Source organism: Faecalicatena orotica (assembly GCF_003149245.1).
Lineage (GTDB): Bacteria > Bacillota > Clostridia > Lachnospirales > Lachnospiraceae > Faecalicatena_A > Faecalicatena_A orotica.
This window is the reverse complement of sequence record NZ_QGDL01000015.1, coordinates 115,344-163,397: the sequence shown is the minus strand read 5'-3', so window position 1 is coordinate 163,397 and position 48,054 is coordinate 115,344. Positions and strand designations below refer to the sequence as shown.

The 48,054-nt window shown below is 45.2% G+C and carries 48 protein-coding genes, 3 tRNA genes and 1 other annotated feature (1 of these 52 cut by a window edge); of the genes, 5 read left to right on the top strand and 46 right to left on the bottom strand.

Annotated features, from left to right (window positions below):
* Positions 1 to 172 precede the first annotated feature (172 nt).
* The 19 genes from A8806_RS21410 to A8806_RS21320 all read right to left on the bottom strand — a co-directional run bounded on the left by A8806_RS21410 (position 173) and on the right by A8806_RS21320 (position 15,930).
* Positions 173 to 1,189, bottom strand: coding sequence for a cell wall hydrolase (locus tag A8806_RS21410; protein ID WP_109733207.1), 1,017 nt, complete (start codon positions 1,187 to 1,189; stop codon positions 173 to 175).
* A 76-nt stretch (positions 1,190 to 1,265) separates the two neighbouring features.
* A complete protein-coding gene (locus A8806_RS21405) occupies positions 1,266 to 1,922 on the bottom strand; it encodes an ABC-2 transporter permease (RefSeq protein WP_109733206.1) in 657 nt (218 codons plus the stop codon).
* Complete coding sequence (locus A8806_RS21400) at positions 1,919 to 2,767, bottom strand: ATP-binding cassette domain-containing protein (RefSeq protein WP_109733218.1); 849 nt, start codon at positions 2,765 to 2,767, stop codon at positions 1,919 to 1,921. Before A8806_RS21400 ends, A8806_RS21405 begins: the two co-directional genes overlap by 4 nt.
* Before the next feature lie 5 nt (positions 2,768 to 2,772).
* A complete protein-coding gene (locus tag A8806_RS21395; protein WP_109733205.1) occupies positions 2,773 to 3,144 on the bottom strand; it encodes a GntR family transcriptional regulator in 372 nt (123 codons plus the stop codon).
* Positions 3,145 to 3,321: 177 nt separating this feature from the next.
* Complete coding sequence (locus tag A8806_RS21390) at positions 3,322 to 3,933, bottom strand: sigma-70 family RNA polymerase sigma factor (protein WP_109733204.1); 612 nt, start codon at positions 3,931 to 3,933, stop codon at positions 3,322 to 3,324.
* Positions 3,934 to 3,944: 11 nt separating this feature from the next.
* Entirely contained in the window at positions 3,945 to 4,727 is a 783-nt protein-coding gene (rlmB, locus tag A8806_RS21385; RefSeq protein ID WP_416388176.1) for a 23S rRNA (guanosine(2251)-2'-O)-methyltransferase RlmB, read from the bottom strand.
* A gap of 3 nt (positions 4,728 to 4,730) precedes the next feature.
* Positions 4,731 to 5,189, bottom strand: a complete 459-nt coding sequence (locus tag A8806_RS21380) for a Mini-ribonuclease 3 (protein WP_109733202.1) — start codon at positions 5,187 to 5,189, stop codon at positions 4,731 to 4,733.
* Complete coding sequence (gene cysS, locus A8806_RS21375; protein ID WP_109733201.1) at positions 5,174 to 6,580, bottom strand: cysteine--tRNA ligase; 1,407 nt, start codon at positions 6,578 to 6,580, stop codon at positions 5,174 to 5,176. Before cysS ends, A8806_RS21380 begins: the two co-directional genes overlap by 16 nt.
* Positions 6,567 to 7,283 carry a serine O-acetyltransferase EpsC gene (epsC, locus tag A8806_RS21370; RefSeq protein WP_109733200.1) on the bottom strand — a complete coding sequence of 239 codons (717 nt, stop codon included), beginning with the start codon at positions 7,281 to 7,283 and terminating at the stop codon, positions 6,567 to 6,569. Before epsC ends, cysS begins: the two co-directional genes overlap by 14 nt.
* 77 nt (positions 7,284 to 7,360) lie before the next feature.
* Positions 7,361 to 7,585 (bottom strand) — a binding site (T-box leader).
* A 125-nt stretch (positions 7,586 to 7,710) separates the two neighbouring features.
* Positions 7,711 to 8,838 (bottom strand): GNAT family N-acetyltransferase, encoded by a 1,128-nt coding sequence (locus tag A8806_RS21365; RefSeq protein WP_109733199.1) that lies wholly within the window; start codon positions 8,836 to 8,838, stop codon positions 7,711 to 7,713.
* Positions 8,839 to 8,861: 23 nt separating this feature from the next.
* On the bottom strand, positions 8,862 to 9,407 hold the full coding sequence (gene ispF, locus A8806_RS21360) for a 2-C-methyl-D-erythritol 2,4-cyclodiphosphate synthase (protein ID WP_109733198.1): 546 nt from the start codon (positions 9,405 to 9,407) through the stop codon (positions 8,862 to 8,864).
* Positions 9,408 to 9,410: 3 nt separating this feature from the next.
* Complete coding sequence (locus A8806_RS21355) at positions 9,411 to 9,728, bottom strand: hypothetical protein (RefSeq protein WP_109733197.1); 318 nt, start codon at positions 9,726 to 9,728, stop codon at positions 9,411 to 9,413.
* A 160-nt stretch (positions 9,729 to 9,888) separates the two neighbouring features.
* A tRNA-Met gene (locus A8806_RS21350) sits at positions 9,889 to 9,962 on the bottom strand.
* 23 nt (positions 9,963 to 9,985) lie between these two features.
* Positions 9,986 to 10,058: transfer RNA gene (locus A8806_RS21345), tRNA-Val, on the bottom strand.
* Between the two features lie 134 nt (positions 10,059 to 10,192).
* Positions 10,193 to 10,621: a phage tail protein gene (locus A8806_RS21340; RefSeq protein WP_109733196.1), complete on the bottom strand. Its 429-nt coding sequence runs from the start codon at positions 10,619 to 10,621 to the stop codon at positions 10,193 to 10,195.
* A gap of 74 nt (positions 10,622 to 10,695) precedes the next feature.
* Complete coding sequence (locus A8806_RS21335) at positions 10,696 to 10,941, bottom strand: DUF3781 domain-containing protein (RefSeq protein WP_109733195.1); 246 nt, start codon at positions 10,939 to 10,941, stop codon at positions 10,696 to 10,698.
* Between the two features lie 123 nt (positions 10,942 to 11,064).
* Positions 11,065 to 11,138 (bottom strand) — tRNA-Met (locus tag A8806_RS21330).
* Positions 11,139 to 11,376: 238 nt separating this feature from the next.
* Positions 11,377 to 15,132 carry a phosphoribosylformylglycinamidine synthase gene (locus A8806_RS21325; RefSeq protein WP_109733194.1) on the bottom strand — a complete coding sequence of 1,252 codons (3,756 nt, stop codon included), beginning with the start codon at positions 15,130 to 15,132 and terminating at the stop codon, positions 11,377 to 11,379.
* A gap of 81 nt (positions 15,133 to 15,213) precedes the next feature.
* Positions 15,214 to 15,930 (bottom strand): TIGR01906 family membrane protein, encoded by a 717-nt coding sequence (locus A8806_RS21320; protein WP_109733217.1) that lies wholly within the window; start codon positions 15,928 to 15,930, stop codon positions 15,214 to 15,216.
* Between the two features lie 114 nt (positions 15,931 to 16,044).
* Here A8806_RS21320 and A8806_RS21315 point away from each other — a divergent pair, with 114 nt between their 5' ends.
* From A8806_RS21315 to A8806_RS21300, 4 genes are all read left to right on the top strand, one after another.
* Positions 16,045 to 16,917 carry a LysR family transcriptional regulator gene (locus tag A8806_RS21315; RefSeq protein WP_109733193.1) on the top strand — a complete coding sequence of 291 codons (873 nt, stop codon included), beginning with the start codon at positions 16,045 to 16,047 and terminating at the stop codon, positions 16,915 to 16,917.
* Positions 16,918 to 16,962: 45 nt separating this feature from the next.
* Complete coding sequence (locus tag A8806_RS21310; RefSeq protein WP_109733192.1) at positions 16,963 to 17,796, top strand: MerR family transcriptional regulator; 834 nt, start codon at positions 16,963 to 16,965, stop codon at positions 17,794 to 17,796.
* Positions 17,797 to 17,874: 78 nt separating this feature from the next.
* Entirely contained in the window at positions 17,875 to 18,354 is a 480-nt protein-coding gene (gene tsaA, locus A8806_RS21305) for a tRNA (N6-threonylcarbamoyladenosine(37)-N6)-methyltransferase TrmO (RefSeq protein WP_109733191.1), read from the top strand.
* Between the two features lie 112 nt (positions 18,355 to 18,466).
* Positions 18,467 to 18,886: an Hsp20/alpha crystallin family protein gene (locus tag A8806_RS21300; RefSeq protein ID WP_109733190.1), complete on the top strand. Its 420-nt coding sequence runs from the start codon at positions 18,467 to 18,469 to the stop codon at positions 18,884 to 18,886.
* A 95-nt stretch (positions 18,887 to 18,981) separates the two neighbouring features.
* Here the strand turns inward: A8806_RS21300 and A8806_RS21295 are convergent, their stop codons facing one another.
* The 14 genes from A8806_RS21295 to A8806_RS21230 all read right to left on the bottom strand — a co-directional run bounded on the left by A8806_RS21295 (position 18,982) and on the right by A8806_RS21230 (position 33,228).
* Positions 18,982 to 19,647 carry a MerR family transcriptional regulator gene (locus tag A8806_RS21295; RefSeq protein WP_181368817.1) on the bottom strand — a complete coding sequence of 222 codons (666 nt, stop codon included), beginning with the start codon at positions 19,645 to 19,647 and terminating at the stop codon, positions 18,982 to 18,984.
* 69 nt (positions 19,648 to 19,716) lie between these two features.
* Positions 19,717 to 22,080 (bottom strand): ATP-dependent DNA helicase, encoded by a 2,364-nt coding sequence (locus A8806_RS21290; RefSeq protein ID WP_109733188.1) that lies wholly within the window; start codon positions 22,078 to 22,080, stop codon positions 19,717 to 19,719.
* Between the two features lie 52 nt (positions 22,081 to 22,132).
* Positions 22,133 to 22,984 (bottom strand): sensor histidine kinase, encoded by an 852-nt coding sequence (locus tag A8806_RS21285; protein WP_109733187.1) that lies wholly within the window; start codon positions 22,982 to 22,984, stop codon positions 22,133 to 22,135.
* A complete protein-coding gene (locus tag A8806_RS21280) occupies positions 22,977 to 23,699 on the bottom strand; it encodes a LytR/AlgR family response regulator transcription factor (RefSeq protein ID WP_109733186.1) in 723 nt (240 codons plus the stop codon). The genes A8806_RS21285 and A8806_RS21280 overlap by 8 nt, the downstream gene beginning before the upstream one ends.
* 84 nt (positions 23,700 to 23,783) lie before the next feature.
* Positions 23,784 to 24,719, bottom strand: a complete 936-nt coding sequence (locus A8806_RS21275; protein WP_109733185.1) for an SPFH domain-containing protein — start codon at positions 24,717 to 24,719, stop codon at positions 23,784 to 23,786.
* A 3-nt stretch (positions 24,720 to 24,722) separates the two neighbouring features.
* Positions 24,723 to 25,166 carry an NfeD family protein gene (locus A8806_RS21270; RefSeq protein ID WP_109733184.1) on the bottom strand — a complete coding sequence of 148 codons (444 nt, stop codon included), beginning with the start codon at positions 25,164 to 25,166 and terminating at the stop codon, positions 24,723 to 24,725.
* A gap of 146 nt (positions 25,167 to 25,312) precedes the next feature.
* Positions 25,313 to 26,083 (bottom strand): TIGR03915 family putative DNA repair protein, encoded by a 771-nt coding sequence (locus A8806_RS21265; RefSeq protein WP_109733183.1) that lies wholly within the window; start codon positions 26,081 to 26,083, stop codon positions 25,313 to 25,315.
* Positions 26,084 to 26,092: 9 nt separating this feature from the next.
* Positions 26,093 to 27,424, bottom strand: a complete 1,332-nt coding sequence (locus A8806_RS21260) for a putative DNA modification/repair radical SAM protein (RefSeq protein ID WP_109733182.1) — start codon at positions 27,422 to 27,424, stop codon at positions 26,093 to 26,095.
* A gap of 337 nt (positions 27,425 to 27,761) precedes the next feature.
* The gene (ptsP, locus tag A8806_RS21255; protein ID WP_109733181.1) at positions 27,762 to 29,384 is read right to left on the bottom strand and encodes a phosphoenolpyruvate--protein phosphotransferase; all 1,623 of its coding nucleotides are present in this window, start codon (positions 29,382 to 29,384) and stop codon (positions 27,762 to 27,764) included.
* Positions 29,385 to 29,408: 24 nt separating this feature from the next.
* Positions 29,409 to 29,666 carry an HPr family phosphocarrier protein gene (locus A8806_RS21250; protein WP_109733180.1) on the bottom strand — a complete coding sequence of 86 codons (258 nt, stop codon included), beginning with the start codon at positions 29,664 to 29,666 and terminating at the stop codon, positions 29,409 to 29,411.
* Between the two features lie 162 nt (positions 29,667 to 29,828).
* A complete protein-coding gene (gene cysK / locus A8806_RS21245; RefSeq protein WP_109733179.1) occupies positions 29,829 to 30,758 on the bottom strand; it encodes a cysteine synthase A in 930 nt (309 codons plus the stop codon).
* A gap of 25 nt (positions 30,759 to 30,783) precedes the next feature.
* The gene (locus A8806_RS21240; RefSeq protein WP_109733178.1) at positions 30,784 to 32,073 is read right to left on the bottom strand and encodes an O-acetylhomoserine aminocarboxypropyltransferase/cysteine synthase family protein; all 1,290 of its coding nucleotides are present in this window, start codon (positions 32,071 to 32,073) and stop codon (positions 30,784 to 30,786) included.
* Positions 32,074 to 32,116: 43 nt separating this feature from the next.
* Positions 32,117 to 32,557, bottom strand: a complete 441-nt coding sequence (locus tag A8806_RS21235) for an RrF2 family transcriptional regulator (protein ID WP_109733177.1) — start codon at positions 32,555 to 32,557, stop codon at positions 32,117 to 32,119.
* 239 nt (positions 32,558 to 32,796) lie between these two features.
* Positions 32,797 to 33,228 (bottom strand): RrF2 family transcriptional regulator, encoded by a 432-nt coding sequence (locus A8806_RS21230; RefSeq protein ID WP_109733176.1) that lies wholly within the window; start codon positions 33,226 to 33,228, stop codon positions 32,797 to 32,799.
* Positions 33,229 to 33,526: 298 nt separating this feature from the next.
* On the opposite strand from A8806_RS21230, the gene A8806_RS21225 reads away from it, so the two are divergent.
* Positions 33,527 to 33,724, top strand: coding sequence for a cold-shock protein (locus A8806_RS21225; RefSeq protein ID WP_109733175.1), 198 nt, complete (start codon positions 33,527 to 33,529; stop codon positions 33,722 to 33,724).
* Between the two features lie 211 nt (positions 33,725 to 33,935).
* Here A8806_RS21225 and A8806_RS21220 read toward each other — a convergent pair whose 3' ends face one another.
* From A8806_RS21220 to A8806_RS21160, 13 genes are all read right to left on the bottom strand, one after another.
* Entirely contained in the window at positions 33,936 to 34,379 is a 444-nt protein-coding gene (locus A8806_RS21220; RefSeq protein WP_109733174.1) for an amino acid-binding protein, read from the bottom strand.
* A gap of 14 nt (positions 34,380 to 34,393) precedes the next feature.
* Positions 34,394 to 35,728 (bottom strand): phenylacetate--CoA ligase family protein, encoded by a 1,335-nt coding sequence (locus A8806_RS21215; protein ID WP_109733173.1) that lies wholly within the window; start codon positions 35,726 to 35,728, stop codon positions 34,394 to 34,396.
* Positions 35,729 to 35,756: 28 nt separating this feature from the next.
* Positions 35,757 to 36,176, bottom strand: a complete 420-nt coding sequence (locus A8806_RS21210; RefSeq protein ID WP_109733172.1) for an ACT domain-containing protein — start codon at positions 36,174 to 36,176, stop codon at positions 35,757 to 35,759.
* A gap of 19 nt (positions 36,177 to 36,195) precedes the next feature.
* Positions 36,196 to 36,765: an indolepyruvate oxidoreductase subunit beta gene (locus A8806_RS21205; RefSeq protein ID WP_109733171.1), complete on the bottom strand. Its 570-nt coding sequence runs from the start codon at positions 36,763 to 36,765 to the stop codon at positions 36,196 to 36,198.
* Positions 36,766 to 36,767: 2 nt separating this feature from the next.
* Positions 36,768 to 38,513: an indolepyruvate ferredoxin oxidoreductase subunit alpha gene (iorA, locus tag A8806_RS21200; protein ID WP_109733170.1), complete on the bottom strand. Its 1,746-nt coding sequence runs from the start codon at positions 38,511 to 38,513 to the stop codon at positions 36,768 to 36,770.
* Positions 38,514 to 38,516: 3 nt separating this feature from the next.
* Positions 38,517 to 39,827 carry a phenylacetate--CoA ligase family protein gene (locus A8806_RS21195; RefSeq protein WP_109733169.1) on the bottom strand — a complete coding sequence of 437 codons (1,311 nt, stop codon included), beginning with the start codon at positions 39,825 to 39,827 and terminating at the stop codon, positions 38,517 to 38,519.
* Between the two features lie 856 nt (positions 39,828 to 40,683).
* On the bottom strand, positions 40,684 to 42,039 hold the full coding sequence (locus A8806_RS21190) for a dicarboxylate/amino acid:cation symporter (RefSeq protein ID WP_242996218.1): 1,356 nt from the start codon (positions 42,037 to 42,039) through the stop codon (positions 40,684 to 40,686).
* A gap of 127 nt (positions 42,040 to 42,166) precedes the next feature.
* Positions 42,167 to 42,925: a DeoR/GlpR family DNA-binding transcription regulator gene (locus A8806_RS21185; protein WP_109733168.1), complete on the bottom strand. Its 759-nt coding sequence runs from the start codon at positions 42,923 to 42,925 to the stop codon at positions 42,167 to 42,169.
* 165 nt (positions 42,926 to 43,090) lie between these two features.
* A complete protein-coding gene (ydjG, locus tag A8806_RS21180; RefSeq protein ID WP_109733215.1) occupies positions 43,091 to 44,080 on the bottom strand; it encodes an NADH-dependent methylglyoxal reductase in 990 nt (329 codons plus the stop codon).
* 36 nt (positions 44,081 to 44,116) lie between these two features.
* The gene (locus tag A8806_RS21175) at positions 44,117 to 45,100 is read right to left on the bottom strand and encodes a carbohydrate kinase family protein (RefSeq protein ID WP_109733167.1); all 984 of its coding nucleotides are present in this window, start codon (positions 45,098 to 45,100) and stop codon (positions 44,117 to 44,119) included.
* Positions 45,093 to 45,932 carry a class II fructose-bisphosphate aldolase gene (locus A8806_RS21170; protein WP_109733166.1) on the bottom strand — a complete coding sequence of 280 codons (840 nt, stop codon included), beginning with the start codon at positions 45,930 to 45,932 and terminating at the stop codon, positions 45,093 to 45,095. Before A8806_RS21170 ends, A8806_RS21175 begins: the two co-directional genes overlap by 8 nt.
* 33 nt (positions 45,933 to 45,965) lie before the next feature.
* A complete protein-coding gene (locus A8806_RS21165; protein WP_109733165.1) occupies positions 45,966 to 47,021 on the bottom strand; it encodes an NAD(P)-dependent alcohol dehydrogenase in 1,056 nt (351 codons plus the stop codon).
* A 62-nt stretch (positions 47,022 to 47,083) separates the two neighbouring features.
* A protein-coding gene (locus A8806_RS21160; protein WP_109733164.1) for an MFS transporter crosses the window boundary here: on the bottom strand, positions 47,084 to 48,054 show its 3' portion. 403 nt of this gene lie beyond the right edge of the window; 971 of the gene's 1,374 nt are visible here — the last part of the coding sequence; its start codon lies off the right edge, out of view; the stop codon is at positions 47,084 to 47,086.

Genomic DNA, 48,054 nt, shown 5'->3' with positions numbered 1-48,054 from the left:
ATATCACCCATCTTCTCCTGATTATAGGGAATCGTAAGTTTAGGTCTGCCCAGACCCATCCTTAACTAACTGACATTGGGAGTGAACAGTAACGACAATTCATCCGCTTAAAAGACCTCCAATGCAGCTGTGGCATCTGCCAAATCTGCTTTAGAGGTCTTTGATTTAAATTCTACCAACTCTGGAAGAAAACATTGTTCCCGACATTCACGCCGCCTTTGCTGGTGGCTCCTGCATAGAGGAAAAAGTAGCAGTCCGCTACGGAAGCCAGTTTCGCCCCTGCGAGGGCATCTTCTGCCACCTGGCAGGATAAATTGCTCGGCCCTCTTGACAGGACTGCATCGAGGCTGCCTAAAGTAACCGGTTCGAACTGGTTAGATGCATATACGACTTCTGCAATTGTATTCGGAAAGCGGGAATCATTTACACGGTTCATAATCACGGTTGCGACGGCAAGGAGTGAATTGTAATCCTGATACGCCTCACATTCTATAATCGCGGCAAGCAGCTTCTCTTCTTCTGCCGATACTTTCATGGCCGTTCCCCGCACGATTCTTCCGTCCGTACTCATTACCACATTAGATGACGTATTCTGGATCTGTACCTTTAAAGCCTCCAGATCTGTGGATGTCTCTTTCGCCTTTGCTTCAAGATCCTTCTGACGCTTATCCAGCCGGGTCTTTAAATCCCCCAGTGCATTTTTCTGTGCCTTCAGTGTCTTTTCTTTCGCAGCAATATCGTCACTGATCGCCGTCAGTTTGTCCAGCATCTCTCTGTCATAGTCACTGACATTCTGCACAAATTCTGCCTTATTCAGGAAGTCTGCCATATTATCCGCAGAGAAAAGTAATTCCAAGAGTGTGGCATCTCCGGTCTCATACATATACTTTATCCGTGCCTTCATATCTTCATACTGTTTGTTCTCATCTTCCTGTGCGGCACGCAGAGAATCTTCTGTACGAAGAATTTCCGCTGACATCATCTCTGTCTGCATCTGCGTGTCAGCAATCTCTTCGCTGATAGAAGCCAGTTCTTTGTTGATTCCATCCAGTTCTGTCTGGAGGCTGGAGGCCTTCTCCTGAACAGATGAAAACTCTTTCGCCTGTCCTAAAGCAGGCGGACACAACATTGCAATCGTACAAATAAGGGCAATTCCTGCATTTAATTTTTGTCTTGGGTATAATTTCATACTATAGAGATTCCTTTCTGAAAAGTCGTCTGTTTTTGTATTATACTACAAGATGCCCTCTAAAGCAAATCTGTTTTTAAAACTGTTTTTTCTCCATAATCCTGAGTGATATAAAATATGATACCACGCAGGCTGCAATACAGATGGCAGCTACTGTGAATGCGAGCCCCCGGGCACCCATATTTGTGATGATGTTTGAGATATCATCTATATTGATTCCCATTGACTTCATCACGTATGAGGCAGCAAAACATAGTATAAAGATACCCCCAACGACTCCAATCATGGCTGCCCTTCCCTTATCTGCGCCGAACTTCAACTGGACCGGAATGGTAAGGGCCAGAAAGACAGCCGGCAGACACAACATAATAGCCGCCGTTATAATCCATTCTGTCTGATTTGTCCCAGGCTGCCTGAGCGCCGTATATACAGCTGCTATCACGGTCGATGCAAACCATGCACCCAGAGCTGTCAGTATGCCAAATACATATTTTTCTATGACATACAGTTTTCTGGTTATCGGTAATGTAAATAAAAAGGCATTGCTATTATCGAATTCGTCATAACTGATCGTGCTAAGCGTAAACATTGAGAATAGAAAAGTGGAATAGCTGACCATGATCATGGGATTCTTTTGTGTAATCATTAACATCATACCCACCACACAAATTATGAGAAAGAAATTCATCTGGTTTTTTAACAGCTTCAAATCTTTTATTAATAATCCTTTCATTTACTTTCCCCCCTTATCATCATTGTGATTACCTCATCGATATTACCTTTTTCTACCGCAATTCCCGGATAGTTTTCTATATAATACTGTTTCTGGTTTGTCAGGCAGCTGTATCCAAAATTTTCCCTTTTTCTTTTTAGGATGTAACGTTTGTCTAATTTGCCGTACTGTGCTTCTGTAACCTTCAGTAAACCATAATCACCAAGAAGCCGGTCCGTATCCTCATGCATAATAATACTGCCGTCATGGATCATGTAAAGGTCATCACACAGCCCTTCCAGATCGCTTGAAATATGGGAACTGATTAGTATTGAGCGGTTGCCGTCTTCCATATATTCCCTCATCATATCCAGCAGCTCATCTCTTGCGATGACATCGAGTCCCGCTGTCGGTTCGTCCAGAATAAGGAGCTTCGCATCGTGCGACATGGCAACAAGTACCTTTAGTTTCGCCTTCATGCCTGTTGAAAAATCCTTAATTTTCTTGTCCATCGGCAGGCTGAACTTCCTGCATCTCTTTTGGAAATCTGCTTTCTGAAAGGATGTATACATACTGGATAAAATCGGTATGATATCATGAACCGTAAGATATCCGCTGAATCCGGAACCCGACAGGACAACACCTATGTTTTCCCTGTCTTCTTTTGATAGTTCTTTTACATCTTTCCCGAAAACTTCAATCCTTCCCCCGTCAATACTGATCAGGCCAAGGACAGCCTTAAATGTAGTACTCTTCCCGGCCCCGTTCTGCCCGATCAGCCCGGTCACACAGCCATCCTGCAGTTCGAGGGAACATTTTAAATCAAATTGTTCATAATGTTTTTCTACGTTTTCTAATTTTAGTATCATTACTAATCCTCCAAAATGATTTGAAATAATTCTGTAATCTCCTGATTGCTCATACCACAGCTTCTGCCCTTCCTGATGGCCATCTCAAGGTCGGCTTCCACTTCCTTCTTCTTCTCTTCCAGCATAAACTCCTGATTGGCACAGGCTACGAAACTGCCTTTGCCGTGCACGGTTACGATGAATCCCTCCTGCTCCAGTGCATCATATGCTTTCTTAACGGTCAGTGCACTGACCCTCAGATCTTTAGCCAATGTACGGACAGACGGGAGCATCGTGTCTTCCGACAGTTCACCCTCCATAATCTTCGTCCTGATCTGGATACCAATCTGTTCATAAATGGGCTGCATGGAAGAATTATTGATAATTAACTTCATAGCAATCCTCCTTTGTTCATAAACAGTATATAACAGTATAGAACTGTTGTCAACTGTTATATACTGTTTATTTATTATTTTTTTAAAAATCAAAAACCGCAGGAGAGAATGGTATCATATCATTCTCTCCTGCGGTTATAACTGGTTCAATATGGATTATGAAACATTTATTTTCTGTTATTCCAACAGCTTCCCTGCCTTATTCCTGATCCGCTGCAGCGCATTATCAATTGCTTTCGGGCTTTTTCCGAGCAGTTCTGCAATTGTCTTATAATCCGTCCCTAAAAGATGCAGATACAGGACATGGTTCTCCAGTGCACTCAGATTCTGCTTCAATTCATCAACAAAAGCTTCCGTAAATTCTTTTCCGAAATACAGCGCCTCCGGATTGTTTTCTATCTCAGGCTCTATCGTATCGATCAGCGGCAGTTTTTTTTCTTCATCCGTACTTTCCCCCTCCTCATAGAGGGAGACATAAGAATTCAGAGGAATATGCTTTTTTCTTTTCGACGCCTCTATGGCTGTGTACATCTGTCTGGATACGCACAGCTCTGCAAAGCTTGCGAAGGATGACCTCTGGGAAATATCGTAGTCGCGCACGGCTTTAATAAGACCAATCATTCCTTCCTGAATGAGATCTTCGTTCTCCCCTCCGATCAGGTACATTGCCCTTGCCTTTTTACGCACCATTGACTTATATTTCATCATGATATAATCCATGATTTCTGATTCACCGTTATTAAATTCTGCAATCAGCTGCTCGTCCGGTATTGCATCGTACTTGCTCATCAGCGTTTCCCCTACTTCATCCTCTGGCGGACAATCTCGTATGCCATCACACCTGCGGCTACAGATGCATTCAGAGAATCTATTTCTCCCTTCATAGGAATACTTGCTACAAAATCACACTTTTCTTTCACAAGACGTCCGACACCCTCGCCTTCATTTCCGATCACAAGGCCGATCGGCCCTGTCAGGTTCAGCCGGTACATGGACTCGCCGCCCATATCCGCACATACAAACCAGAGACCTCTCTCCTTGAGCTCTTCCATCGTCTTTGCAAGGTTTGTCACTTTGGCAACCGGTGTGTAGTTAAGGGCACCTGCCGAAGTCTTTGCAACCGTCGCCGTGAGGCCGGAAGCCCTGCGCTTCGGTATGATAACCCCATGCGCCCCCGCCAGATTTGCTGTCCGGATGATTGCCCCCAGATTATGAGGGTCTTCAATATTGTCCAGCAGGATAAAAAAAGGATCTTCACCCTTTTCCTCTGCCTTTTTAAACATGTCATCAATCTCCGCATATTCGTAGGCTGCCGCATAGGCTATCACGCCTTGGTGTTTGCCGGTTTCACTAAGCTGTGAAAGTCTGTCTTTTCCAACAAAGTTTAAAATAGTATCATGCTTTTTTGCTTCCCTGACAATTGTTCTGACCGGACCGTCCTGACAGCCGTCCAGGATGAAAACCTTATCAATCGGTTTTCCGGAGCGGAATGCCTCCAGTACTGCATTTCTTCCTTCTATTACCAGAGTATGCTCTGTATTTTCCTGTTCATTTTTTATATTTTCCTGCATCTTATTCTCCATTTTCTATTTTTGTTCAAAATACGCTTCATCCAGACTGTCAAGCCCGGCTTTTACAAGCTCCAGCAGCCTTTTGTATTCCTTTTTCATGTAGAGATAGCCAAGGAGCGCCTCGAACCCGGTTGCCCTTCTGTAGTCCGTGATGGACTGGTTTTTCGCGGGTGACACGGACTTCGCATTTCTCCCCCGCCTGTAAACCGCGTGTTCCTCTTCCGTGAGCAGTTCCTGCATCGAACGCATCATCAGCGACTGTGTGGATGCCTGTACAAACCTGCTTGTCTCTTCATGCAGTTTATGCACCTGCTTGTTTCCTCTGTTGATGATCATGGTCTTGATAACCAGATCGTAGACACAGTCTCCGATAAACGCCAGAACAAGAGGTGAATAGCTTGTAATATCCACCTCTTGTAAATCCAGCGTTTTTTCTATATAATTGTGAAACTCAAATTTTACGCTTTCTTCCATTTTACTCCTTCTCGTGTATCTTCCAGAATAATTCCTTTTGCAAGCAGTTCATCCCTGATCTCATCTGCTCTTGCAAAATTCTTTGCCTTTCTTGCCGCCTGACGCTCTTCGATCAATGCCTCAATGTCCTCCGCCAGCAGTTCTTCCTCTTTCTCCACAATGATTCCGAGCACATCTGTCAGCTTCAGGATCAGGTCCAGTATCCCCTGCAAATATGCTTTAGAACTGTCTTCATTTGCCGTTGTGTTGGAATATTTCACCAAATCAAAGATGGATGCTATCGCATCGGCTGTATTGAAGTCATCGTCCATCGCACGTTCGAAGGAATCTACATACTCTGAAGTCTTTGCAAATGCTTGTTTCTCAGCCTCTGTCATCTTCTCTGCCTTTGCATTTCCAATGAGGAATTTGAGATTATCTGCTGCTGTTATGATGCGGTCAAGCCCGGTCTTTGCAGCGGCCATCAGGTCTGCACTGAAGTTCAGCGGTGTCCTGTAATGTGCTCCCAGCATAAAGAACCGAAGTACCTGCAGGTCATATTTTTCACTGATTTCCCTGACTGTGAAGAAGTTGCCAAGAGATTTGGACATCTTCTTATTGTCTATGTTCAGGAATGCGTTGTGCATCCAGTATTTTGCAAAATCTTTTCCATTGGCTGCCTCACTCTGGGCGATCTCATTCTCATGGTGGGGGAACACAAGGTCTTCTCCTCCTGCATGAATATCGATCTGTTCACCCAGATATTTTTTAGACATCTCAGAACATTCGATGTGCCATCCGGGACGTCCCTCGCTCCACGGTGACTCCCATGCCGGTTCACCTTCTTTTTTCGGTTTCCAGAGTACGAAATCCAGTGAGTCTTCCTTTTCATCCTGTCCTGACACTAAGAGAGAACGTCCGCCTGACTGGAGGTCATCCAGATTCTTATGTGACAGCTTGCCGTAGCCCTCAAACTTCCTTGTACGGAAATATACCGTACCATTTTTTTCATATGCATAACCCTTGTCAATGAGTGTCTGTATCATATCAACCATACCACAGATTTCCTCTGTTGCAAGCGGATTCTTCGTCGCGGGCTTCACGTTCATGCCTTCCATATCCTTTTTACACTCCGCAATATAGCGCTTGGAAATCTCGTCTGCCGTCACGCCCTCTTCAATTGCTTTTTTGATGATCTTGTCGTCCACATCCGTGAAGTTGGAAACGAAGTTCACATCATACCCTTTATACTCAAAGTATCTTCTGACCGTATCAAATACGATCATCGGCCTTGCATTCCCGATGTGGATGAAGTTATACACAGTGGGGCCGCACACGTACATCCTGACCCTGCCTTCTTCCAAAGGCACAAATTCTTCTTTTTTCTTTGACATTGTATTATAAATTTTCATCGTTCTTCTCCTCTTTCTTTTCCTCTTTTATCTCACAATCCTGCTGTATCATACACCTCATATGCTTCTCCATCTCTTTGAGCTGGCTGTACAGGCGGATATTATCATTCTGAAGCTCTCTGATGTCATTTAGTACCGGGTCAGGCAGGTGAACCTGATCCATATCAATCCGCGGCACCTTCTGGTCTCCCATCTTCACAACACGTCCCGGCACACCGACAACCGTACAGTTCGGCGGAACCTCCTCAAGCACAACAGAGCCTGCTCCGATCTTCGAATTCTCCCCGATGGTAAAGGACCCAAGTATCTTCGCCCCCGCACTTACCATGACATTATCCTTCAGCGTCGGGTGTCTCTTTCCCTGTTCCTTGCCTGTACCGCCGAGTGTTACCCCCTGATAGAGAGTAACATTATCCCCGATAATCGTAGTCTCCCCGATGATCACACCGCTTCCGTGGTCAATAAAGAGCCCTTTCCCTATCTCCGCCCCCGGATGAATCTCAATCCCTGTCTTGCGTGCCGCCCTCTGGGATATCCAGCGGGCAAGGAAATAGTGCCCCTTCAGATACAGCTTATGGGCCACTCTGTATCTAAGTATAACTTTAAAACTGGGGTAAAGCAAGACCTCCATATTAGATTTAATGGCAGGGTCACGTTCCCGTATTACCTGAATCTCATTCTTTATATAAGATATCATTCCCATATCATATTCCTCCATTCCCTGGAATGTTTGACTTTCACGGCAAGTTGCCCACAGAAACAAAAAGACCCCGTCTCTGCATTAGAGACGAAGTCATATCCGCGGTTCCACTCTATTAAAAGAATCTCTTCTTTCACTCAGCGCATGTAACGTATGCCTTACGTATCCTGCTACTTGGAAATTCCTTTTGCAGAATCAGCTCCCGGATGCACTTCACAAATCCTTCCCCTGAGACTGCTTACAGCCGGTGACAGCCTCTCTCTGAAAGTTCCGAATCAGTTACTCTTTCCGTTCATTGCCTTTGCTTCAGTATTGATATAGATATATATTATTCAAAAATTTCCAATTTGTCAACATAATTCGAAGTCTGAAAAGTCTGAAAACGGTCCGCAAAGGGGTCAGACCCCTTTGCGGACCGTTTTCAGACTTTTCAGACTATTTCATTCAGGAATGTTTGCTTTAATGCCTGTATCTTGTTTAATTCATTCCCCAGCTGTCCGGGAATTATGACGCCTTCTTCTCCCCTGATTTCATCCACGGTCTTGTAGCCGAACAGAAAGCTTGTCAAAGCACTGATTGTCAGGACTCCTTCGGAATCTTCTGTCTCACTCACCTGTACATCCCGGCTGTCCTGTCCCCCTGTCAGCTTCCAGACCCTGCTGTTTTTTGTAATGATTGAATCCAGCACTGCAAAGGAGCAGGAAAGTCTTTCACCTTCTTTCACCTTCACCGCAGATAAGAATGTCTCCAGATGCAGGATCCTGACCATGATAATAGGCACTTTTCTGACATGCTCCCCGTTACGGCATGCATATATCTTTACCGGCACGTCCCTGCCTGAGCGCAGGTCACGGACTGCTTTCTGAAACTGTGCTTCGTATTCATCCAGATACAGAGGTTCTCTGATTTCCACGACATTCTCTTCACTTGCATAGGCGAACATTCCTTTGATGTCCTGCCCCTCCTTTATAAGCTTCACACCGCCGTTTTCACTCTGCTGTTCAAAGATCATGGTCTGGTAATATGTCTCATCCCTGACCGCACAAACCTGGTATTTCTCCGCAAAATACTGATTGAAGAATGCCGCCATATCTGCCGCATCACGCATTCCTGCATCCGTAAGCTCCAACTCTGCCGCACTGTCCGTCCCCATACTTTCGCACTGGTTCTGGGCATAGACAAACCGGAAGTCATATGGTGTATAGATTGCTTCTGCCGCGGGCATTAAGAAGGTAAACGGCTCTTTGCGTGCATACATGTCCTGCATGGCCTTTCTGAGCAGTTCTCCCATATACCCGCGTTTCCTGTAATTCTCTTCTGTCGCGACAGCAATGATATAATTACACGGAAACTGCCTGTCCTCTACCTGCAGCAGATAAGGGTTCAGCTGGAGCATGGAACGGACACCCCCGTCTTCCTCAATGACATAGATCTGGTTATCCCTCGTTTTTATGAAATAATAATAATCCAGAAATTCCCTGCTGTCCTCTGCAAATACCTTCTCCCACAGCGTCCTCGTCCTGCCGTGTTCATTGATCTCTAGCTTTCGTAACTGCATGCCCGCATTCCTCTCTTCTTACGTTACTTTCTGGCGCATCCATGACAGTTCTCACAGCCGCCCGGATTCGGTGTCATATCATAGCTTGCATAGTTCGTAATCTTCTCCAATGCACAGACCGCCTGTGAAGAAATCCCTTCCCCGCTTCCGGTGAATCCAAGCCCCTCCTCGGTCGTTGCTTTGATATTCACCTGATCCACGGAAATCTTAAGCGCCTTCGCTACATTTTCCCTCATAGTATCAATATAAGGGCGCATCTTCGGCCTTTGTGCAATAATCGTTGCATCAATATTTTCCACGATATAGTTCTGCTCATCGAGCAGTGCCGCTACATGCTCCAGAAGCCTGATGCTGGAGATTCCTTTATATTGGGGATCTGTATCCGGGAAATGCTTTCCAATATCCCCCAGCGCCGCCGCCCCTAAAAGAGCATCCATGACAGCATGTAATAGCACATCTGCATCAGAATGGCCCAAAAGACCTTTCTCATAGGGAATCGTCACGCCGCCCAAAATCAGCTCTCTATCCTCTACAAGCTTATGAACATCGTATCCCATTCCAACCCGCATGAATTATTCCTCCTCTTCCTCATTAGCGTCATCTTCTTCAGAGTCATCTTCCTCATTATCTTCTGCAGTTTCTTCCCCACTATTCTCAAAATCTTCATTCTCTTCTATGGCTTCTGGCTCTTCATTCCTGCCTGCCCATACTCTTCTTATTGCATAGATTGCATATCCGGCACCGGTAATCATAAATATAACCGCCATAATCAGGAAAAACACCATATTCTCCGGCCTGTCAGAGATAGCTGTCATCATACTTTTTACTCCCAGATAGGCGAGATATAGCCCTGCCACTATCCGCAGCACATCCCATGATTTTTGACTCATAATTCCATCCTCCATTTCATTTCTCATTCTCTGATTTTAGCATAAATTGTCTGCAATTGCCACCGGAATATCCGATTCCTATTCACAGCCTTCCTATCCACAGACACACCTGAAAAAGTTCTAAAAAAAGAAGCCTGTAATTAACAGACTTCTTTTCCAATAGCGGAAACTGGATTTGAACCAGCGACACCACGGGTATGAACCGTGTGCTCTAGCCAACTGAGCTATTCCGCCATATATAATTTTAAAAAAGTATATGGGACCTATAGGGCTCGAACCTATGACCCTCTGCTTGTAAGGCAGATGCTCTCCCAGCTGAGCTAAGATCCCATATTCTACTGCGTCTTACGTATCTCTCATCCGTAACCCGCTTTGCTATTATACTATTATCTTTCACCAAATGTCAACATCTTTTTATAAATTTTTTCCAAATTTTTTAATTTTTGTAACAGAGTTAAGTATGGTTACATACGTTTAATACCTTCATGTGCCAATTCCATACTTTCAATCGGAATTTCATTACTTGAATTATCTAAATCTTCTGATGTATATTTGACTGGCCATGCGTTCATAATTTCCCACTCTGCAGCAACTCTATTTAAGTCATCACGCAGCTGGATTTTTATTGTTTTTCTTTCACATGCCCTGTCTCCTGCGCTTTGCAACCAGATGATGAATTCAGCAGATGTCACAAATCCCCATTTCAAAGTGACATTTCCATATTTTACATGTCCTGACTGTTTATAAACAGTATTGACACTGGATGTGCCTTCACGATACTCAATAGGATCGGTGGTAATATCTGTTGTACTGATTTCAGAAAATCCGCCGACTTCTTTTGAATCAATTAAAACAATATAGCAAAATTTTTTTAATGAATATATAGATGCCATTTTCTATTCTCTCCTTTTCGAACCTGCTTTTCTTCAAATTTCAAAACATTAATGTTTGGAATGCTGCCTTCCTATTATTTCTTGTGTTTGTGGGCGGTAATAATCGTATAGCTGTACGCATTTACTGTTATCAAACAGTCTTCTGCGTTTATGTACCAGTTCTTTCCGTTCCTTGTAATCACCGCATCTGAAGAATTGATTTTGTTCCTGCACCACTCTACAACATGATCTGTGTCTAAAGACAAATTCCTCTTTATCCGCAGCACTCCGAGTTCTGTAGTATGCAGCCTGTCTAAATTTTTCAGTAATTCAACTCCCATGTCTATTTTCACCTTTTACTGTTCAATTGTGCCATGTAATATTATATCATTCTTATCCTATTACGTCATTTCTTTTCTGCAAGGATACAAAAAGAAGCCCGTAAACACAGGCCTCTTCACAGATAGCGGAAACTGGATTTGAACCAGCGACACCACGGGTATGAACCGTGTGCTCTAGCCAACTGAGCTATTCCGCCATATTTTATTCGCAGCTGCGCATGTCCCATCCGCAACTCGCTTTGTTATTATACTATCATGCCAGGAGAATTGTCAAGCTTTTTCTAATTTTTTCTACAATTCAAACAAAGATAAAATCCTACCGGAACCAACAGCCGGATTTATGAATGATAGACCGGGAAAAATTCAGGCCTGCGCCACTCTTTTCCCCAGTCTATTTTCGTGGATGTCAGGCAAAAAACTTGCCTTTACATCCGATTATTTAAAATAATTAACTCCGGACTCAAAGATCTTGAGATCCTGCTCTCCGTATATGTTGATTGCCACAGAATCATCACGTCTCTCGGAGTGTGCCATCTTGCCAAGCACACGTCCGTCAGGACTTGTAATACCCTCTATCGCACAGTAGGAACCATTTACATTCCATTCCTCATCCATACTGATCACACCGTCAGGATCGCAGTACTGTGTTGCAACCTGTCCGTTTGCGAATAATTTATCTAGCCATTCCTGACTTGCAACAAATCTTCCTTCTCCGTGGGAAGCCGGGTTCGTATATACGCCGCCGAGCTGTGCCCCCTGAAGCCAGGGTGATTTATTTGTAACAACTTTTGTATAAACCATCTTGGAGATATGTCGTCCAATGGTGTTGTAGGTCAGTGTCGGTGAATCCTCTGTCTGTCCGGCGATCTGTCCGTAAGGAACAAGTCCGAGTTTAATCAGGGCCTGGAAGCCATTGCAGACACCGAGTGCCAGTCCGTCCCTCTCATTGAGGAGCTTTTCCACAGCTTCTTTGATCTTCGCATTCTGGAATGCCGTGGCAAAGAATTTCGCGGAACCGTCCGGTTCGTCACCTGCGCTGAATCCGCCCGGGAACATAATCATCTGTGCCTGGGAGATCGCCTTTTCAAATTCATTTACAGAATCCCGGATGTCAGCGGCATCCATGTTCTTGAATACCTTTGTAATAACCTTTGCGCCTGCCCGCTCGAAAGCCTTTTTGCTGTCGTATTCACAGTTCGTTCCCGGGAATACCGGGATAAATACGGTCGGCTGTGCGATCTTATGGCTGCAGATGTGGATATCCTTTGTATCATACAGCTTCTCTTCCAGAGCCTCATCACTGTCCGCGGAAGATTTTGTAGCAAATACTTTCTCCAGTGTCTCTGTCCATGCTTTTTCCGCCTCATCCAGAGTGATTGCAGTATTGCCATAGCTAAATGTCTTATCGTCTGTCACTTCACCGATCACGGTATAGGTAATTCCAAGCTCAGAAACTTTCTCTGCCGGTACTTCTGCGATCAGGTCGCCAAATGCCGGGGCAAACAGCTCCCTTTCGTCTATGTTATGCTCGATCTTAACACCAAATGCATTACCGAATGCCATCTTGCTGACCGCTGCAATCACGCCGTGGCGGTCAAGGGCATAAGCAGATATAATATTACCGCTGTGGATATCGGCCGTAAACTTACTGTACTGATCCATCAGCTGGCTGTATACAGGAAGGTCATATTCATCCTTCTCGATTCTCATCCATACAATCTTGCTGCCGGCTTTCTTGAATTCCGGTGTAATGATATCTTTTTCAGTTGCCATATCTACAGCAAAGGAAACCAGTGTCGGCGGCACATCGATATCCTGGAATGTTCCTGACATACTGTCTTTTCCGCCGATTGACGGCAGTCCAAAACCGAGCTGTGCATTGTACGCACCCAGCAGTGCTGCAAACGGCTGGCTCCATCTCTTTGGATCTTCTGTCATCCTGCGGAAGTATTCCTGGAATGTAAACCGGATCTTTTTGTAATCCCCGCCTGATGCCACGATCTTGGCAACAGACTCAACAACTGCATAGATCGCACCGTGGTACGGACTCCAGCTGGACAGATACGGGTCAAAACCAAAGCTCATCATGGAAACACTGTCTGTCTTTCCATTTTGAACCGGCACCTTTGCAACCATCGTCTGTGTCTCTGTCATCTGGTATTTTCCGCCGTGAGGCATGAATACAGAAGCGGCACCTATGGAACCATCAAACATTTCCACAAGCCCTTTCTGTGAGCATACGTTCAGGTCCTCCAGGACATTCAGCCATTTCTCTCTGACATAACCGACTTCATTTTTCACGAAAAGGCTTCCTTCCTTCGCTGGGATTTCCACTTCAACGGAAGTCTCCTGATGGGCACCATTTGTATCCAGAAATGCACGTGAAATATTCACGATCTCATTTCCCCTCCATGTCAGTACGAGTCTCGGAGATTCCGTCACTACTGCAACTTCAACTGCTTCCAGATTTTCTTCTTTTGCAAATGCAAGGAATTCTTCTACATCGCCCGGGTCAACCACAACTGCCATTCTCTCCTGAGATTCAGAAATGGCAATCTCTGTTCCGTCCAGCCCGGCATATTTCTTCGGTACCTTGTCCAGATCCACGCGAAGCCCGTCAGCCAGCTCACCGATCGCTACAGAAACACCGCCCGCGCCAAAGTCATTACACTTTTTAATCAGCTTACTTACTTCTTCTCTCCTGAAGAGACGCTGAATCTTACGTTCTGTCGGCGGATTTCCCTTCTGGACCTCTGCGCCGCATGTCTCGATGGATTCTTCTGTATGAACCTTGGAAGACCCTGTTGCACCGCCGCAGCCGTCACGTCCTGTACGTCCGCCTAATAAAATAATGATATCGCCCGGATCAGAAGTTTCCCTGATCACGGCGCGTCTCGGTGCTGCGCCTAAGACTGCACCGATCTCCATACGTTTTGCAACATAATCCGGGTGGTAGATCTCCTTAACCGCACCCGTAGCCAGTCCGATCTGGTTTCCATAAGAGCTGTATCCTTTGGCTGCGCCCCTGACCAGCTTTTTCTGTGGCAGCTTTCCTTTTAATGTCTCTGTCACAGGTACCGTAGGATCTGCCGCCCCTGTCACACGCATTGCCTGGTATACATAAGTACGTCCTGACAGCGGGTCGCGGATTGCCCCTCCAAGACAGGTAGCCGCACCACCGAAAGGTTCGATCTCAGTCGGGTGGTTATGTGTCTCATTCTTAAAATTAATAAGCCACTCCTCTTCCACTCCGTCAACCTTGACCGGTACAACAATACTGCATGCATTGATCTCGTCAGACTCTTCCTGATCCTGAAGCTTTCCTTCTTTTTTCAGCTTGCGCATCGCCATCAGCGCCAGATCCATCAGGCAGACGAACTTGTCTTCTCTTCCTGCAAAAATCTCACTGTGGTCTTTCAGGTACTGTCTGTATGTATCTACGATCGGTTCTTTGTAGTCGCCTTCACCGAAGGTGACATCTTTAAGCTCCGTCGAGAATGTCGTATGGCGGCAGTGATCTGACCAATAAGTATCCAGAACACGGATTTCTGTCATCGTAGGGTCTCTGTGCTCTTCACCCTGATAGTAATTCTGAATATGAAGGAAATCCCTGAATGTCATTGCCAGTCCCAGGGAATCGTATAATTCTTTAAGTTCTGCTTCCGGCATAACCTGAAATCCGTCAAATACCTTTACGTCTTCAGGTTCTTCAAAAACAGTCACGAGTGTTTCCGGTTTTCCGAGACCTGTCTCTCTGGAATCGACCGGATTGATGCAGTGGTTCTTAACCGCCGCAAATTCATCGTCCGTTACTGTGCCTTCAACAACATATGTTGTAGCAGTCCTGATGACAGGCTTTTCATCTTCCCTGATAAACTGGACGCACTGCTCTGCTGAATCCGCTCTCTGGTCAAACTGTCCCGGAAGGTATTCTACAGAAAACACACGGCTTCCTTCCTTCATTGGAAATGTCTCGTGATACAGGACATCTACCGGCGGTTCCGCAAAAACACCGTTGCACGCCTTATCAAAAGTCTCGTCTGTTATATTCTCCACATCATAGCGGATCAGGACACGCACGGCGCTCACTGTTTCAATCCCCAGGTAATGCTTGATCTCATGACGCAGTTCCTTTGCCTGAACGGCAAACTCCGGCTTTTTCTCCACATATACACGTTTTACATTACTCATATAGAATCTCCTTTGCATTTTATCACTATATTTTATATATTATCATACTTCTTCTGATAAGTACAATTAATATACTTAAACTTATTCATTAGTTTTCCTAATCTTTGTTTTTCGTCTCCAGACAGCGCTTCCTGCCAGCAGAATGAGAAGGGACGCAATAAACAGTATCCCAATTCTTATAACCATATCAGAAAAAAGTCCCTCCGGCAGCATCCTGATCATATAATCCTCTGCCGGGTCAAACATCCACAGGTCGTTGGAAAAGAAAATCTCATGGAACTTAGTGAATGCCGCATCAAAATCCCTCGAGAACAGAAATGCCAGCGCTGCCGTCGCGATGCCGGACACACCCACCGCAATCTGGAATGCCCTCGGGAGGACATACTTCCATCCGCCCTTCATAAGGATGAGCGCCGCCAGACAGACCAGCAGTACGATTACAACCCCCGTCCTAAGGTGAAGCCCGCCGATAAACAACCCCTGTACATCCTCCATGTGCAGTCTGTCCTGTTCGTTAAAAAAGTCCTGCTTTTTACCTTCTACAGTCGTAACCACCTCCAACGTCTCTCTGTCGCCCCTTAAATAAGCCATCATTTCCTGAGTAACATACATCACGTCTTCCATCTCCATGTCAAGATCGGAAAGAACATCATACTTTTTATACTCTTTTTCATAGAAACCAAAATCCATGTACATCGCCGCCTGGAAACTGGAAATCAGCAGAATGAGAATCACTGCAAAAGATAAAACAACCCCCAGCAGCCATTCTGCCTTTTTCGTCTTCTTTTCTTCGTTCATCATGCCCACACTTTCATTCAATATCGTTTAATTCTTATATTTTATCATAAATCACATTGTAATTCACCACAATTTGGCTTATAATACTAACAATACTTATTAGGAGGTCTAATAATGGATATCAACTATGAACTGTATAAGGTCTTTTTTCATGTAGCATCTACCTTAAGCTTCTCAGAAGCGTCCAAACAGCTTTTTATATCACAGTCCGCTGTCAGCCAGTCAATCAAGACACTGGAGCGCAAGCTGGACCAGACATTATTTATCCGGAGCACAAAAAAGGTTCAGCTGACCCCCGAAGGCGAAATACTGCTCCGCCATATAGAGCCGGCCATGCATCTGATCCAGCGGGGTGAAGCCCAGCTTCTGGATGCCGCATCAACGGGGGGACAGATCCGCATCGGCGCCAGCGACACCATATGCCGCTATTTTCTTGTGCCGTACCTCGAAAAGTTTCACAAGGAATTTCCAAGTGCACACATCAAAGTGATTAACCAGACCTCTATCAAGTGCGTGGAACTACTGGAAACCGGACAGGTCGATCTGGTCGTGGTCAACTATCCGAACAATTATTTAAGCAATGTATCTTCTATAAAAAAGATCACTAAATTCAGGGATGTCTTTATCGCCAACAGCGCTTTTGAAGACCTGAGGGGAAAAAAGCTGACTTACCAGCAGCTTTCCCATTATCCGATCCTCATGCTTGACCGACACAGCACTACCAGTGAATTCCTCCACAGGCTTTTCCAGCAGCACCAGCTTGACCTTGTGCCCGAGATTGAACTGACGAGCAATGACCTGTTGATCGATCTGGCCCGCATCGGACTGGGGATTGCATTTATACCGGATTACTGTATCAGACATGCAGAAGACGACCTGTTTGTCGTAGAAACAAAAGAAGAACTGCCCGGGCGCGAACTCGTAATCGCTTACAATGAACAGATGCCCCTGTCGAAAGCGGCGCGGGAATTCCTGAATTACTTTTAATAGTACCACCCATCCCTTTGTGCCGTCCAGAAATGAGGATATTACATGTTTAGAATTGGTGAATTTTCAAAGTTAACACAAGTATCTGTCCGTATGCTGCGATATTATGATGAAACCGGTCTGTTGAAACCAGAAGCAGTTGACTCATGGACCGGATACCGTATGTATTCCGCAGAACAAATCCCCCGGCTGAACAAAATCATTTATTTGCGTGACAGCGGTTTTAACGTCTCTGAAATAATAGCCGCTCTTAATAGTGAAAATGATTCTTTCATTATAGAGCAGCTTGACAGGAAATATAAAGAAATCAAATTCAATATACAGGCAGAGCAAGAAAAGTTAATGAAAATTGAACTTGCTAAAAAAGAATTATTAAGCGGGAAAAATGAAATACATTACAATGTTACTATAAAAGCTATTCCTGATTATTATGTTCTTTCATTAAGAAAAGTCATCCCCAGCTATTATGCCGAGGGTGAATTATGGCAGGAATTATCTGAATATGCAGAACAGCATAATATAGTGCATTCAAATGATACGTTTTCCATCTACCACGATGCAGACTACAAAGAAGAAAATGTGGATGTAGAACTATGCGCAGTGGTAAACAAAGCCGGGCCGGAGGAACCGCCTTTCCAGTTCCGGCACACAGATCCTGTCCCTGTCATGGCCTGTACGATGGTTTACGGTGATTTTTCAAATATTGCGTCTGCTTATCTTACATTTGCAGAATGGCTGCAGAATAACAGCCAGTATAAAATGAAAGAAGGAAGCAGGCAAATCGTACACCGCGGTCCGTGGAATGAGGAGGACCCTCAAAAATACTTAACTGAAATCCAAATACCCTTGCAAAAAACAGCGAAAACGTCTTGTAGATAAATTTACAGGACGTTTTTTCTTGACTCTCACATGATGTCAGGGTCTATCGTCTGCTTATAGAAAAGGAGGATATAAAACATGTCAACTCATAAAGTAAATTCGATAGGAACTATCTGCAGCAGCAAAGAAGGAACTTTTATCCGGCTGGACCCTGAATTTGTCCCCGCATTAAAGGCTCTGGATGGATTCAGCCATATCAATGTTCTTTGGTGGTTCAGTGATTTCGACAAGGAAGAGTTCAGGTCGGTGCTGGAAACAGAACAGCCTTATAAAAATGCTCCTCAAAAAATGGGGATTTTTGCTACCAGGTCACCGATCCGTCCAAACCCGATAGCCTTGACAGCCGTAGAAGTCATTGATATAGATTATCAAAAAGGCGCTATTCAGATTGCTTATATTGATGCAAACAATAATACCCCTGTTCTGGACCTGAAACCCTATACACCCAGCCTTGATAAGGTAAAAAATTGCAGTGTACCGTCATGGTGCAGTCACTGGCCTGAAAGTTTAGAGGAATCTGCTAATTTTGCATGGGAAGATGAATTCAACTTTTATTAACTTAAAATAAATGCTTAAAGCAAATTAGCACTCACCTCTTGACAGTGCTAATAACATATGCTATATTACATGTAGAACAAGAATAACAGATTTATTTTAGGAGGTATGGCATATGTTATTATCAAACAGAAGTTTTTTAAATGACTTTTTTAAGGATCCCTTTTTTGAAAGATCTTTCGATAACTCTACTACTCAGATTATGAAGACTGATATTCATGAGAAAGACAACAATTATCTTGTAGAGATGGAGCTTCCGGGATACGGCAAAGAAGACATCAAGGCCGATTTAAAAGACGGCTATCTTACGATTACAGCATCCCACGAGGAGACTCAGGAAGAGAAAGACCAGAAGGGCAACTGCATCCGCAAGGAGCGTTATACAGGATCCTGCAACCGCAGATTCTATGTAGGTGACCAGCTCAGACAGGAAGACATCAAGGCGTCCTTCAAAGACGGAATTCTCAGCTTATGTATACCAAAAGAGGTACCAAAGGCAATTGAAGAACAGCCGAAATATATCACAATCGAATAAGGAATCTCCACAGATTTCCATGAAACTTAAAGCAGGGAAGCCGCCACATCATGAATCATTTATGACGCGGCGGCCCCCCTGCTTATATGGCATACTTAACTTCGTCTGGCCTTCGCTGCCAGATTTTCCTCTGCCCTTTCCCAATCATTTTTTTGTGTGCTGTACATTTTCCTGTACAGAACGATATTGATAATCCCTGTAACACAGGCGCCCGCAAATCCGATCCACCTGATCCATTCAGGCAGGCTGTAATGAAAAAGCCGCTGTACATTTTCCCCCGTAGGGATCAGGCCAAGAAATATGAAACAAGTCATAATGACTTCTGACCTTCTAAGTGCTTCCTGATAATTTCTGCATCTGTCTATCTTCATAAATACTGCTCCTTTCTGTATCGAAAGGCATTCCCGCGTATCGAGCAGGGAAATATCCAGTGTATCATATGTCTGGTCGTGCGCCAGAAACATCCTGCACATTTCTTCTAATTCACCCAGCTGTTCCACTTCTTTTTCAATCTCAGATATTCTGCTTTGTACCACAGTATTAAGAGCAGTATCCCGGTTCTGGACCGCTTTAATCTCCGCGACAGAAATACCCAGCAGGCGGAGCACTTTTATTTTTTTCAGACATATGACATCTTCCTCTGAATAGTCCCGGTAATTATTCTCTGCATTTCTCATTGGGGTAACCAACCCCTGCTCTTCATAATAGCGGATGTTAGCCTTTCGGATTCCCACTTCTTTTTCTACTTCTTTGATGTTCATGGCCTCCTCCTTTACTAACATTTAAAACTATCAAGCGGCTTGAATGTCAATACTTTACCAGAAGAAACATCAATTTTTGATTTTCTCCCAGAATTTTTCCATATGGGCATTCAAATTCTCCAGTCTGCATGTCTGGTACCCTTCCCACTCCCTTGGAAAAATTTCTCTGTACTGCCTTCCCATGAAGCGCTCATCAAGCAGGACGATGACCCCCTGGTCTTCCTCTGTACGGATCACTCTTCCTGCCGACTGCAGTACCTTGTTCATCCCTGGATACAGATAGGCATAATCGAATCCCCTCATATCCCTGCTGTCAAAGTATTGTCTCAGAATCTCACGGTCATTGCACACCTGCGGCAGCCCGGTCCCAATGATAACCGCCCCGATCAGCCTGTCCTCCGTAAGATCGATTCCCTCAGAAAAAATCCCACCCATAACACAAAAACCGGCCAGACTGGTCGTCCTCTCCTCCTCAAAAGTCTCCAGAAAAACCTCCCTCGCAGATTCATCCATAAACTGTGACTGGAGAATACATTCTATATCTGTCCTTCCCTGTATTTCGTTCTGGAAACACTCATATACATCCGCCATAAACCGGTATGACGGAAAGAAGATCAAATAGTTGCCCCTTTTTGCTTCCACCACCTTCAGAATGTATTGTGCGAACTTATCATACATAGACGCCGAACGCATCGTATATTTTGTGCTGACGTCCGTTCCGAGCAGCAGCAGACGGTTTTCTTTTGGGAATGTGGATTCTGCATAGATCGCATAATCGTCCTTCTCCACACTGAGCAGCTTCTTATAATAATGAATCGGGAGAAGCGTTGCCGAGAAAAAGACCGTACTGTTCCCCTGTTCGAGATAAGTCTGAAGATTAACGGCTGGATTGACACAGAGTAATTTTAGTTTAAACCGCCCGTCCCTCTCCAGTTCCGTATATATCACATAATTTTCATCCATAATATCATGAATGTTCAGAAAATCCCGTACTTGAAAATAAAAGTCAAGTGTCTGCTCCCTCTTCTCCTCATTCTGTACGATCTCCAGATACTCCTCGAGTGCTGACATGATATTCATCAGTTTAACAGCAATATGTGATACGCTGTCCAGCACTTGGTAATTCTCGCATTCGCGCTTCAGCATAAGGAGCTGCTTATTACATTCCTCCAGACGTTTTGCAAGGCCCGGATCTTCAGACTTTACCAGCTTCTTCATTTCCAGTACTTCCTCTTTATAGAGAACGGCGCTGTACATCTCGCGGCCCCTCTCCACCAGATTATGCGCCTCATCAATCAGGAAAAGATATTCTCCTTTGTTCCCCTCCGAAAAGAAGCGTTTTAAATGTGCATTCGGGTCAAAGACGTAATTATAGTCACAGATAATGGCATCGGCCCATAATGATACGTCCAGTGCCATCTCAAACGGGCAGACCTTGTGTTTCTCCGCCTGCCGTTCCAGTTCTTCCCTGCTCATTTCATCCGAATTGACAATCATATCAAATACTGCATCGTTTACTCTGTCATAGTGTCCCTTGGCATATGGACAGTTATCCGGGTTGCATACCGCTTCCTCGCAAAAACAAATCTTCTCTTTTGCGGTCAGTGTAATCACTTTAAAACTCAGATCCTGCTTTTTCAGTGTCTGGAAAGCCTGTTCGGCGACGGTCCTTGTAATTGTCTTTGCCGTCAGGTAAAAAATACGTTCTCCCAGCCCCTCTCCGACCGCCTTCACGGCCGGAAATACGGTTGCCATCGTCTTTCCAACACCTGTCGGTGCCTGTATGAACAGCTTTTTCTTTCTGAGTATCGTACGGTAGACCGATGTTACGAGATTTCGCTGTCCTTCCCTATATTCAAATGGAAATTCCACATCCCTGATAGACGCATTCCTCTTCGCTTTCCACTCAATCTGGAACTTTGCCCATTTCTCATATCTCCGGACCAGTTCCTGAAACCATTCTTCCAAGTCTGTAAATAGAAATTCCTGCTTAAACTGCTTTAATTCCTCCGTCTCCATATGGCAGTAAGTCATCTGGACGCTGATCCTCTCCAGATTCTCCTGCTTCGCATATATGTATGCGTAACACTTCGCCTGGGCCAGATGTACATTCGAGGGTGCCTCTATATGGGCCAGTTCCTTCAACACCCCTTTGATCTCATCAATGGTGGTCCCCGCTTCCTCTTCTATGATTCCGTCAGCCCTGCCTTCTACCTGAAGTACAAACCCTTCACATGCAGTCTGAATCTTTAAAGAAACCTCTGCACGATAATTAGAACCCATACGCCGCTGTATCTTGCGATGGATTCTACTTCCCTGCAGCATGGCATCCTTTTCTATGCCGCCAGATATTCTGTTATCTATGTCCCCTTCCCGCAGAATAAACTCCACGAGATTCCGGACAGATATTTTAATCAATTCTTTTTCATCCATGTTTCCTATTGTATCACAAACCTTACTCTCATGGAAGACTAGATCACCACTACTAGATCACCACGGTAAACTGGATATAGTTCTCTCCCCCGATTTCCTCCTGGCCGACCATGATCTCCCCGCCTGCCTTCTCAGCTATCATCTTTGCACGGTAAAGCCCGAGTCCACGCTCTCCTTTTCTTTTACTCTTTGTCGAATAGCCGTTCTCGAAGAAATGCCCGATTGTCTCAAAAGATACCTTCTCATGCTGATTCAAAATCTGGAAAAAAAGGTGGTCCTGTCTGGAGTCCAGTAACATCCTCACTTTTCCGCCCTCACTGCTGCATGCTTCATATGCATTATCGACCAGAACGCCTACGATTTCAATCAGTCTGTGCTCAGAAACTCTGGATATAATCTCTTTGCTGCGGACTTCAATCTGTGTGTCTATGTTTTCATTTGAGCTCACGATCTTACTATACAAGAAACCAGCCAGCACTTTATCACTGATCCTGAGCAGAGGCAGATACTGGTTGCCGCCGTCCCTGCATATCTGTTTTATATACTCGGACTGTTCCTTTACAAGCTCGTCATATGTCCCCACGGTCAGATGCATGTTCAGAATGGCATTCAGGTGATTATCAAATTCGTGCTGTTTCGCGCGGATTTCTTTTACCAGTTCTTCCAATGGCTGTATATACAGCTGGTACATCATCAGTTCTTTTGTCTGCTCCTTTATGATGTCATTGTTTAGCTTCCAGTCGATCGTTCCCCAGATGATCACGACAAGGAACAATATGAATACAATGATCATCTTCAGGTCCAAAGTCCTGCTCACTTTTAAATCAATAACCAGATATACTGCTATGGCCAGTGACAGGAAACAAAACACACGGTATAATATCTTCCTTTTCCCTTTATTCATTCAACAGCCTCCTGACCTCCGCCTTATAGGTAACCCCTATATCGATCTCATCGGGGTACTTCTCTACCTGTATCATCTGATTTACCAGATCATAGTATTTTACATACTTCTTGTTGACAACAAACATTCTGTGACACTGGACAAAATCCTGCCCCTGAAGCTTTTCCAGCAGCTGGCGGATGGAAAGATACGGGACGTCCATCTGCTCATTTTTCAAATAAATGCACACTCCCCGCGGGATTGCCTTACAAAAAATTATGTCTTCACATAGGATCTTATAATTAATTCCATCCTTTTTTACAATCACAAACGGCTTTTCGGCAGGGCGGGCATGTGTGAGCACCCTTTTTACAATCCGCTGTACTTCTTCCTCCTCGTAGGGTTTCAGAATATACTGGTAACAGTGAATCCGGCGGTATGCTTCGATTTCCAGAGACGCAACCGAGGTCAGCATCACTATAGGCGTCAATTCATACTTCATAATATCCCGCACCTCACCGGCAAACGTAAGGCCTGAGGCATCACTGCTGTCTTTGCTGTCCAGATTTACATCAAGCAGAAATAAGTCATAGGAACCACCGCCCGTAAGCAGATTCCTTGCTTCCCCCAGGTCTGCAGCTTCATCCGCCTTAATTTCAGCACCAATTCTGCCGATCATGGATACCAGTGCTTTCCTGCTTGGTCCATCATCCTCTAATATAAGTATTCTTGCCATATCCCTACTCCCTGTCCTCTGTAAAGAGTACGCCCCGGCTTGTTCTCTCCGGGGCGTATCTCAAAAAATATATCACTGCTGATCTTACTTTTCAGTCTCTTCAAACTTCGCGACTTCAGCGATTGTCTTAGTCAGTCCTGCGATTCCCTGCAGTTCTGAAGGAATAATAATCTTCGTCGCCTTGCCGTCTGCCGCCTTGGCAAATGCTTCCAGGCTCTTGATTGTCAGCACTGCATTATCTGCGCCAGCTGCCTTGATATATTCAATACCTTCTGCCGTAGCCTTCTGCACGGACCTGATCGCTTCGGCCTGGCCTTCTGCCTCTTTGATCCTCTTCTGCTTTTCGGCCTCTGCCTTAAGGATCGCCGCCTGTTTGGATGCCTCCGCTTCCAGAATAACGGATTCTTTCTCACCTTCGGCAACAAGAATCGTAGATTTCTTTTCACCCTCGGCCCTCAGAATGGATTCTCTTCGTTCACGTTCTGCCTTCATCTGTTTCTCCATCGCATCCTGAATTGCTTTCGGAGGCATGATATTCTTCAGTTCCACTCTGTTTACTTTAATTCCCCACGGGTCAGTCGCAATATCAAGAGACGTTCTCATCTGAGAGTTGATCGTCTCTCTGGATGTCAGTGTCTCATCCAGTTCCAGATCACCAATGATATTACGAAGTGTTGTTGCTGTCAGGTTCTCAATAGCCGCTATCGGACTCTCCACACCATATGCATACTGCTTCGGATCTGTAATCTGGAAGAATACAACCGTATCAATCTGCATGGTTACGTTATCCTTTGTAATAACAGCCTGCGGTTCAAAGTCCACTACCTGTTCCTTTAAAGATACCTTCTTTGCAACCCTGTCAAGGATCGGAATCTTAAAATGCAGCCCCACACTCCATGTCTCCTTATAGCCGCCGAGACGTTCCAGTATAAATGCATGTGCCTGCGGTACGATTCTGACATTCGCCACAATAATGATAAGTAAAATGACCAAAATAGCAATCCCAATCCAAAGTCCCATATTCTAATCCTCCTCATATTTCTTTACAATCAGCTTTACACCAGATATACTGACTACTTTTGCCAGTGTCCCCGGTTCGAGCACTTCGCCGTCCTTTTCTGCTCTCGCAGTCCATTCGAGGCCGTTAACAACCGCCGTACCCGTCTGGGCCAGATTATCTACCGTCTCCGTAATTCTCACTATTTTACCTATCACGCCCTCATAATTGGTTTTCTCATGATGGGCGTTTATGTATTTTACCGCGAAAGGACGGGTAAAAAACAATAGTAAAAATGAGACTGCGAAGAAAGCGCCTACCTGCCATATTAAATTCAATCCTGCAATATTTAAAAGTAACGCAGCCAGAGCGCCCCCGGCAAGCCAGACAGATGTCAGCCCGACTGTAATAATTTCGATAACCAGAAAAACAATCAACAGTCCAAGCCATACAAATGCTTCTTTCTCCATACGTCTCCCTTCTCTCAAATTTCGTATTTCATCCGGCTTATAACCTCCTCCTGATGATAGTTATATGTTAATCCAGCTAACCCTATTATACAATACTTTTTGCGTGAATGCAGTGATTTCCTGTTTTAATGAAAAGCTTTTACAATTTAGCGGAATTCTGTCATATCCTGCCGGAAATGAATGGGAAGGTGATTTCTCTGGCAGGCCAGATTTTCCCTCTCTTTTATGGCAATCGATTTGCAGAATCCTTTCCATAATCTCTCATATTCCAATTCAGCCGTGGATACCTTTTCAGCCTCAGTCTGATCCAGTTCTTCCCCCTCTACGAGTATCCAGTTCATCCCTGCTTTATGAACAAGAAACACCTTATGGGTCTTATCGTAAACCATCCAGTTTTCCAACGGGAAGCGATTCGTAAAATGATCGGCTATACAGGTGAGCACCCTGCCTTTTGGTGTGATCTCAGAGAGCAGTACTCCATTATCCAGTTCCCTGAAGCGGATGAACTCTGTAAAAAGATGTGCTTCATTTGCAACCTTCCTGCTCAGTTCAAAGACCTTTGCCACATGGGGATTGCTCAGATGCTCCATAATCTTCCTGCTGTCCTTAACCTTTCTGGCCGCAAGGATCGTCTGATAGACCGCATCTGCCTTCTCCGGGCCATCGGAGAGCAGTGCGTGATAAAGGTCCCAGTAAGCATTATACCCAAGATTGTTCTTTATCAACCGCTCAACGGCTATTGATTTTTGTTCTTTTTCATCTACCTCTCTGTATTCACAAAACAACTGTGGCATCAAACAGCCTCTAAGTGCAATTCCGGCCTCCGTATCCCTGCTTTCTTTCCATGCATCATAGATAGCCGAAAAGATACCAGTAATCGTATCATGACATATATAAACCTGTTTTGTACATACCATTTCTGTCTTTCACCCCACTATTGTCTGAATCTGAGCCTCTCTGAAATTCACATCGTCAAAAAGCGACAGCTGTTTAAATGTCATTCCTGTCACGGAATCAGGAAGCTTTTCTTTCGTGTTCAAAAGATTTCTCAAGATGTAATCTTCCTCAATTTTTGTCCTGTACATCATCTTTCCACTGCATGTCAGGAAATAGAGTGCCCGCTTCAGCACGACCCCCATTTTTTTGAGATCCTCAAACTGCAGTGTCCCCATCTTTCTCGCTTTAACAATTCTTGAGGCGGATTTGTACCCGATCCCGGGCACACGCAGGAGGGTATTATAATCAGCCTTGTTCACCTCAACGGGAAAATACTCCAGATGCTTCAGGGCCCAGTCGCACTTCGGATCAAGGAAAATATTAAAATTAGGATTATTTTCGTCCAGAAGTTCCTTTGCCTCAAACCGGTAATACCGAAGCAGCCAGTCTGCCTGATAGAGCCTGTGTTCCCGAAGCAGCGGAGGTCCTTCCCCTGTCTTTGCCGGAAGGGCCGAGTCCTCATTTACCGCAACAAAAGCAGAATAAAATACCCTTTTTAGTTCGAACTTTTTGTACAGGGCCTCTGCCACATTCAGAATCTGGTAATCTGACTCCGGGGTTGCCCCAATAATCATCTGTGTACTCTGCCCCGCCGGTACGAATCGGGGTGCATTCCTGTATAGTACGATCTCCTGCCGGTTATCCTGCATCTTCTGCTGGACAAGCCTCATGGGCGCAAGTATATTCTTTCTCGTCTTATGGGGTGCCAGAAGCTTAAGGCTTTCCGCCGTGGGGAGTTCCAGATTCACGCTCATTCTGTCCGCCAGAAATCCCACTCTCTTAACAAGCTCCTGATCTGCCCCCGGAATCGCCTTGACATGGATATACCCTTGGAAATTACATTCATGACGCAGCTTATACAGCGCCGCATAGATCAGCTCCATTGTATAATTGGGACTTTTCAGAACACCCGAACTCAAAAACAGTCCTTCTATATAATTCCTCCTGTAAAACTCCATCGTAAGCGTGCAGATCTCATCCGGCGTAAATGAAGTACGCACAACATCATTCGAAGAACGGTTTACACAGTACTTACAATCAAAGATACATTCATTTGTAAATAATATCTTTAAGAGAGAAATACATCTCCCATCCGATGAAAAACTGTGGCAGATCCCTGCCTTGGAACAATTCCCCATTCCCGTGCCGTCCCCCTGCCTGTCAACCCCGCTGGACGTACATGCCACATCATACTTTGCCGCATCACTAAGAATTTGAAGCTTATCATATAAAGATATCTGCTCCTGAATTACCTCTGCCATCCCCTGCAACTCCTTTATCCCTGTAAATGAAAACACACCTGAAACCGTACATTATATCACCCTGTCTGGCTTCTGCCTGAAACGCCCTTTACAGAACGTTTGTTCTGTTTATTATGATAGCATAACTGTTTCTGATTTACAAGAACATTTGTTCTGTTTTTATATTTTACAGCAAACGGAGTATGCTCTCTTTTATAAAGTATAAAACACCCGGAAAGGAACACCTGATTAACTTACATCAAGTTTCCCCTTCCGGGTGTCTCTTATACTGTCAGAACCGCTTCATCAAGGGGGCCGTAATTCCGGCGCTTTTAAAGCTCGTTCCTGATATCTTGTTTTACTCGCACTCTCTGATGCGTTTCCTTAACGGCAATACCATAGATGGTGATACAGAAAGTTCATCCAGTCCCATCTTCAGGAATTCTTCTGTCAATTTCAGGTCAGCACCAAGTTCACCGCAGATCCCGATCCACTTTCCTTCCGCATGTGCATTGTCAGCCGCCATCTTAATCATGGCAAGCACAGCCGGATGGTGCGGGTCATAGAACTCGTCCAGTTTTGAATTCTGGCGGTCAATTGCAAGTGTATACTGGGTCAGGTCATTTGTTCCCACGCTGAAATAATCTACTTCTTTTGCGAGTTCACGGCTTATCATTACAGATGCCGGCGTCTCGATCATGACACCAAGTTCCACATCCTCTTTGTAAGGGATGCCTTCTGCCTTCAGTTCCTCTTTGACCTCTGCTATGATTTCCTTTATCTTATGAATCTCTTTGATTGAAATAATCATCGGAAACATAATGGAAATATTGCCAAACATTGCCGCACGGTATAAAGCACGCAGCTGTGTCTTGAAAATCTCGGTCCTTGTCAGGCAGATACGGATTGCACGGTATCCAAGGGCAGGGTTTTCTTCCTTATCCAAGTCAAAATAATCCACCTGCTTGTCCGCACCGATATCCAGTGTACGGATGATGACTTTTTTCCCGGCCATGTTTTCAGCAACCTGCTTATAAACAGAAAACTGCTGTTCTTCTGTCGGGAGTGTATCATTCTCCAGATATAAAAACTCACTTCTGAACAGGCCGATGCCGCCTGCATCATTCTTCAGGACCGCACCCACATCGGACACATTTCCGATATTGGCATATACATTAATCTTCTGTCCGCTCTTTGTTACATTTTCTTTTCCCTTGAGCTGTTCCAGAAGTGCTTTCTGTGCCAGGTCCTTTTCGCGCTTCTCCTGCATCACTGCCAGAGTCTCTTCGTCAGGATCAATATATAAAGTACCTGTAAAACCATCGATCACTGCCATCTGTCCATCGTACTGCGGACTCAGTGATTCTCCCAGACCAATTACGGCCGGGATATTCATTGTCCTTGCCAGAATTGCAGTGTGGGAATTTGATGATCCATACATGGTGGCAAATCCCAGAACCTTGCTCTTATCCAGCTGTACGGTCTCACTCGGTGCCAGATCATCGGCTGCAATAATAGAAAGCTCATCTGTCTGCTTCACGCCCTCACCGACACCGCACAGGATGTCCAGCACGCGTTCGGAAACATCCTTTACATCGGCCGCACGCCCCTGCATGTAGGCATCATCCATTGACGCGAACATCTGTGCAAAGTTGTCCGCCGTCGTAGCGACTGCAAACTCTGCATTTACTTCCTGTGTACGGATAATATTCTCAATGGATTCAATATAGTCAAGATCCTCCAGCATCATCTGGTGAATCTCAAAGATCATGGCATTCGCTTCGCCGACATCTTCTATTGCTTTGTTGTAAAGTTCCTGAAGCTGGCTGACTGCCGTGGCCTTTGCCTCCTGAAAACGAGTACATTCTGCCTCTACATCATCTACATGTGAACGTTTAATTACTTTTTGGTTTCTCTTATAAAAAGAGAGCTTTCCGATGGATACTCCACCGAATACACTTTTGCCTGTTAATGTAATCATAATACCATCCTTAAATTAATGAATTTATAAGTTAGCCTTGAAAAATTCTTCTAATTCTGTGATTGCTGTATCTTCATCTTCACCCTCTGCTGTCATAACAATCTCTTCACCTGTCTTAACGCCTAATCCCATAACGCCGAAGATTCTCTTTGCATCAGCCATCTTTTCATTTTTTCCGATTTTGATGTCTGATTTGTAGCCTGCAGCCTGCTTAACGAGAAGACCTGCCGGTCTTGCATGGATTCCCTCTGGATCTGTGATAACATATTTAAATTCCTTCATAATATAACTTCTCCTCCTGTTTTTTATTTTAACTTAGTTAAGTATATAACATATTCGCAAGTTTTTCAATTGCTTAAAAGCTTTTCGTTTGTACTTATAAAGAAACAGGTTACTGTGCACCCCCCTGCGGGCGTGCACAGTAACCTGTTTCTTCATGGCCCATTATGCAAATAAAGGTGTGGACAGGTATCTCTCGCCTGTATCCGGAAGTAGTACTACAATTGTTTTTCCTTCATTTTCCGGCAGTTTGGCGGTTTCAACCGCTGCATGCAGCGCGGCTCCTGAGCTGATGCCAACCAGGACACCCTCTCTGTGAGCGAGTAGTTTTTCGGCATCATATGCTTCCTCGTCCCTCACCTGTATGATACGGTCATAGATCTCTGTATCCAGTACTTTCGGGATAAATCCGGCCCCGATCCCCTGCAGGCCATGCGGTCCCGGTTTTCCTCCAGACAGGACCGGGGATCCTGACGGCTCGACTGCAATAATCTGGATATCTGCATTTTTCTCCTTTAAGTAAGTTCCTGTTCCTGTAATGGTACCGCCTGTTCCGACTCCCGCCACGAAAATATCGACCTTACCGTCTGTATCTTCCCATATCTCAGGACCTGTCGTCTCAATATGGGCCTGCGGATTCGCATCATTTACAAACTGTCCCAGAACAATTGCCTGATCCAGCTCTTTTTCCAATTCTGATGCTTTTTCGATTGCACCGTTCATTCCCTTTTTCCCGTCTGTCAGCACAATCTCGGCCCCATAACCGAGCAGCAGCTTTCTTCGCTCTATACTCATGGTCTCAGGCATAACAAAAATTGCCTTATATCCTTTTGCGGCGGCCGCTGAAGCCAGACCAATCCCTGTATTGCCGCTTGTCGGCTCAATGATCGTGGCGCCGGGGCTTATCAGCCCCTTTGCTTCTGCGTCTTCGATCATCTTCAGTGCAACGCGGTCTTTCACGCTTCCCGCTGGATTAAAATATTCAAGTTTCACAAGCACACGGGCCTTCAGTCCCAGCTCCTTTTCAATATTAGACACTTCTAAAACCGGTGTCTTCCCGACTAATTCTGTAATGCTTTTATAAATCTTTCCCATATCTTACCTCCTGATCTTCTTTTATCTATATATATGCCAATGCCTGTTCCAGATCATATAAAATGTCGTCTATATGTTCTGTTCCTATGGAAACTCTCACTGATGTTGGAGTAATTCCCGAATTTTCCAGTTCCTCTTTTGTCATCTGAGAGTGTGTTGTGCTTGCCGGGTGGATAACCAGTGATTTTACATCCGCCACGTTGGCCAGCAGTGAAAAAATTTCCAGATGGTCTATAAATCTTTTTGTGTCTTCCTCGGAACCATTTATTTCAAAAGTAAATATAGAAGCCCCGCCCTTTGGGAAATATTTCTGGTACAGTTCATGGTAAGGGCTGTCCGGAAGGGAAGGATGGTTCACCTTTGCCACCTTCGGATGGTTCTGCAGGAATTCCACTACTTTCAATGTATTTTCGACATGTCTCTCGACACGCAGTGATAATGTCTCCAGCCCCTGAAGGAATAAAAATGCATGAAGTGGAGCGATCGTTGCCCCCGTATCTCTAAGAAGCACTGCACGGATCCTTGTTACGAACGCTGCATTACCGGCTGCCTCACAAAACCTTACACCGTGATAATTGGGATCTGGTTCGGTCAGCTGCGGATATTTCCCGGAAGCCTCCCAGTCGGACTTCCCACTTTCTATAATCACACCACCCAGTGCCGTCCCGTGACCTCCGATAAACTTGGTTGCAGAATGAACAACAATGTCTGCGCCGTATTCAAACGGCCTGAGCAGGTATGGTGTGGCAAACGTACTGTCAACCACGAGTACGATTCCATTTCTGTGCGCGATTTCTGCCGCTTCTTCTATATTAATCAGGTTTGCATTCGGATTGCCAATTGACTCGATAAAGATTGCCTTTGTATTTTCCTGAATTGCTTTCTCAAAAGCCCCTGCCTCGTCCGGATCTACAAACGTTGTTGTCACCCCCTGATCCGGCAGTGTGTGTGCCAGCAGATTGTAGCTGCCGCCGTAAATGTACTTGGACGCTACGATGTGGTCACCCTGTTTAGCAAGATTCTGAAAGGTATATGTTATGGCCGCCGCACCGGAAGCAACTCCCAGTGCTGCCGTACCGCCCTCCAAAGCAGCTATCCTCTTTTCAAAGACTTCCTGCGTGCTGTTCGTCAGCCTGCCATAAATATTCCCCGGGTCTGCAAGGCCGAAGCGCTCAGCTGCATGCTGACAGTCACGGAATACATAAGATGTTGTCTGGTAAATAGGAACCGCCCTTGAATCGGTCGCTGGATCCGGCTGCTCCTGCCCAACATGTAACTGAAGTGTCTCGAATTTTAATTTTCTGTCCTCTGTCATTTTTTTGTCCTCACTTTCTGCCTTTGATGTCTTCCCTTACAATTCAGATGTAATACATGTTAGAACTGTAATCCAGATTTTCTTTGTACTCCGTAACAAGCTGCTCCAGAGTACGCTGTCCCAGAAGTTCATTCACCTGCCTGTCTATCTCATCCCAGACCAGTTCCTGAATCGCTCTTTGCACTGCATCCTGATCTTCTTCGCCATTCTTGTCAATGATCGAAAACTCTCCTTCCAGTGCTTCCAGTATTTCTTTTACTGTAATACTTCCTGCGCTGCGTGCAAGCTTATAGCCTCCTCCTGCACCCTTTACACTTGCAACAATCCCGGCCTTTCTTAAAATTCCAAAAACCTGTTCCAGATAATTCAGCGAAATGTTCTGTCTTTTCGCGGTCTGTATCAGGGAAATAGGCCTCTCCTGAGAGTTCGCCGCCATGTCTACAAGGGCCCTGAGCCCGTATCTTCCTTTTGTAGATACTTTCATATAACACCTCCATTTTAATTTCCTACTATTTCGATAAGTATTATATGTTTTATGTTATACACCTTTTTTCCTACCATGTCAATATAGTTTAACAAATTTTCTGGGATTTTTTTCCGGAGATCTGTAGCGAAATGCAGACAGCCTGCACCATGCAGTCTCTGTAACTGCATGATGCAGGCCGTCTGGAACCTGTTTAATGAGTTTAAAGTACATACCGTGCATCTATTATCAGACGCACATCAGGGTTCGTCATTAATCTCGTCTACTCTTTTTAAAATATCTGCTATGGTTATATTTTCTACTGTATTTGTAATGGTTTTCCACATGCTTCCCCACGTATTTCTTGTCGGACAGAGATCACAGGAAACTCCACAGTCACTTTCTTTCGTCAGACAGTGGACCGGGGTAAGTTCTCCTTCTACTGCAGTAAGCACATTTTTCACAGTAATATCTTCACAGGGGACTGTCAGGCAGTAGCCTCCGTACGCCCCCCGTACACTTTCTACCAGCCCCCGCTGTTTCAGGGCCTTGATAATTCTCTCCAGATATTTTTCGGACAGGTTTCTTCGCTGTGCTATATTTTTAAGACTCTCTAAACGCTCAGGTGTGGAATTCATGGCAAGATCTACGATGATTTCCAGGGCGTATCTTCCTTTTGTTGACATTTTCATATATGATATGCTCCTTTATCTGTGCAGCATGCTTTACTGCCATATTATGCCCGCAGCTTTCCCCAGGCTCCCGGACTGTTCTTCCCTCCTTATTTTAAACAAAAACCTAGAAAAATACAATCTTTCTTTTATTTACGTCAAAATTCTATTTTTCGACACTTTTTGTGTATTTTTACAAAACCTCACGTAAATACATTGACTTTCATTGTTAAATATGCTAATCTAACACAGTATCGAGCCACATAAAAGGCCGTTACAGCACTATACTATTTATTTTTTATTTATGGAGGGTAACACAATGACAGGTACAGTAAAATGGTTTAACAACCAAAAAGGTTATGGATTCATCTCTGACTCAGAAGGAAATGATGTATTCGTACACTACTCAGGATTATCAATGGATGGATTCAAATCTTTAGAAGAGGGTCAGGCTGTTGAATTTGATGTAACAGAAGGAAGCAAAGGACCTCAGGCAGTTAATGTAGTCAAACTTTAATCAGAATTTTTAATGTACCTTTAAATATATAAATTCAGTATTAGATTTAATATTTAAAAGAATTACAGCAAAATGAGATTAAGAAACCAAAAGATATCCGGATGTATTCCGGATATCTTTTTTGTTTCGAAAACGAAATTCGTTTTTCATCCACAATCCATAAATCGGAGGGGAATCCTGATCTACAGAAATTCCCCTCCGCACATAACACTTAAATCTTCACATTAGAAACATATGCTTCTGACGCTTCCCATACATCAAATCCGCTGCCTCTTAAAATATCCACTACCCTTGCCGGATCATCGGTCTTAAGAACTGCGGATGCATCGGAACCATTTGCAAAAGCGTACATATACTCGATGTTTACTTCGCCTTCCACGATCTGGTGCATTGCTTTGCTCAGGGAGCCTGTGGCATGTGGAACACGCAGTGCAACTACGTCCGTCAGCATTGCTGTGATACCGTTCTCTTTGAGAACCGCCCTTCCTTTATTCGGATCAGATACGATCATACGCAGCATCCCATAGTCTGATGTGTCTGCCAGACTCAAAGCCACGATATTGACGTCATTGCTGGCAAGTACTGCAAGGACCTCATCCAGCCTTCCTTCCCGGTTCTCGAGAAATACTGATAATTGTTGAATTGTGATACCCATCGTGCTTACCTCCTTTACTGCAGATTACGGTTGTCGATGACACGTACTGCTTTTCCTTCACTTCTCTGAATTGTCTTAGGCTCTACCAGTTTTACACGGGCAGATACCCCGAGTGCCTGTTTGAGAACTGCACCGATCTTGTTCTTCAGTGCATCCAGCTTTCTGATCTCATCAGAGAACATACTCTCGTCTACCTCTACCATGACTGTCAGTACATCCAGATTATCCTCACGGTCTACGATCATCAAATAATGAGGTGCTACCGCACCGCCCATGCCAAGGAGTGCTGTCTCAACCTGTGTCGGGAATACATTGACTCCGCGGATTACCTTCATATCGTCTGTACGTCCTGTAAACTTGGATATTCTTGGCGTTGTCCTGCCGCATGCACAGGTGCTGTGGTCGATACTTGTCAGATCCTTTGTGCGGTAACGGAGCAGAGGCATTGCCTCCTTTGCAAGTGTCGTAAATACGAGTTCTCCTGTCTCACCGTCAGCACACGCTTCATATGTAGAAGGATTCAGGACTTCTGGATAGAAGTAGTCCACGTTAATATGTAACCCCGCATGGTGGATGCAATCCTGCGCCACACCCGGGCCGGAAATCTCACACAAACCATAAATATCAAAACAGTTGATATTCAGAATGCTCTCAATCTTCTTGCGCATCTCAACCGTCCACGGTTCTGCCCCGTGGATACCAGCTTTCAGTTTCAGGCGGTCAACGACGCCCGCCTCTTCAAGAGATTCCGCCAGATGCAGTGCATAAGATGGTGTACATGCAAATGCTGTAGAACCGAAATCTTCCATACACATCATCTGCCGCTTCGTATTTCCGGCGGACATCGGGATTGCCGTAGCACCAAGTGCCTTTGCGCCGTAATCCAGCCCCATGCCTCCTGTAAACAGCCCGTATCCATAGCATACATGAATGATATCCTCATCCGTCAGCCCTGCCATTGTCAGGCATCTGGCAACACATTCCCCCCAGACATCCACATCCTTCTGTGAATAGGACGCAAGTGTCAGCTTTCCCGTTGTACCGGATGTCCCCTGTACGCGCACCACATCCTTTTTCGGAATGGCAAGAAGCCCGAACGGATAATTATCTCTTAAATCTTCCTTTGTTGTAAACGGAAGTTTGCCGATGTCCTCAATGCCTTTGATGTCGCCCGGCTCCACGCCAAGATCTTTCATTTTTTTGTGATAAAAATCTACATTATTGTATACTCTGTTCACTACATCAACCAGACGCCTGCTCTGCAGAGCTGCCATCTCGTCGCTGCTCATACATTCGATTTTGGGGTCCCTGATCCTCTCGACCCAGTTTTCTAATTTTACTGCCGCCATTTCACTAACTCCTTATCTGTTATACAGTCTATAAATCCGCTTCCTCTACCATCTTCACACCGGCTTCCTTCAATACCCTGGCTGCTTTGTCATAGTCATCGGTATTAAATACCATGACCGGTGCTTTTTCTTCACGGATTACAAAAGAATAAATATAATTGACGTTAATTTCTCCGTCAGCAAGGATGGATAACATCCGGTTGAGATTCCCCTTCTCATCCTTCAGCTCCACACCAATAACCTCATGTATCCTGACCACGAAGCCCTTTCCTGTCAGATACTCCTTCGCTTCTGCCGGTTTGTCCACTACCAGCCGCAGTATGCCGAACTCGGGGGTGTCGAAAGAGGCTACTGCACGGATGTTGATATGCGCTTCCGTCAATGCCGATGTCACCCGCATCAGGCTTCCCGGTCTGTTCTCCACAAACACTGATAACTGCTTAATCATCCTCTCACCTGCCTTTACCTTATAATGCGAACCCTACCTCGAATGCCTTCTTATTGATTTCAATCGTTTTTGGCGGTACAGTCTTTTCAATTACATCATACCACTGCTCTTTCGTGAAATCCATATGCTGTGCCGCAATTCCGAGGACAATCAGGTTAAATACTTTTGGATTGCCAAGTTTTTTGGATTCTTCTGTCGCATTTACCTTATAGACTTTATACTCTGCTTCCAGTTTCTCCATAATCTGATCCGGATATTCAGCCATTCCAATCACAACTGGCATCGGATCAATCCTCCAGTCATTCACAATCAGGACACCGTCTTTTTTCAGGAAGTGCGCGTAACGCAGAGCCTCGAGACGTTCAAATGCAATGATTACATCTGCCTGCCCTTCCTCTACAATCGGCTCTGCAACCTTTTCGCCATATCTTACGAACGTAACAACACTGCCGCCCCTCTGTGCCATGCCGTGCACCTCGGAAAGCTTTACATCATAGCCTGCCGCAAGAGGCAGTCCTCCTAAAATTCTGCTGGTAAGCAGGGTTCCCTGACCGCCTACCCCTACAATCATGATATTCTTTGTTGCCATAACTATTCACCCGCCTTTACCAGTTCTATCGCATCAAATTTACATAATGATTCGCACAGTCCGCATCCTGTACACATTGTATCATCAATATGAATGGTTCCGTCCGCATTCTTCGTCATCGCAGGGCAGCCCGGCTTCATACACATGCCGCACTTCTTACACTTATCCTCATGCGCGATATAAATTGGCTTCCTTGATTTATCCAGAAGTACACAAGGGGACTTGGTAATGATCACGGATACTTCATCTCTGGCCACCTCTTCTTTAATCACCTTTTCCAGTTCTGCAATATCAAAAGCGTTTATTTCCACGACATTCTTCACGCCCATTGCATGGCAGAGGGCCGGTATATTGATCGCATAGGTAGGATCACCCTGCAGCGTTTTCCCTGTTGCCGCATGATCCTGATGTCCGGTCATTCCTGTTGTCGAGTTATCCAGAATCATAACTGTACCAGTTGCATTATTGTATACCATGTTCATCAGGGAGTTCACGCCCGTATGTAAGAAGGTAGAATCGCCGATCACGGCAACCCAGTTTTTAATATATTCTTTTCCTTTTGCCTTTTCCATACCGTGCAGGGTGGAAATACTGGACCCCATGCACATAGTCGTATCTACAACGCTCAAAGGTGCCACTGCACCCAGTGTATAGCATCCGATGTCACCTGCCGCATGCATTTTCAGCTTGTTTAAGACGTAGTAAACACTGCGGTGAGGACATCCCGGACATAAGATCGGTGGGCGCTGCGGTGCTTCTGCCGGTGCTTTGATCTCCAGATCCTGTTTCAGGATGGCCTTTCTTAACATATTGGCGCTGTACTCGCCCTGTACGGTAAAAATTTCTTTTCCGACAGCCTTGATCCCCCATGATTTTACCTGCTCCTCAATCACCGGATCCAGTTCCTCTACAACATACAGTGTATCCACTTTGGAAGCAAACTCTTCAATCATCTTTCTCGGAAGCGGATTTACCATGCCAAGTTTCAGCACAGATGCCTCCGGGAGTGCTTCTTTTACATATTCATAAGGAATACCGCTTGTAATGACTCCGATTCTTGTGTCATTCATCTCCACTCTGTTGATTGGCAGTGTATTAGCCGCCTCTGCCAGTTCCAGATTACGCTTTTCTATCTCTACATGGCGCAGCTTTGCATTTCCGGGCATCATGACATTCTTGCGGATATTCTTTTCATAAACTTTGTCTTCAACTGCTTCTCTTTCGCAAAGTTCCACCATCCCCTGTGAATGGGATAGCCTTGTTGTCAGACGTACGATAAACGGTCTGTCAAACTGCTCGCTTAATTCAAAAGCTGCCTTCATAAATTCTTTCGCCTCTGCACTGTCTGACGGTTCAATGACCGGCACCTGTGAGGCTCTTGCCACCATTCTTGTGTCCTGCTCGTTCTGGGAGCTGTATAATCCCGGGTCGTCTGCAACAACAAAAACAAGACCTCCATTCACTCCCATGTAAGATACGGAATACAGTGGATCTGAAGCCACATTCAGCCCGACGTGCTTCATACAGGCCATAGAACGTACACCAGCAAGGCTGGCACCGACTGCAACTTCGGCAGCCACTTTCTCGTTCGGTGCCCATTCCTCATAGAGATCATCCCTGTACTGTACCAGGTATTCGCTGATTTCTGTACTCGGTGTTCCCGGATAAGCAGAAGAAACCTTTACACCCGCTTCATAAGCCCCTCTGGCAATGGCTTCATTTCCCAACATAATTACTTTTTCTGACATATTCTATAAACCATCCTTTCGTAAATCAGTCACTCTCTTTGCCTTGCCTTCAAAACGCTGGAGAGAGTTCGGTGCAACCAGCCTGATATGGGTTGCGAGTCCAAGCTGTGACTTCAGTGCAGACTTAATTCGCTGCTCCAGTTCGCTCAGCATAGCATAACTGTCCAGAAGCCTGTCATCAATCAGCTCTACAGTAATCGTCATGACATCCAGCCTGTTCTTTCTTTCTACCAGAATCTCATAATGAGGTCCGATTTCATCAATCTTGAATAAGACTTCCTCGATCTGTCCCGGGAATACATTGACCCCCCTGATTACGAGCATATCATCTGCACGCCCTGACAGGTTCGCCATACGCACCGTTGTCCTGCCGCATTTACATGGCTCATACATCAGTTTCGTCAGATCTCCCGTACGGTATCTGACTAATGGCAGGGCCTCCTTGCCCAGACAAGTGATTACCAGTTCCCCGATTTCTCCCGGAGGAAGTACCTCTTCCGTCTCCGGATCAATGATCTCAGGAATGAACCAGTCCTCATTCACATGCATACCGCACAGTTCCGTACATTCTCCGGAAACTCCCGGCCCGCAGAGCTCGCTCATGCCGTAATTCTGCGTACAAACAAACTGGTCTCCCCAGACTTTATGCATCTCATCCCTCATCGGCTCGGTCATGCCTTCTCCGCCGAACAGCCCGATATGCAGCTTCAGATCTTTTGAAGGGTCAATCCCCCTGTCTCTGAGCACTTCCCCAAGATGGAGTGCATAAGACGGCGTTGCAACTAACAGTGTGACTCCCATATCCTGCAGAAACATGATCTGCTTATTCGTATTGCCGGATGACATTGGTATGACAGATGCTCCTACCTTCTCCAGCCCTCCGTGCAGTCCCAGCGCACCTGTAAACGTACCGTATCCAAATGATATCTGGGCCACATCTTCCGATGTAGCGCCTCCCATACAGGCGATCCTTGCCACATTATTCAGCCATACATCCAGATCGTGGGCCGTGTAGCCTACTACTGTAGGCTTTCCTGTTGTTCCTGAACTGGCATGATATCTGACAATTTCCTTCTTATCCACCGCAAACAGTCCGTCCGGGTAATGGTCCCTGAAATCTGCTTTATATGTAAACGGCATCTTTCTTAAATCATCCAAAGTCTGAATATCTTCCGGTCTTACTCCCGCCTCGTCCATCTTCCGGCGGTAAGGCTCTACGCGTTCATAAATATATGATACCGTTTCCTTCAATCGTTCCTGCTGGATTTTCTCGATCTCAGCTCTCGGCAGAGTCTCTTCCTTTGCCCAAATCATTCCCTAAAACCTCCTTCGACATAAAACGTTCGTTAACAAACAGTATAACACAAGACTTTGTCGAGTTAAAGCATTAAATTCATTTTTGGAGAATGAATTTGTGGCAGTGCGGATAAACGGTCGCGAAGTGGAAGGGCAGGGGGTGTCTGTGGGGGTGTCCTGCTTTTCTAAATCCAGAGCGCTTGGTGAAGAAGTTCTAACCGTGCGAAAGGCGTCCGGGAGGGCACATCCAGTATGCGGCGAAAAAATTGATATTTTTTCACCTTAGACCGGAATGCAGCTTGATTTGGTGAATCAAGCTGCATCCCTCCCTGACGCCTTTCGCGCGGTAAGAACTTCTATTCACCCGCTTTATGGAGTTTTGAAAAGCAGGACACCCCCACAGCCACCCCCTGCCCTTCCACTTCGCTTGGTTCATCCAGTCAGTACAATAAAATTCGTTTCCGGGTTGGGCTTCATACCATTATAAAACCAGAAGGCTTTTGCATAGACGTGACATTTCTGATCCGGTAGTCTGAACCAACAGGGAATTTATACCAGCCAAATTGGATGCACCAGCTGATAGGGATGGAAGCCGCAGGCCTTCCTGCAGGCGTTGCTTTTTGAAATTCCATTTAGCAGGCGATTAGAAGTTCTTACAGTCCATAAGACGCCCGGAAGGGATGAAACTTGATTCACCAAATCAAGTTTCATCCCGGCTAAAGCGAAAAAATATCAATTTTTTCGCAGCATGCCGGATGTGCCCTTCCGGGCGTCTTATGGACTGTTAGAACTCCTTCGCAGTGCGGTCTGGATTTCAAAAAGTAATGCCTGCTGGAAGGCCTGCGGCTTCCATCCCTATCAGCGTCCCGCCTATTTACTGCTTGTTATAAATTTCCCTATCCAACTCTTTCTCTTTTGCGTTGATGATTACGTTTGTGGCTGCATCTCCTACGACGTTCAGGGTGATGACGGCCATTCCCGGCGGGTAGTTCATGGCTAATACGAGGGCGTAGCCGATCATACACAGGTCAGAGTTGAAGCCTAACCCGTTCAGCACGGCGAAGACCATCGTTGTCCCGGCCACCGGGATTGCGGGGGTTCCCATCGCGGTGCAGATTGACAGGAATGCCGCAAGTACCAGATGGGACGGCCTGATGTCGATTCCTGCAGATGTGGCTATGAATGTGATTGCCATCATATGCATGACTGTGGTTCCGTTCATGTTGATTGTCATTCCAGTTGGGAGTACGAAGCTGCTTATCTCTTCACTGCATCCCAGTTCTTCGATACATGTTTTTTTGTTCAGCGGAAGCGTCGCTGCGGACGAGTTTGTCGCCGCGGCAAACAGGCCGACCTTGAGAACTTTCTTTATGAATATAAAAGGGTTTAGTCTGGTTGTCAGCCAGATTCCGACCGGGTATATAGTAAATACGAGCAGCAGTCCGATAAATATTGTTGCCAGTATGTAAGTCAGTGACGGCTGCAGATACTCTACTCCGTATGTTGCAAAGGTCCTCGTGATCATACAGAAGATCGCCACCGGGCTGATTTTATTGATCAGGAACTCCATATAAACTTTGATGATCTCATTCAGGCTTTCCAGTACTTTTTTTAACGGGTCTGCTTTTTCTCTTAACAGGTTCATGCACAGGCCGATAATCACTGCCACTACCACAACTGCCAGAATGCTGGTGTTCGTGGTAAACACCGAAAAAATATTGCTTGGAACGGCATTTACAACCGTTACAAGAGGATTGTATGAATCCATCGTTGCTACCGACGATGTATCCGCTGCCGGCAGTTCAACGGAAAACCAGCCCAGTGTCTTTATCAGGTAAGCAAAACTTCCTGCGCAAAAAGCTCCGACAGCGTAGAAAGAAACAAAGCACAGCAAAGTTTTGCCGGCTATTTTACCAAGCTTTTCCGGATTTGACATGCTGCATAATGCAAGGCTGAGTGATACTAATACAAGCGGCACAATCGCCAGCTGCAGTCCCTGCATAAACAGCTGCCCTATGATGTAAAAAATTCCTATTGATTTGAAACTGTCCTCTTTCGTAATATCTTGAAACAGAATCCTGTTTATTACCTGCCATATATGGTCCTGCCCATTGGCCGTCAGGGATTCACGGATCAGCAGGAAAACAATTCCCAGTGCCAGTCCCCCGAATAATGCTATAACCATTTTCTTCATAATGGTCATGGGCTTTTTCTTTTGGTTCTCTCCCATTCTATAACCTCCTGTATTGTGTAAACCAGAGTTATTTTCTAAAATAAAAATCCTGTGTCTGCATATCTTTTGATTTGCATTCACAGGATTCCATTCTTTGATCCAGCACATCGTATATAGCAATGTACTAATAAACCAATGTAATCTGATTATTTTCACAGAATTCGACCCACCTGTCATCCGGTTTCCTATCCGTTACCAGATAGTTAATCTCGGAAAAGTCCAGCAGATGGGCAAATGCCCTTTTATCAAATTTCGAGTGATCAACAAACAGCGCAACTTCCCTGGCCTGCCCTGACATGGTCTTCTTCACTTCGGCCTCGGTTTCCTTTGAATCCATAATGCCGTACTCCATGTCAATCCCCTTGCAGCTGATCAGAAGCAGGTCAACATGATACTTTTTCACGTTTTCTTTCGCCACTGACCCCTGAAGAGAAAGTGTACTCCGGTTAAATGCCCCTCCGGTGGAAAGTAAATGTATATCTGTATTCGCCATTTCATTGAAGATCGCGGTTGATGTTGTGAGGAGCGTAATATCTCTGCTGTTAGGGATTAATTTAACCACCTCCATAACGGTCGTACTCGCATCCGCGGCAATTGTTACCTTATCCTTAAGCATAGGTGCAAATGCAATCGCCATTTTTTTCTTTTCTTCAATGTGAATCCCGGCTCTTTGATAAAAATGAATGCCCTCTCTTTGATTTTCAATATTCAGTACCGCACCGCCAAATGTACGGTTTAGAATGCCCTCATTTTCCAGCTTTTCAAGGTCACGCCTGATTGTCTCTTCTGTCACGCCAAAAATTGAGCTTAACTCTGATACGACTACTTTCTTTTCTGTTTGTATCATGTTTTTTATTAGTTCTAACCTGTCTTTTGCAGCCATCCTAACACTCCTTGTCAAAATCTGCATACCGGATTTTAATGCTGGTTTGGTATGTCAGAGTTTTATTTCTTTCTTTTATACTAACATGATTTCTTTTTGAGTTCAAAGTTTTTTCTTCTGTTTTCAACAAATCATATCTGTACAAAAAATCTGGAGTGTCTGGCCTTAGCCAAGCGCCTCTGCCGTCTCACGCATAAGCTGGACATCCTTCGGGTCAAGTTCAAGCTCTGCAGACTTCACATTTTCCGCAATCTGGTCTACCGTTGTGGAACCACTCAGCAGATTCAGGAAATCCCCCTGTGCGAGTATCCAGCCAAGGGAAAGATTCGCAATCGTACAATTATATTTCTCGCAGAGCGGTTTCCACTGTTCCATCATATCCATTGCCGCCTGCATATTGTCCGGCTGGAACCATTTTTTCGGTATCTGGGCGCCAACCGGTTTGTAGTCCCTTGGCATCGTGCCGGACAGAAGTCCCATCTCCAATGGGGAGTATGCCTGAATGGTCACACCGTTCTCGCGGCAGCATGGAATAATTTCGTCTTCAATGCCGCGGTCCAGTATGGAATATTTTGCCTGGACAATATCCAGCTGGCCCCACTTCAGATATTCCTCAATATGGTGTATGTCCACATTAGCTGCTCCGATTGCCTTGATTTTCCCCTGTGCTTTTAAGTCGTTTAATACATCCATTGTCTTCTGGATCGGTACAAAATATTCTGTTCCTTCTATGGCCTGCCAGTGTGTCATGTATACATCAATATAATCTGTCCCGAGGCGTTCCAGTGATTCTTCGATTTCTTTTTTCACTGACGCACTGTTCAGATTCTTATAAAGCTGGATGCCGTTTACCTTGTTAAAAAGGTCCCCTTTCATTTCCTGGTCCCATATGACACCGCACTTTGTAATGATAACAACATCTTCCCGATTCATTCCTTCCAATGCTTTCCCGAGGATCTTCTCACTATTGCCAAAATTATAACCCGGTGCCGTGTCGATCAGATTTACCCCTAGCTTTGGTGCTTCCCTGATTGTATCAACGACAACCTGCATATCATGATCACCGCCCCATGCGGAGCCCCCGCCGATCGACCATGTCCCAAGGCCGATTCTTGAAATGTCCATACCTGTCCTGCCAAGCTTCATTGTTTTCATATCCATTACTTCCTTTCCTGCTGTGAAGCGTTCTTCTTATTCGTTTATCTGCTGTTTATAGTCTTCACGGTATTTAGCCAGCATGTCATCTACCATCTGCTTATTCTTTACACCGCCTGTCGCACCGACATACTGGACCGAGACTGCTGCCGTACAGTTTGCATAAACTGCACATTCACGCAGTTCCTTCCCTTCCAAAAGAGCAGTGATAAAGCCTGATGCAAAATTATCACCTGCACCGATCGTATCAATCGCTGTAACTCCCTTACATGCGGGCACGATCATGGAGCCTTCTGCATTTCGGATGTAACATCCTCGTTTTCCAATCTTCATGATGACATTTTTAACGCCGCAGTTATATATCACATCAGCAACCCTGTCTTCTTCTGTCTCGCCTGTCAGCTCACATGCCTCCTCGAAATTCGGGAAGAAATAATCGATATACCCTAGTGCTTCTCTGATATCTTCAAGCTTCTCATCCAGTTTCGGGGAAACCATGTCTGCACAGATGATCATTCCTTCTTCTTTTGCCTTCGAAAAGACAGAGACAAGAGCCTTGTTGTCAAATAAAGGATTATTGAAAATACTCGCAAACGATAGTATTCTGGCATCTTTTAGTGCAGACATGTCCAAATCCTCATAGCAGAACTTCCACAGGCTTCCCTGCCTGTTCGTAATAAAGGTCCGTTCTCCGTCTGCTGCCACAAGGCCTACATTAATAGAAGTTACCTTCTCCGGGTCCTGTTTGATATATGTAGTATCTATATTGTTGGATTTACAATGATCGATGACAAACCATCCTGGTACATCTACACCGATACAGCTCATTAAGCCGACCCTGTGGCCGAGCCTTGTAATAATCGTTGATTCATTAAGTGCATCTCCGCCGATCGTCATCGTAATGCCGTCCACCGGATAAGAGACCACATCAAACACTTCTTTACTTACCGGTCTCAGCGGCAGATCAACGATCGCCGCCCCTATGATTATGACATCTAATTTCTTATCCACTTTATTCATCAGCCCTTCCATCATCACCGAACAGTTTGATTTTATACATTGCACGCTCTTTGACCGCTTTTCTTACCTCACGCTGTACAGATAAGTACGGCTCATCTTTATGGGCGTTCGTTGCTTCCATCGCAGCCTGGCAAAGCTCCGTGTGAATGTTGATCTTTGCGATTCCAAGCGAGATTGCCTTCTTGATATCCTCATCTCCGATTCCTGAAGCGCCGTGCAGTACAAGCGGCACATCAACTTCACTGGCAACTTTCTCAAGCACATCAAAAGCCAGTTCCGGCTCTGAAGAGTATACGCCGTGGACATTACCTATGGCAACAGCCAGAGAATCGCATCCCGTTCTCTCGACGAATTCCTTTGCTTTTGTCGGATCTGTATACTGGTAATCTGACAGTGCCTCCTCATATACGGTCTCATTTCCCACATGGCCAAGTTCTGCCTCGACAGGGATGTTATATGCATGGAAATAATCGACACATCTCTTGATCTCCGCAACGTTTTCTTCATATGGAAGTGCGGAAGCGTCACGCATAACGGAATTCATGCAGTGGTTAACCGCATTCTGCAGGATAGTCATGTTGCGGCCGTGGTCCCAGTGCTCTATCACCGGTACTGTCGCATTCTTAGCCATAGAATCCATCATGTAGCAGAAGTCCTCGAAAGATGTGTTTCCTGTAAATCCTGTACCAAAAGAGATGATGATCGGAGCACGCAGTTCTTCTGCCGCATCGATTACCCCCATCAGCATTTCTGCATTCCACACGTTAAAATGCGGAATCGCATAGTGGCCTTTTCTCGCTTTATTTTCCCAATATCTGATATCTGATAACATAGTTTTCTCCTTCTCACGGTTTCATAGAATCAATTAATCTGCTACTTTTACAACACCCTTGACCATATCATTCTTCTTGACCGGATCAATAGCTTCTGTGAATGCTCTCTGTACATCCTTGTAATCATAAATATTTGTAACCATATCTTTCACATTGAACTTTCCTGTGGCAATCGCTTCGATTGTCTGTGGGAAGTTGTTGCAGTACCTGAATGCTGTCTGGATGGTAACTTCACGGTTGATCTTGAGGAAATCAATCGGAACAGGGGCGGACTGTGTGCCTACCATCATGATCTTGCCGCCGCGTGCCACAAGCTGCACTGCCTGCTGTGCTGTAAATGCTGAGCCTGCCGCTTCAAACACAAGCTCCACACCATGATCGCCATAAAGCTCTTTTGATCGCAGTACGGCAACGGTATCCTCAGCTTTTCCGTTAATAACCCGCTTTGCACCAAGTTTTTTTGCTAAATCCAGCCGTTTCTCAATCACATCTACAACTGTGATATCAGTCGCGCCAAGGCTTAAGCACGCCTGCAGGACCATAAGCCCGATTGTCCCGCCCCCGAGGATGACAATGCTTTTTCCTACCTGTGCCCCGCCTAACATGGCCGCATGCATGCCGACTGCTGCCGGTTCTACCAGTGCGCCTTCCAAAGTGGTCATTCCCTCTGGAATATGGTAGGTCCATTCTTCGGGATGTGTCATGTACTGCGTCAGTGCCCCCTTATAATTAGGCTGTGTGGCCATAAAGTCTACTCCCGGGCAGATATTATAACGGCCGCCGCGGCAATATTCACAGGTGTCATCCGGCACGCCTGGTTCGATCAAAACCTTGTCACCGACCTTAAATCTTGTGACTGCGGCGCCAACGCCCACAACTTCACCTGCCACTTCATGGCCCAGCCCGATCTTCTGGTTTGGATCTTTGGGTGGAATAAATGGTCCGAATTCGAATCCGTGGATATCTGATCCGCACATCCCCACATATTCAACTTTCATCAGGATTTCATGGTCCTTTGGCTGTGGAATGGGACACTCCTGAATCTCAAACTGCTTCGGTGTTACCAATATCGCTTCTGAATTATTCATGATATAACCTCCTGTTATGTAACCCTGCGCCTGACTTCACCAGACACCGGGAATTTACCGGTTTAGTCGATGTTTCCAATATCCTCTACAGATTCTCCCCTGGTTTCAATTCCCAGGAACAGAATGCTTACTGCTATAATAATTGCCACAACGGAGATCAGTATAAATACTCCGTTCGCCCCTGCACTGTTTGCCACGTATGTTACAAGGAATGGGAAAAAGATATTGCTGACACGTCCCATTGCGTTACTGAATCCGGAACCGGATAGTTTTGCTGATGTCGGCCACATTTCCGGCACATAGACTGCAGATGCATAGCAGACATACATATAAATCGCTGTATTGAGCAGGAATGTCCAGAGAATCAGTCCTCCCATAGAACTCTGTCTTCCTGTGATAATCCCGAAGACTGCCATGATTGCCAGAAGAACCACCCCCATCGCCTTACGCGGGATTTTATCCATAATCAGTGATGCAATAAAGATTCCGAAAGGCGCCCCGAACAGTCCGAACATTGTCATGAACTGGGACTGGGATGTATCAAACCCTAATGATGAGAGCATGGAAGGCATCCAGTTCATCAAGGTATACTGGATCGTATTCATACCGATTAATACGAGGGAGCCTACAATGGTTCTTCTCAAAAGTTTGCCTTTAAATAATGCTGAATATGGGAGCTGCTTCACCTGTTTTGGTTCTTCTGTTACTTCTGGCAGTGGTTTTCCTGTAGCCGCCTCGATTTCTTTTTCGATCTTTGTCATAAGCTCATCTGCTTCGTCAACTCTTCCCTGTGCTTCCAGCCATCTTGGTGATTCCGGGAACTTCTTTGCTACCAGAATACTTGCAATGATGGACAATACGGACGGAATCATAAACTGGATTCTCCAGTTCATGGCGTAGCTGACGCCGGTTGAAACAACCAGAAGTGCGATACCATTACAGATTGGATGTGCCCAGTTGCCGATGAAAGAGGTACGGCTTGACCATGTCCCCCTGTTTCTGCCTGGAACATACTCTGTAAATCCTGCAAAAA

Excerpts from the sequence above, each read along its gene's own strand:
- A8806_RS21410 (WP_109733207.1), bottom strand. The coding sequence starts at position 1,189 with ATGAAATTATACCCAAGACAAAAATTAAATGCAGGAATTGCCCTTATT.
- A8806_RS21405 (WP_109733206.1), bottom strand. The coding sequence starts at position 1,922 with ATGAAAGGATTATTAATAAAAGATTTGAAGCTGTTAAAAAACCAGATG.
- A8806_RS21395 (WP_109733205.1), bottom strand. The coding sequence starts at position 3,144 with ATGAAGTTAATTATCAATAATTCTTCCATGCAGCCCATTTATGAACAG.
- A8806_RS21390 (WP_109733204.1), bottom strand. The coding sequence starts at position 3,933 with ATGAGCAAGTACGATGCAATACCGGACGAGCAGCTGATTGCAGAATTT.
- rlmB (WP_416388176.1), bottom strand. The coding sequence starts at position 4,727 with ATGGAGAATAAGATGCAGGAAAATATAAAAAATGAACAGGAAAATACA.
- A8806_RS21380 (WP_109733202.1), bottom strand. The coding sequence starts at position 5,189 with ATGGAAGAAAGCGTAAAATTTGAGTTTCACAATTATATAGAAAAAACG.
- cysS (WP_109733201.1), bottom strand. The coding sequence starts at position 6,580 with ATGAAAATTTATAATACAATGTCAAAGAAAAAAGAAGAATTTGTGCCT.
- epsC (WP_109733200.1), bottom strand. The coding sequence starts at position 7,283 with ATGGGAATGATATCTTATATAAAGAATGAGATTCAGGTAATACGGGAA.
- A8806_RS21365 (WP_109733199.1), bottom strand. The coding sequence starts at position 8,838 with ATGCAGTTACGAAAGCTAGAGATCAATGAACACGGCAGGACGAGGACG.
- ispF (WP_109733198.1), bottom strand. The coding sequence starts at position 9,407 with ATGCGGGTTGGAATGGGATACGATGTTCATAAGCTTGTAGAGGATAGA.
- A8806_RS21355 (WP_109733197.1), bottom strand. The coding sequence starts at position 9,728 with ATGAGTCAAAAATCATGGGATGTGCTGCGGATAGTGGCAGGGCTATAT.
- A8806_RS21340 (WP_109733196.1), bottom strand. The coding sequence starts at position 10,621 with ATGGCATCTATATATTCATTAAAAAAATTTTGCTATATTGTTTTAATT.
- A8806_RS21335 (WP_109733195.1), bottom strand. The coding sequence starts at position 10,941 with ATGGGAGTTGAATTACTGAAAAATTTAGACAGGCTGCATACTACAGAA.
- A8806_RS21325 (WP_109733194.1), bottom strand. The coding sequence starts at position 15,132 with ATGAGTAATGTAAAACGTGTATATGTGGAGAAAAAGCCGGAGTTTGCC.
- A8806_RS21320 (WP_109733217.1), bottom strand. The coding sequence starts at position 15,930 with ATGAACGAAGAAAAGAAGACGAAAAAGGCAGAATGGCTGCTGGGGGTT.
- A8806_RS21315 (WP_109733193.1), top strand. The coding sequence starts at position 16,045 with ATGGATATCAACTATGAACTGTATAAGGTCTTTTTTCATGTAGCATCT.
- A8806_RS21310 (WP_109733192.1), top strand. The coding sequence starts at position 16,963 with ATGTTTAGAATTGGTGAATTTTCAAAGTTAACACAAGTATCTGTCCGT.
- tsaA (WP_109733191.1), top strand. The coding sequence starts at position 17,875 with ATGTCAACTCATAAAGTAAATTCGATAGGAACTATCTGCAGCAGCAAA.
- A8806_RS21300 (WP_109733190.1), top strand. The coding sequence starts at position 18,467 with ATGTTATTATCAAACAGAAGTTTTTTAAATGACTTTTTTAAGGATCCC.
- A8806_RS21295 (WP_181368817.1), bottom strand. The coding sequence starts at position 19,647 with ATGAACATCAAAGAAGTAGAAAAAGAAGTGGGAATCCGAAAGGCTAAC.
- A8806_RS21290 (WP_109733188.1), bottom strand. The coding sequence starts at position 22,080 with ATGGATGAAAAAGAATTGATTAAAATATCTGTCCGGAATCTCGTGGAG.
- A8806_RS21285 (WP_109733187.1), bottom strand. The coding sequence starts at position 22,984 with ATGAATAAAGGGAAAAGGAAGATATTATACCGTGTGTTTTGTTTCCTG.
- A8806_RS21280 (WP_109733186.1), bottom strand. The coding sequence starts at position 23,699 with ATGGCAAGAATACTTATATTAGAGGATGATGGACCAAGCAGGAAAGCA.
- A8806_RS21275 (WP_109733185.1), bottom strand. The coding sequence starts at position 24,719 with ATGGGACTTTGGATTGGGATTGCTATTTTGGTCATTTTACTTATCATT.
- A8806_RS21270 (WP_109733184.1), bottom strand. The coding sequence starts at position 25,166 with ATGGAGAAAGAAGCATTTGTATGGCTTGGACTGTTGATTGTTTTTCTG.
- A8806_RS21265 (WP_109733183.1), bottom strand. The coding sequence starts at position 26,083 with ATGGTATGTACAAAACAGGTTTATATATGTCATGATACGATTACTGGT.
- A8806_RS21260 (WP_109733182.1), bottom strand. The coding sequence starts at position 27,424 with ATGGCAGAGGTAATTCAGGAGCAGATATCTTTATATGATAAGCTTCAA.
- ptsP (WP_109733181.1), bottom strand. The coding sequence starts at position 29,384 with ATGATTACATTAACAGGCAAAAGTGTATTCGGTGGAGTATCCATCGGA.
- A8806_RS21250 (WP_109733180.1), bottom strand. The coding sequence starts at position 29,666 with ATGAAGGAATTTAAATATGTTATCACAGATCCAGAGGGAATCCATGCA.
- cysK (WP_109733179.1), bottom strand. The coding sequence starts at position 30,758 with ATGGGAAAGATTTATAAAAGCATTACAGAATTAGTCGGGAAGACACCG.
- A8806_RS21240 (WP_109733178.1), bottom strand. The coding sequence starts at position 32,073 with ATGACAGAGGACAGAAAATTAAAATTCGAGACACTTCAGTTACATGTT.
- A8806_RS21235 (WP_109733177.1), bottom strand. The coding sequence starts at position 32,557 with ATGAAAGTATCTACAAAAGGAAGATACGGGCTCAGGGCCCTTGTAGAC.
- A8806_RS21230 (WP_109733176.1), bottom strand. The coding sequence starts at position 33,228 with ATGAAAATGTCAACAAAAGGAAGATACGCCCTGGAAATCATCGTAGAT.
- A8806_RS21225 (WP_109733175.1), top strand. The coding sequence starts at position 33,527 with ATGACAGGTACAGTAAAATGGTTTAACAACCAAAAAGGTTATGGATTC.
- A8806_RS21220 (WP_109733174.1), bottom strand. The coding sequence starts at position 34,379 with ATGGGTATCACAATTCAACAATTATCAGTATTTCTCGAGAACCGGGAA.
- A8806_RS21215 (WP_109733173.1), bottom strand. The coding sequence starts at position 35,728 with ATGGCGGCAGTAAAATTAGAAAACTGGGTCGAGAGGATCAGGGACCCC.
- A8806_RS21210 (WP_109733172.1), bottom strand. The coding sequence starts at position 36,176 with ATGATTAAGCAGTTATCAGTGTTTGTGGAGAACAGACCGGGAAGCCTG.
- A8806_RS21205 (WP_109733171.1), bottom strand. The coding sequence starts at position 36,765 with ATGGCAACAAAGAATATCATGATTGTAGGGGTAGGCGGTCAGGGAACC.
- iorA (WP_109733170.1), bottom strand. The coding sequence starts at position 38,513 with ATGTCAGAAAAAGTAATTATGTTGGGAAATGAAGCCATTGCCAGAGGG.
- A8806_RS21195 (WP_109733169.1), bottom strand. The coding sequence starts at position 39,827 with ATGATTTGGGCAAAGGAAGAGACTCTGCCGAGAGCTGAGATCGAGAAA.
- A8806_RS21190 (WP_242996218.1), bottom strand. The coding sequence starts at position 42,039 with ATGGGAGAGAACCAAAAGAAAAAGCCCATGACCATTATGAAGAAAATG.
- A8806_RS21185 (WP_109733168.1), bottom strand. The coding sequence starts at position 42,925 with ATGGCTGCAAAAGACAGGTTAGAACTAATAAAAAACATGATACAAACA.
- ydjG (WP_109733215.1), bottom strand. The coding sequence starts at position 44,080 with ATGAAAACAATGAAGCTTGGCAGGACAGGTATGGACATTTCAAGAATC.
- A8806_RS21175 (WP_109733167.1), bottom strand. The coding sequence starts at position 45,100 with ATGAATAAAGTGGATAAGAAATTAGATGTCATAATCATAGGGGCGGCG.
- A8806_RS21170 (WP_109733166.1), bottom strand. The coding sequence starts at position 45,932 with ATGTTATCAGATATCAGATATTGGGAAAATAAAGCGAGAAAAGGCCAC.
- A8806_RS21165 (WP_109733165.1), bottom strand. The coding sequence starts at position 47,021 with ATGAATAATTCAGAAGCGATATTGGTAACACCGAAGCAGTTTGAGATT.